General features: G+C 71.3%; 59 protein-coding genes and 1 pseudogene (1 of these 60 cut by a window edge). 49 read left to right on the top strand and 11 right to left on the bottom strand.

Translation table 11 applies throughout. The features are described 5' to 3' along the window. Positions 1-378 carry the 3' portion of a histidine phosphatase family protein gene (locus E4V99_RS00300; protein ID WP_135064904.1) on the top strand. Its footprint begins 225 nt before the window's first position, so only the last 378 of its 603 coding nucleotides appear in the window; its start codon lies beyond the left edge, outside the window; it ends in the stop codon at positions 376-378. Positions 379-487: 109 nt separating this feature from the next. Here the strand turns inward: E4V99_RS00300 and E4V99_RS00295 are convergent, their stop codons facing one another. Beyond that, complete coding sequence (locus E4V99_RS00295; RefSeq protein ID WP_135116026.1) at positions 488-955, bottom strand: GNAT family N-acetyltransferase; 468 nt, start codon at positions 953-955, stop codon at positions 488-490. A gap of 30 nt (positions 956-985) precedes the next feature. On the opposite strand from E4V99_RS00295, the gene dapB reads away from it, so the two are divergent. Further along, on the top strand, positions 986-1798 hold the full coding sequence (dapB, locus tag E4V99_RS00290; RefSeq protein ID WP_135064910.1) for a 4-hydroxy-tetrahydrodipicolinate reductase: 813 nt from the start codon (positions 986-988) through the stop codon (positions 1796-1798). Next, complete coding sequence (locus E4V99_RS00285) at positions 1795-2247, top strand: hypothetical protein (protein ID WP_135064913.1); 453 nt, start codon at positions 1795-1797, stop codon at positions 2245-2247. Before dapB ends, E4V99_RS00285 begins: the two co-directional genes overlap by 4 nt. A gap of 12 nt (positions 2248-2259) precedes the next feature. Here E4V99_RS00285 and E4V99_RS00280 read toward each other — a convergent pair whose 3' ends face one another. The 4 genes from E4V99_RS00280 to E4V99_RS00265 all read right to left on the bottom strand — a co-directional run bounded on the left by E4V99_RS00280 (position 2260) and on the right by E4V99_RS00265 (position 4731). Continuing rightward, a complete protein-coding gene (locus tag E4V99_RS00280) occupies positions 2260-3168 on the bottom strand; it encodes a TIGR01777 family oxidoreductase (RefSeq protein WP_135064916.1) in 909 nt (302 codons plus the stop codon). After that, a complete protein-coding gene (locus E4V99_RS00275) occupies positions 3161-3586 on the bottom strand; it encodes an OsmC family peroxiredoxin (RefSeq protein ID WP_135064919.1) in 426 nt (141 codons plus the stop codon). The genes E4V99_RS00280 and E4V99_RS00275 overlap by 8 nt, the downstream gene beginning before the upstream one ends. Positions 3587-3704: 118 nt before the next feature. Further along, positions 3705-4301 carry a DUF4395 domain-containing protein gene (locus E4V99_RS00270; protein WP_135116025.1) on the bottom strand — a complete coding sequence of 199 codons (597 nt, stop codon included), beginning with the start codon at positions 4299-4301 and terminating at the stop codon, positions 3705-3707. After that, positions 4294-4731: a thioredoxin family protein gene (locus E4V99_RS00265; RefSeq protein ID WP_135064925.1), complete on the bottom strand. Its 438-nt coding sequence runs from the start codon at positions 4729-4731 to the stop codon at positions 4294-4296. Before E4V99_RS00265 ends, E4V99_RS00270 begins: the two co-directional genes overlap by 8 nt. 106 nt (positions 4732-4837) lie before the next feature. On the opposite strand from E4V99_RS00265, the gene thyX reads away from it, so the two are divergent. The 18 genes and pseudogenes from thyX (at position 4838) to dapF (ending at position 22521) form a co-directional block, all read left to right on the top strand. After that, positions 4838-5581: an FAD-dependent thymidylate synthase gene (thyX, locus tag E4V99_RS00260; protein WP_240742834.1), complete on the top strand. Its 744-nt coding sequence runs from the start codon at positions 4838-4840 to the stop codon at positions 5579-5581. 42 nt (positions 5582-5623) lie between these two features. Beyond that, positions 5624-6388, top strand: coding sequence for an SDR family oxidoreductase (locus E4V99_RS00255; protein ID WP_135116024.1), 765 nt, complete (start codon positions 5624-5626; stop codon positions 6386-6388). 65 nt (positions 6389-6453) lie between these two features. Then, on the top strand, positions 6454-7431 hold the full coding sequence (dapA, locus tag E4V99_RS00250; RefSeq protein ID WP_135064931.1) for a 4-hydroxy-tetrahydrodipicolinate synthase: 978 nt from the start codon (positions 6454-6456) through the stop codon (positions 7429-7431). A gap of 60 nt (positions 7432-7491) precedes the next feature. Continuing rightward, positions 7492-9168 (top strand): ribonuclease J, encoded by a 1677-nt coding sequence (locus E4V99_RS00245; RefSeq protein WP_135064934.1) that lies wholly within the window; start codon positions 7492-7494, stop codon positions 9166-9168. Position 9169: 1 nt separating this feature from the next. After that, positions 9170-9661 (top strand): GNAT family N-acetyltransferase, encoded by a 492-nt coding sequence (locus tag E4V99_RS00240; protein ID WP_135116023.1) that lies wholly within the window; start codon positions 9170-9172, stop codon positions 9659-9661. 64 nt (positions 9662-9725) lie between these two features. Then, complete coding sequence (locus E4V99_RS00235) at positions 9726-12410, top strand: DNA translocase FtsK (RefSeq protein ID WP_135116022.1); 2685 nt, start codon at positions 9726-9728, stop codon at positions 12408-12410. Next, entirely contained in the window at positions 12410-12997 is a 588-nt protein-coding gene (gene pgsA / locus E4V99_RS00230; RefSeq protein ID WP_135064943.1) for a CDP-diacylglycerol--glycerol-3-phosphate 3-phosphatidyltransferase, read from the top strand. Before E4V99_RS00235 ends, pgsA begins: the two co-directional genes overlap by 1 nt. Continuing rightward, complete coding sequence (locus E4V99_RS00225; RefSeq protein WP_135071004.1) at positions 12997-13518, top strand: CinA family protein; 522 nt, start codon at positions 12997-12999, stop codon at positions 13516-13518. Before pgsA ends, E4V99_RS00225 begins: the two co-directional genes overlap by 1 nt. 156 nt (positions 13519-13674) lie before the next feature. After that, positions 13675-13983: a helix-turn-helix transcriptional regulator gene (locus E4V99_RS00220; protein WP_135064946.1), complete on the top strand. Its 309-nt coding sequence runs from the start codon at positions 13675-13677 to the stop codon at positions 13981-13983. A gap of 22 nt (positions 13984-14005) precedes the next feature. Further along, positions 14006-14230: a DUF3046 domain-containing protein gene (locus E4V99_RS00215; RefSeq protein WP_135064949.1), complete on the top strand. Its 225-nt coding sequence runs from the start codon at positions 14006-14008 to the stop codon at positions 14228-14230. Positions 14231-14492: 262 nt separating this feature from the next. Further along, on the top strand, positions 14493-15539 hold the full coding sequence (gene recA / locus E4V99_RS00210) for a recombinase RecA (RefSeq protein ID WP_135064952.1): 1047 nt from the start codon (positions 14493-14495) through the stop codon (positions 15537-15539). A gap of 1 nt (position 15540) precedes the next feature. Next, complete coding sequence (locus E4V99_RS00205; protein ID WP_135116021.1) at positions 15541-16179, top strand: regulatory protein RecX; 639 nt, start codon at positions 15541-15543, stop codon at positions 16177-16179. Positions 16180-16221: 42 nt separating this feature from the next. Next, complete coding sequence (locus E4V99_RS00200; RefSeq protein ID WP_167747745.1) at positions 16222-17379, top strand: alpha/beta hydrolase; 1158 nt, start codon at positions 16222-16224, stop codon at positions 17377-17379. A gap of 26 nt (positions 17380-17405) precedes the next feature. Beyond that, positions 17406-17921 (top strand): annotated as a pseudogene (locus E4V99_RS18570) (ABC transporter ATP-binding protein); the annotation flags it as partial. 412 nt (positions 17922-18333) lie between these two features. After that, positions 18334-19149, top strand: coding sequence for an ABC transporter permease (locus E4V99_RS00190; RefSeq protein ID WP_245233091.1), 816 nt, complete (start codon positions 18334-18336; stop codon positions 19147-19149). A gap of 40 nt (positions 19150-19189) precedes the next feature. After that, positions 19190-20740 carry a tRNA (N6-isopentenyl adenosine(37)-C2)-methylthiotransferase MiaB gene (gene miaB / locus E4V99_RS00185; protein ID WP_135116020.1) on the top strand — a complete coding sequence of 517 codons (1551 nt, stop codon included), beginning with the start codon at positions 19190-19192 and terminating at the stop codon, positions 20738-20740. Continuing rightward, entirely contained in the window at positions 20737-21660 is a 924-nt protein-coding gene (gene miaA / locus E4V99_RS00180) for a tRNA (adenosine(37)-N6)-dimethylallyltransferase MiaA (RefSeq protein WP_135064963.1), read from the top strand. The genes miaB and miaA overlap by 4 nt, the downstream gene beginning before the upstream one ends. Positions 21661-21669: 9 nt before the next feature. Further along, a complete protein-coding gene (gene dapF / locus E4V99_RS00175; protein WP_135064966.1) occupies positions 21670-22521 on the top strand; it encodes a diaminopimelate epimerase in 852 nt (283 codons plus the stop codon). Here dapF and E4V99_RS00170 read toward each other — a convergent pair whose 3' ends face one another. After that, on the bottom strand, positions 22522-23163 hold the full coding sequence (locus tag E4V99_RS00170; RefSeq protein ID WP_135064969.1) for a methyltransferase: 642 nt from the start codon (positions 23161-23163) through the stop codon (positions 22522-22524). 104 nt (positions 23164-23267) lie between these two features. On the opposite strand from E4V99_RS00170, the gene hflX reads away from it, so the two are divergent. After that, positions 23268-24809, top strand: coding sequence for a GTPase HflX (gene hflX / locus E4V99_RS00165; protein ID WP_135064972.1), 1542 nt, complete (start codon positions 23268-23270; stop codon positions 24807-24809). 87 nt (positions 24810-24896) lie between these two features. Here hflX and E4V99_RS00160 read toward each other — a convergent pair whose 3' ends face one another. The 3 genes from E4V99_RS00160 to lexA all read right to left on the bottom strand — a co-directional run bounded on the left by E4V99_RS00160 (position 24897) and on the right by lexA (position 28182). Then, positions 24897-25460 carry a hypothetical protein gene (locus E4V99_RS00160; protein WP_135064975.1) on the bottom strand — a complete coding sequence of 188 codons (564 nt, stop codon included), beginning with the start codon at positions 25458-25460 and terminating at the stop codon, positions 24897-24899. 59 nt (positions 25461-25519) lie between these two features. After that, positions 25520-27436 (bottom strand): prolyl oligopeptidase family serine peptidase, encoded by a 1917-nt coding sequence (locus tag E4V99_RS00155; RefSeq protein ID WP_135064978.1) that lies wholly within the window; start codon positions 27434-27436, stop codon positions 25520-25522. A 65-nt stretch (positions 27437-27501) separates the two neighbouring features. Continuing rightward, complete coding sequence (lexA, locus tag E4V99_RS00150; protein WP_135064981.1) at positions 27502-28182, bottom strand: transcriptional repressor LexA; 681 nt, start codon at positions 28180-28182, stop codon at positions 27502-27504. 253 nt (positions 28183-28435) lie between these two features. On the opposite strand from lexA, the gene E4V99_RS00145 reads away from it, so the two are divergent. The 6 genes from E4V99_RS00145 to E4V99_RS00120 are packed head-to-tail and all read left to right on the top strand — an operon-like array spanning position 28436 to position 32705. Next, positions 28436-28786 (top strand): LysM peptidoglycan-binding domain-containing protein, encoded by a 351-nt coding sequence (locus E4V99_RS00145; RefSeq protein ID WP_135064984.1) that lies wholly within the window; start codon positions 28436-28438, stop codon positions 28784-28786. 28 nt (positions 28787-28814) lie between these two features. Then, on the top strand, positions 28815-29900 hold the full coding sequence (locus E4V99_RS00140) for a histidinol-phosphate transaminase (RefSeq protein ID WP_135064987.1): 1086 nt from the start codon (positions 28815-28817) through the stop codon (positions 29898-29900). Next, positions 29897-30511 carry an imidazoleglycerol-phosphate dehydratase HisB gene (gene hisB, locus E4V99_RS00135; protein ID WP_135064990.1) on the top strand — a complete coding sequence of 205 codons (615 nt, stop codon included), beginning with the start codon at positions 29897-29899 and terminating at the stop codon, positions 30509-30511. The genes E4V99_RS00140 and hisB overlap by 4 nt, the downstream gene beginning before the upstream one ends. Then, positions 30508-31158 carry an imidazole glycerol phosphate synthase subunit HisH gene (gene hisH, locus E4V99_RS00130; protein ID WP_135116019.1) on the top strand — a complete coding sequence of 217 codons (651 nt, stop codon included), beginning with the start codon at positions 30508-30510 and terminating at the stop codon, positions 31156-31158. The genes hisB and hisH overlap by 4 nt, the downstream gene beginning before the upstream one ends. A 46-nt stretch (positions 31159-31204) precedes the next feature. Then, positions 31205-31951, top strand: a complete 747-nt coding sequence (priA, locus tag E4V99_RS00125; protein WP_135064996.1) for a bifunctional 1-(5-phosphoribosyl)-5-((5-phosphoribosylamino)methylideneamino)imidazole-4-carboxamide isomerase/phosphoribosylanthranilate isomerase PriA — start codon at positions 31205-31207, stop codon at positions 31949-31951. After that, the gene (locus E4V99_RS00120) at positions 31935-32705 is read left to right on the top strand and encodes an SseB family protein (protein WP_135064999.1); all 771 of its coding nucleotides are present in this window, start codon (positions 31935-31937) and stop codon (positions 32703-32705) included. Before priA ends, E4V99_RS00120 begins: the two co-directional genes overlap by 17 nt. A 27-nt stretch (positions 32706-32732) precedes the next feature. Here E4V99_RS00120 and E4V99_RS00115 read toward each other — a convergent pair whose 3' ends face one another. Beyond that, positions 32733-33086: a DUF1844 domain-containing protein gene (locus E4V99_RS00115; RefSeq protein ID WP_240742929.1), complete on the bottom strand. Its 354-nt coding sequence runs from the start codon at positions 33084-33086 to the stop codon at positions 32733-32735. A gap of 290 nt (positions 33087-33376) precedes the next feature. Between E4V99_RS00115 and infC the strand changes: the two genes are divergently transcribed. The 10 genes from infC to pheT all read left to right on the top strand — a co-directional run bounded on the left by infC (position 33377) and on the right by pheT (position 42604). Then, entirely contained in the window at positions 33377-34012 is a 636-nt protein-coding gene (gene infC, locus E4V99_RS00110) for a translation initiation factor IF-3 (RefSeq protein WP_135071010.1), read from the top strand. A 48-nt stretch (positions 34013-34060) separates the two neighbouring features. Next, a complete protein-coding gene (gene rpmI, locus E4V99_RS00105; protein ID WP_135065005.1) occupies positions 34061-34255 on the top strand; it encodes a 50S ribosomal protein L35 in 195 nt (64 codons plus the stop codon). A 29-nt stretch (positions 34256-34284) separates the two neighbouring features. Further along, positions 34285-34668: a 50S ribosomal protein L20 gene (gene rplT, locus E4V99_RS00100; RefSeq protein WP_135065008.1), complete on the top strand. Its 384-nt coding sequence runs from the start codon at positions 34285-34287 to the stop codon at positions 34666-34668. A gap of 96 nt (positions 34669-34764) precedes the next feature. Next, complete coding sequence (locus E4V99_RS00095) at positions 34765-35598, top strand: RNA methyltransferase (protein ID WP_135065011.1); 834 nt, start codon at positions 34765-34767, stop codon at positions 35596-35598. A gap of 52 nt (positions 35599-35650) precedes the next feature. Continuing rightward, on the top strand, positions 35651-36415 hold the full coding sequence (locus tag E4V99_RS00090; RefSeq protein ID WP_135065014.1) for an amino acid ABC transporter ATP-binding protein: 765 nt from the start codon (positions 35651-35653) through the stop codon (positions 36413-36415). Positions 36416-36454: 39 nt separating this feature from the next. After that, positions 36455-37360, top strand: coding sequence for a glutamate ABC transporter substrate-binding protein (locus E4V99_RS00085; protein ID WP_135116018.1), 906 nt, complete (start codon positions 36455-36457; stop codon positions 37358-37360). A gap of 64 nt (positions 37361-37424) precedes the next feature. After that, positions 37425-38081, top strand: a complete 657-nt coding sequence (locus E4V99_RS00080; protein WP_135065019.1) for an amino acid ABC transporter permease — start codon at positions 37425-37427, stop codon at positions 38079-38081. Then, entirely contained in the window at positions 38078-39001 is a 924-nt protein-coding gene (locus E4V99_RS00075; protein WP_135116017.1) for an amino acid ABC transporter permease, read from the top strand. Before E4V99_RS00080 ends, E4V99_RS00075 begins: the two co-directional genes overlap by 4 nt. Before the next feature lie 49 nt (positions 39002-39050). Next, positions 39051-40091, top strand: a complete 1041-nt coding sequence (pheS, locus tag E4V99_RS00070) for a phenylalanine--tRNA ligase subunit alpha (RefSeq protein ID WP_135065025.1) — start codon at positions 39051-39053, stop codon at positions 40089-40091. Continuing rightward, complete coding sequence (gene pheT, locus E4V99_RS00065) at positions 40091-42604, top strand: phenylalanine--tRNA ligase subunit beta (protein ID WP_135116016.1); 2514 nt, start codon at positions 40091-40093, stop codon at positions 42602-42604. The genes pheS and pheT overlap by 1 nt, the downstream gene beginning before the upstream one ends. Positions 42605-42608: 4 nt before the next feature. Here the strand turns inward: pheT and E4V99_RS00060 are convergent, their stop codons facing one another. After that, positions 42609-43742, bottom strand: a complete 1134-nt coding sequence (locus tag E4V99_RS00060) for an AAA family ATPase (protein WP_135065031.1) — start codon at positions 43740-43742, stop codon at positions 42609-42611. Between the two features lie 260 nt (positions 43743-44002). Between E4V99_RS00060 and argC the strand changes: the two genes are divergently transcribed. Genes argC through E4V99_RS00005 form a run of 11 tightly spaced genes read left to right on the top strand, consistent with a single transcriptional unit; the run spans position 44003 to position 55357 of the window. After that, complete coding sequence (gene argC / locus E4V99_RS00055) at positions 44003-45052, top strand: N-acetyl-gamma-glutamyl-phosphate reductase (RefSeq protein ID WP_135065035.1); 1050 nt, start codon at positions 44003-44005, stop codon at positions 45050-45052. Then, positions 45049-46206 (top strand): bifunctional glutamate N-acetyltransferase/amino-acid acetyltransferase ArgJ, encoded by a 1158-nt coding sequence (gene argJ / locus E4V99_RS00050; protein WP_135065039.1) that lies wholly within the window; start codon positions 45049-45051, stop codon positions 46204-46206. The genes argC and argJ overlap by 4 nt, the downstream gene beginning before the upstream one ends. Next, positions 46203-47105, top strand: coding sequence for an acetylglutamate kinase (gene argB, locus E4V99_RS00045; RefSeq protein ID WP_135065042.1), 903 nt, complete (start codon positions 46203-46205; stop codon positions 47103-47105). Before argJ ends, argB begins: the two co-directional genes overlap by 4 nt. Then, the gene (locus E4V99_RS00040) at positions 47102-48364 is read left to right on the top strand and encodes an acetylornithine transaminase (protein WP_135116015.1); all 1263 of its coding nucleotides are present in this window, start codon (positions 47102-47104) and stop codon (positions 48362-48364) included. Before argB ends, E4V99_RS00040 begins: the two co-directional genes overlap by 4 nt. Next, the gene (argF, locus tag E4V99_RS00035; protein WP_135065048.1) at positions 48361-49284 is read left to right on the top strand and encodes an ornithine carbamoyltransferase; all 924 of its coding nucleotides are present in this window, start codon (positions 48361-48363) and stop codon (positions 49282-49284) included. The genes E4V99_RS00040 and argF overlap by 4 nt, the downstream gene beginning before the upstream one ends. Further along, complete coding sequence (locus E4V99_RS00030; protein ID WP_245233090.1) at positions 49263-50402, top strand: heparan-alpha-glucosaminide N-acetyltransferase domain-containing protein; 1140 nt, start codon at positions 49263-49265, stop codon at positions 50400-50402. Before argF ends, E4V99_RS00030 begins: the two co-directional genes overlap by 22 nt. Further along, entirely contained in the window at positions 50399-51829 is a 1431-nt protein-coding gene (gene argH, locus E4V99_RS00025; protein ID WP_135065051.1) for an argininosuccinate lyase, read from the top strand. The genes E4V99_RS00030 and argH overlap by 4 nt, the downstream gene beginning before the upstream one ends. A 47-nt stretch (positions 51830-51876) precedes the next feature. Continuing rightward, positions 51877-52527: a SatD family protein gene (locus tag E4V99_RS00020; RefSeq protein ID WP_135116014.1), complete on the top strand. Its 651-nt coding sequence runs from the start codon at positions 51877-51879 to the stop codon at positions 52525-52527. Continuing rightward, positions 52524-53228 (top strand): hypothetical protein, encoded by a 705-nt coding sequence (locus tag E4V99_RS00015; protein WP_135065057.1) that lies wholly within the window; start codon positions 52524-52526, stop codon positions 53226-53228. The genes E4V99_RS00020 and E4V99_RS00015 overlap by 4 nt, the downstream gene beginning before the upstream one ends. Before the next feature lie 5 nt (positions 53229-53233). Continuing rightward, the gene (gene tyrS / locus E4V99_RS00010; RefSeq protein ID WP_135116013.1) at positions 53234-54547 is read left to right on the top strand and encodes a tyrosine--tRNA ligase; all 1314 of its coding nucleotides are present in this window, start codon (positions 53234-53236) and stop codon (positions 54545-54547) included. Positions 54548-54556: 9 nt separating this feature from the next. Continuing rightward, on the top strand, positions 54557-55357 hold the full coding sequence (locus tag E4V99_RS00005; RefSeq protein ID WP_135116012.1) for a DUF4184 family protein: 801 nt from the start codon (positions 54557-54559) through the stop codon (positions 55355-55357). Positions 55358-55795 lie beyond the last annotated feature (438 nt).

The following is a 55795-nucleotide window of genomic DNA, read 5'->3' as shown; positions in this document are numbered from 1 at the left end:
GCGCTGCTGTTCGACTGCATCCCCACGGGCATGACGGGGGAGACCCCGTCGGCGTACGAGCCGTTCTTCGGCTCGATCACCGAGGCCGAGATCGACGCGGGTCGGGCACAGATGGCGGATGCGACGACGGAGTTCCTCGCGCGCCGCCCCGGCGAGGTGCACGAACTGCTCATCACACACAACTTCGTGATCGCCTGGTTCGTGCGCGAGGTGCTGGGAGCGCCCGACTGGCGGTGGATGACCCTGAATCAGGCCCACTGCGGACTCACCGTCATCGCGCAGAAGCCGGGCCGTCCGTGGACGCTCCTGGCCCACAACGACCTGGCCCACCTGCCCTTCGAGCTGCGTACCGGCCTCCCCGAGCCCAGCCCGGTCTAGCCGCTGTCTCCCCTCGCCGAACGTGCATCATCTCGGCGAGAGTGCACCGGATTCCGTGCGCATTCGCCGGTTCGATGCACTCTCGGCGGGCGGATGCGGCCCACCCGGGTCACGCCAGCGGCTTGGCATACCAGCGGGTCGCGTTGGCGTTGTCGTTGTACGGCTCCGTGGGGACATAGCCCGACCGCTCGTAGAGCGAGCCGGCGGCATCCAGCGTGTGGTGCGTGTCGAGCACCATCTCCGCGCCCCCGGCCTCCACGGCACGTCGCTCGAGATCCTGCAGCAGCATGCGGCCCCACCCGCGGCCTCGCCCCGCGTCGCACACGTACAGGTGCTTGACCTCGAACCGCGGCCTCAGCGCCCCGTCCTCGAGGCGTCGGATACCGGCGCAGCCGGCGGGCTCTTCGCCGTCGTAGAGGACGAGGAACACCCCCTCGGGTTCGCGGAAGCTGTCGGGGGCGGGAAAGGTGATGCGGTAGCCGCCGCCGGGGAAGATCGAGGCGCGCAGCGCGAAGTACTCCTCCAGGAGCGCGTGCGCGTCGCGGGAGTCCACGGCGACGGGGCGGATGGTGACCATGCTCCGAGGGTAGCCACTTAGGCTGGAGTCATGACGACGCGCGTGGCCATCGTGGGCGGTACCGGCAAGCTGGGCGGCGTCATCCGCGCGGTGGTCGAGGACGAGCCGGGTTTCGAGGTGTCCGCCGTGCTGTCCTCGTCCTCGAGCCTGGACGAACTGGATGGCGCCGACTTGGTCGTGGACGCCTCCACACCTGCCGTCTCCATCGACGTCGTGCGCGCCGCGATCGAGCGCGGCGTCAACATCCTCGTGGGCACGTCGGGGTGGTCCAGCGAGCGGATCGCGCTGGTACGCCCGCTCGTGGATGCCGCCGGGACGGGAGCGGTGTTCGTCCCCAACTTCTCGCTCGGCTCCGTGGTCGCCAGCGCCCTCTCCGCCGCCGCCGCGCCCCTGTTCCCGTCCGTCGAGATCGTCGAGGCGCACCGCGAGACCAAGGTCGACTCGCCCAGCGGCACGGCCGTGCGGACGGCGGAGATGATCGCGGCGGCACGGGCGGAGGTCGGACCTGTCGAATCCCCGCACGTGGACCAGCGCGCCCGCGGCCAGCAGGTCGCCAGCGTGCCCGTGCACTCGCTGCGCCGGCCCGGCGTGATCGCCCGCCAGGAGGTCGTGCTGTCGGGGCCGGGCGAATCCGTCACGATCGTCCACGACACGATCGACCCCGCCCTCGCCTACGCACCGGGCATCCGCATCGCCCTGGCCGCCGCGCGCGACGCGGAGGGCGTGGCCGTGGGGCTGGACAGCTTCGTCGACATCGGCGTGCGCACGCGCGCCCACCGCCCGCCCGCCGTACCGCCCGTGGACGGCCTGTCCGGCCAAGCGGCACGCGCGACGCCGGTATGAGCGCGCGGATCGGCGTCGCCGTGATGGCGGCGCTGCTGCTGCTGTACATCGTGCTGGTGGGCCAGCGCGCGTGGCTGCTCCTGGCCAGCGGCGAACCCGTCGGCATCGCGCTGGGGATCGCCCTGATCGTCCTGCCGCTGCTGGCGGTGTGGGCACTGGGGCGCGAACTGTGGTTCGGCTGGTGCGCCGATCGACTCGGCCGCCGGCTGGAGCAGGACGGCGCCCTCCCCGACGACGAGGTCGCGGTGCGCCCGAGCGGCCGGGTCGTGCGCGAGGACGGCGACGCGGTGTTCCCGCAGTACCGCGCCGAGGTGGAGGACAAGCCGCAGGACTGGCGCGCGTGGTACCGCCTGGGTCTCGCCTACGATGCCGCCTCCGACCGCAGGCGCGCGCGCGAGGCGATCCGCCACGCCATCCGGCTCGAGCGCTCGGAGCGCGGGGGCGCCTGAGCGGCGGCGGTCTCAGGCCGCGCGCGGCACCACGGCGTCGATCACGGATTCGACGGTGGGGTGTGTGAAGGCGAAGCCGGTGCGTTCGAGCACCTCGGGCACGACATGGGCGTCGGAGGTGAGGATCGCGTCGGTCGCGTCCGGCCCGAGGACCACGCGCATAGCCCACGCAGGGGCGCGCAGCGCGTAGGGGCGGTTCATCCGCCGCGCCAGGGCGAACCCGAGGTCGTTGGCGGTGGCACGCGTAGGGCCGGCGAGGTTGACGGGCCCCTCGAGGGATCCGTCGATCACGTGCCGGATGGCGCGCACCTCGTCCTCGAGCGAGATCCACGGCCACACCTGCGTGCCGCGGCCGATCGGGCCGGCCAGCCCGAGGCGGGTCAGCAGCAGGAGGGGCTTGAGGACCCCCTGCGGGTGCACGAGGGGAGCGGTGCGCAGCAGCGCGACACGTGCGTGCGGCCCCGCCGCCTGCGCCGCGTTCTCCCATTCGCCGCACAGGTCGGCTAGGAAGCCGGTGCCCCGCGGCGCCGCCTCGGTCAGGCGACGGCCCGGCGCGGAGCCGTAGTAGCCCACCGCCGACGCGCTCACGAAGGCCGGAGCATCCGGCCCCAGCTTCCGCAGCGCCGTCGCGAGCGTGCGGGTCGGCGTCACCCGTGACCACAGCAGGGTGCTCTGATACCCCGACGTCCAGGGGAAGCGGCCGATGCTGGCCCCGTTGAGCCCGACGACGGCCGCAGCTCCCGCGAGCACGTCCGGGTGCAGCGGCTCGGGCCCGGTCAGCCACTCCACCTCGTCCGGCGCGGCCGCCGGCCGGCGCACGAGCGTCGTCACCTGCACGCCGTCGGCGCGCAGCGCGTCGACGAGGGCGCTTCCGATGAGTCCGGAAGCGCCCCCGACGACGATGCGGGGGCTCTCAGGCAAGCGTCGCCTCGAGGGTGATCTCGATCCCGGCGAGAGCCTGCGAGACGGGGCAGTTGGTCTTGGCGTCCGAGGCGATGCGCTCGAAGGTCTCGGCGTCGATGCCCGGGACGACGGCGTTGACGTTCAGGTGGCTGCCGGTGATGCCGGTGCCCGGCTTGAACGTGACGGATGCGGTGGCGTCGACGGACTGCGGGGGAGTGCCGTTCTCGCTCAGTGCGTGCGAGAGCGCCATGCTGAAGCACGCGGAGTGGGCCGCGGCCAGCAGTTCCTCCGGCGTCGTGACGGAACCGGAGCCCTCCGCGCGGGCCTTCCAGTTGACGTCGAACGTGCCGACGTGGGACGTGGCGAGCGAGACCTGGCCGGAGCCATCCTGCAGGCTGCCCTTCCAGGCGGTGGTGGCTTCGCTCGTGACGGTCATGGGTTACCTCCCGGGTGGACGATCGCGCCGCGGAGGCGGCGTTTGTGCGAGCCTAACCGTCCGCCGAGGGGGAGGGGAGAACTCGACAGCGGAGCGGGTGCGTGGTAGCCCGCGTGCCTCACACCGAAGCGGGCCGGGCACGGCCGATGAGGCCCGCCCGCTGCAGCAGCAGGTAGAGCCGGCAGCCCACGCACAGCCCGAAGGCGGCGTTGAGGAAGGACGCGACGAAGACCAGCGCGGCCGCGAGGGGAAGGGCCCAGGGCACCCCGACTGCGTGCAGCAGCAGCCCGACGGCGCTGACGGACAGTCCCACGCCCTGCGCGAATCGCGGAGGGCGAGGATCCTCGAGGTGGCGGGAAGCGGCCAGGCGCGGCTGCACCACGCGGCGGTACAGCACGCCCCACGGCGCGGTGCGCGGGGAGAGCGCGCCCCACAGGAAGAGCAGGGCGACTCCGGCGAGGAGCAGGAACCCCGGGTCGGCCATGCGCTCCAGCGGCGACGCCGCGCGGATGGCCCATACGCTGCCCGGATAGAACGTGGCGTCCGCGAGCGGCTGGTAGGCGAACCACCCGAACGACGCGGTGTCGGCGGCGATGCGGGCCGTCGCGATCCCCGCCAGGGCCAGCACGACATCGACGGCGAGAAGGAGTGAGGTGACCGCGGCGGTGAACCGCGGCCCGCGCGGATCGATGCCGCGCGGACCCTCCTCAGGCATCCGCCGTCTCGGCCGTCAGCCGGGTCAGTTCCAGCTCCAGCACATCGCGACCGGGCACTCCGCCGATACGCGACTGCACGGCGCCGTCACGGTCCAGGATGAGCGTCGTCGGTGTCTGCAGGACGCGGAAGTGCTGGGCGATGTCGGGGCGATAGGTGAGGTCCACATCGAGGTGGCGCACGCCCTCATGGTCGGCGGCGACGGCCGACAGCATGCGGTGCACCCCCGGGCAGCGGTTGCACATCTCGGTGCTGAACTGCAGCAGCGTCGCGTTCTCACCCAGCCCGTCGGCACCCAGCCGCTCGGGCTGGATCACCTCATGCGGGATGTGGCGGCGCGCACGCGTGGAGTTGCGGCGGAAGACGAGGCCGCCGACGAAGGCCGCGGCGAGAAGAACCGCGAGCGCGAGGCAGGCTTCGAGAATCGTCATCAGCAGTCCAGGCTAGCGGTCGGGGCCCGTGCGCGGGGAACGCACGGCAAGATGACACGAACCTCACACGCAGGGGCGGGGTTCGCGGCGGCAGTAGGGTTGCATCGTGAGCGACGCCGACATCCGCCCCGAGATCGAATTCCGAAGTGACGTCACCGTCGAGCTGGTGCGAGCCAGCGCGTCGGATGCCGATGTCCTCTTCGCCGCCCGCGTGTCCACGCAGGGGGAGCAGACCCTCGAGGAGGCGCAGTCGGGCAATGAGGCATCCGCGCGCGATCGCGGCCTCATCAACTACCTCATGCGCGACCGGCACGGCTCGCCGTTCGAGCACAACTCGATGACGTTCTACGTGCAGGCGCCGATCTTCGTGTTCCGCGAGTTCATGCGCCACCGCATCGCCTCGTACAACGAGGAATCAGGTCGCTACCGCGAGCTGCGCCCCGTCTTCTACGTCCCCGCGCCCGAGCGCAACCTCCTGCAGGTGGGCAAGCCCGGCGCGTACGAGTTCCTCCCCGGCACCGCCGAGCAGCACGCGATCGTCGACACCGCCACGCGCGATGCGGCCGAGTTCGCCTTCTCCGCGTACCAGCGGATGCTGGCAGCCGGCGTCGCACGCGAGGTGGCCCGCATCGTGCTGCCGCTGAACATCTACTCGTCGATGTACGTGACGATGAACGCCCGGTCGCTGATGAACTTCCTGTCGCTGCGCACGAAGGTGGAGGGCACGCACTTCCCCTCCTTCCCGCAGCGGGAGATCGAGATGTGCGCGGAGAAGATGGAAGCGCTGTGGACCGAGCTCATGCCGCTCACCCACGCCGCCTTCAACGCCAACGGCCGCGTCTCCCCGTAGCCGTCGTGGCATCGCGCCGCGCGCACACCTAGGCTGGCGGCCATGGCACGCACGGCACTGATCACCGGCGCGAGCTCGGGCCTGGGCGCCGAGTACGCCCGTCACCTGGCCCGGCGCGGCATGGACCTCGTGCTCGTCGCGCGCGACCGCGAGGCGCTCGCCATGCTCGCGGCGTCCCTGCGGGACCGGCACGAGGTGCGCGTGGAAGTGCTCGCCGCCGATCTGCTGCACCCGCGCCAGCGCGACCGCGTGGTGGCGCGGCTGTCGGATGCGGAGCATCCGATCGACATGCTCGTCAACAACGCCGGCTACGGCCTGCGGCTGGGCTTCGAGTCCAACGACGTCGAGGACGAGGTGCGCCACCTCGACATGCACGTGACGGTGCCGATGCGGCTGATCCGTGCGGTGCTGCCGGGGATGCTGCGACGCGAGAGCGGACGGATCGTCAACGTCGCCTCCGTCGCCGCGCTCGTGCCGCGCGGCACCTACGGGGCGGCCAAGGCGTGGCTGGTGAGCTTCAGCAGGTGGGCGAACGTGCACTACCGCGACCGCGGGATCAGCGTCACGGCGGTGTGCCCCGGTTTCGTCCACACGAACTTCCACGAGCGCCTGGGCCTGCCTCCCGGCGACGAGGGCGTCCCGGAGTGGATGTGGCTGAACGCCCCCGAGGTCGTCGCCCAGTCGCTGCGCGACGTCGCCCGCGGAAGGTCGGTCTCGATCCCGTCGGCGAGGTACAAGGCGCTCGTCGCGCTCTCCCGCGTCCTGCCCGATGCCGTCGTGGTCAAAGCCGCCGAGCGCGGCCGCTGACGCGCCGCCGCGACCGCTCAGGCCGGGCGCAGCGGCGGAGGCGCGACGACCGATACCCTGAGAACATGACGCAATCGGGCAATCCCTTCGGGCAGGTGCTCGTCGCGCTCGTCACTCCGATGACGGCCGACGGCGAGGTCGACTGGCCCGCCGTGGAGAAGCACATCGACGACGTGATCGTCGCGGGGGCCGACGGCATCGTCGTGACCGGCACCACGGGCGAGACCAGCACGCTGACCGACCCGGAGAAGCTCCGCCTGGTCGAGGTGGGCAAGGACGTCGCCGCGGGGCGCGCGAAGATCATCACCGGCGGCGGCTCGAACGAGACCGCGCACGCCATCGAGCTGTACAAAGCCAGTGAGAAGGCCGGCGCCGACGGCATCATGATCGTCACGCCGTACTACAACAAGCCCACGCAGGCCGGCATCCTCACGCACTTCCGCCTCGTCGCCGACGCCACCGACCTGCCGGTGATCCTCTACGACATCCCCGGCCGCACGGGTGTGCCGATCAAGTACGAGACGATCCTGCGCATCGCGAAGCACCCGAACGTGCTCGCGATCAAGGACGCCAAGGGCGACTTCAGCGAGGTCAGCCGGGTGCTCAACCAGACCGACCTGATGTATTTCTCCGGCGACGACGCGAACGTCCTGCCGCACCTGTCGATCGGGGCCTCGGGGCTGATCGGCGTCACCGCGAACATCGCCGCCGCGCCGTACCGGACGATGGTGGATGCGGTCAACCGCGGCGACCTCGCGGCGGCCACCGCGGCGCATCAGGCGCTGGAACCGCTCGTCCGCGCCGTCATGACGCACGTGCCCGGCACGGTCGCCGCCAAGTACATCCTGCACGGGCTGGGCCGCATCACCAGCCCGCGCGTCCGCCTGCCGCTGGTGGGGCCGGAGGAGTGGGAGGCCGCGATCATCGAGGACGAGCTCGCACTCGTCCGCGACGTCGCCGGCGCCGACTTCTCCAACTTCCGCCCCGACCGCAACGCGGCCGCCGGCGGTGCCCTGCCCAAGGTGCACGGCACCACACGATGACACCGGGCCCGCTGCGTGCGGGCCGCAATGAGGATGCCGCGGCATCCGAGGAGGCTTGAAATGCCCACGAACGTCTACGATCCGCCTGCGCTGGCCCCGGGGACCCTGCGGGTCACCCCCCTGGGCGGGCTCGGCGAGGTCGGCCGCAACATGACCGTCTTCGAGTACGAGGGCAAGCTCCTCGTCGTCGACTGCGGAGTGCTGTTCCCCGAGGAGCACCAGCCCGGCGTCGACCTGATCCTGCCCGACTTCGAGCCCATCAAGCACCGCCTCGACGACATCGTCGGGGTCGTCCTCACGCACGGCCACGAAGACCACATCGGCGCCGTGCCGTACCTGCTCAAGCTCAAGCGCGACATCCCGATCCTCGGCTCCGGCCTGACCCTCGCCCTCACCGAGGCCAAGCTCAAAGAGCACAGGGTCAAGCCCTACACCCTCACCGTGGCCGAGGGGCAGCGCGAGAAGGTCGGGCCCTTCGACCTCGAGTTCGTCGCCGTGAACCACTCCATCCCCGACGCGCTGGCCGTCGCCATCCGCACGCCCGCGGGCATGGTCCTCGCCACGGGCGACTTCAAGATGGACCAGCTGCCGCTGGACGGGCGCATCACCGACCTGCGCGCCTTCGCGCGCCTGGGCGAAGAGGGGGTCGACCTGTTCCTGGTCGACTCCACCAACGCCGACGTGCCCGGCTTCACCCCCACCGAGCGCAGCATCGGCCCTGTCCTGGAGCAGGTCATCGGGCAGGCGCCCCGGCGCGTCATCGTCGCGAGCTTCGCCAGCCACGTGCACCGCGTGCAGCAGGTGCTGGATGCGGCGGCCGCGCATGGGCGGCGCGTGGCGCTGCTCGGCCGCAGCATGGTGCGCAACATGACCATCGCGGAGGAGCTCGGCTACCTCAACGTGCCCGACGGCGTCCTGATCGACTACAAGAAGGCCCGCGACCTCCCCGAGAACCAGATCGTCTACATGTCGACCGGATCGCAGGGCGAGCCCATGGCCGTGCTCTCGCGCATGGCGAACCTCGACCACGAGATCGAGCCCGGTCCCGGCGACACCGTGATCCTCGCCTCCAGTCTCATCCCGGGCAACGAGAACGCCGTCTACCGCGTCATCGACGGGCTCACCAAGCTCGGGGCGACCGTCGTGCACAAGGGCAACGCGAAGGTGCACGTCTCCGGTCACGCCGCGGCGGGCGAACTGCTGTACTGCTACAACATCCTCAAGCCCGCCAACGTGCTCCCCGTCCACGGCGAGTACCGGCACCTCATGGCCAACGCGCGCCTCGCGCAGGAGACCGGCATCCCCGCAGAGCGCACGATCCTCGGCGAGAACGGCACCGTCGTGGACCTGCGCGACGGGCGGGCCGAAGTGGTCGGCCAGCTGGATCTGGGCTTCGTCTACGTCGACGGCTCGTCGGTGGGAGAGATCACCGAGGCCGACCTGAAGGACCGCCGCATCCTGGGCGAGGAGGGGTTCATCTCCGTCATCGTCGTCATCGACGCCGCCACCGGCGCGATCATCACGGGGCCGGAGATCCATGCCCGCGGCTTCGCGGAGGATGCGGGGGTCTTCGAGAGCGTCAAGCCCAAGATCGCCGCCGCCCTCGCCGAGGCCGCCCGCTCGGGCACGCGCGACAGTCACGCGATGTCGCAGGTCGTGCGCCGCACGATCGGACGCTGGGTCAACCAGACGCTGCGTCGCCGCCCCATGATCGTGCCGCTGGTGATCGAGGCGTAACATGCCCGCCACGGCTGTCCGCGAGGCCCGTCAAGCAGACGGGGCATTCCTCGCGGACATGGTCGTGGAGGCGGCGAACTGGCGCCCGGGCGCGCACCGGCCACGCCACGAGCTGCTCGCTGGCGAGGACTACCTCCGCTACCTCGCCGGCTGGATGCGGCCGGTCGACGCCGGCGTCATCGCCGAGGCGCCCGGGGGTGAGCCGGTGGGCGCGGCGTGGTACCGCATGTTCCCGCGTACCGAACCCGGTTTCGGGTACGTCGGAACGGGGGTGCCCGAGCTCATGATCGGCGTGCGCCCCCTATGGCGGTCGCACGGGGTGGGCCGCATCCTGATCCACGCGCTGTGCGAGCAAGCCCGCGCGCAGGGATACGGCCGCATCAGCCTCAGCGTGGAGCGCGGCAACTTCGCCGCCACGCTGTACCGCTCGGAGGGGTTCGCCGTCACGCAGGCCGGGATCGGGCGCGACACGATGGTCAAGCGCCTCCCGTGAGCCGCCTCGCCTGAGTCCCGCGTCAATCCGGGCAAACGTCGGCTCCCGCGCCTACCGTGGGAGTATGCCCCGCAGTACTCCGACGACCGGCGCCCGCGCGTCCGCAAAAAGTGGCGCGCGCAAGCCGGCCCCCGCCCCCAAACGCTACGTCGGAGAGCCCGAGAAACCCCCGGTCATCGCTCGCGCCTGGCTGGGGCTGGCGCACGCCGTCGGCGGCATGTTCCGCGCTTTCGGTCCCGAGACCCTCGAGAAGGATCAGCGTCGCGACGGGTTCCCGCTCCTGCTCGTCCTCCTCGCCGCCGCCGGAGCGGTGGTGGAGTGGTTCCTCATCGGCACCGACATCGCGCCGGTGATCAGCGCCTACAGCGTCGGGGGACTGATCGGTCGCGAAGCGTTCGTCTTCCCCGTGCTACTGCTCCTGCTGGCCGGATGGCTGTTCCGTCATCCGTCCTCCGTGCACGACAACGGCCGGATCGGCATCGGCTTCGCCCTGTTCGTCGTGACCGTCGCCGGGTTCTGCCACGTCATCGGCGACCGCCCGCAGCCGAGCGCCGGCCTGCCGGCGCTGAGCACGGCGGGCGGTCTGTTCGGCTGGATGGTGGGGGAGCCGCTGGCTCTGCTTCTCACCCCGGTGGGTGCGTACATCGTGCTCGCACTCGTGGCGGTGCTCAGCATCCTGATCCTCACCAAGACCCCGCCCAACCGCATCGGTCAGCGCCTGGGCGACCTGTACGACTGGCTCTTCGGCGCCGACCCGGCCGAGCGTGCGGCCCGCGCCGAACAGCGCAGGGCGGAGGCCGCGGCCCCCGCAGCCGCTGCCGACGGCGACGACGACGAGCCGGCGCTGCCGTGGTGGCGGCGGAACAAGTCCGGGCGCGAGCAGGACGCCGACGGGTCGCTGGGCTCGCAGGACCTCACCCAGCTGCTGTCGCCGGGCACCGTGGAGGGCGGCTTCGAGCAGGTCTTCCCCGCGCCACCGCCCACCCCGCCGGCACCCCCCGTGCCCGCGCCCGACGCACTCACCGAAGTGTTCGATCCGGCCGCCCTCGCCGGCGCCGCAGCGGGTAAGACGGCGCTGCGCGATGACGCGCCCGATCCCGCCACGGAGGAGCTGCCGGGGATCTCCGGCCTCGGCGGCGACAGCCAGGGTCTTCCCCCCGCGGCCAACTACCGCCTGCCCTCCGTGGCGGCCCTCGCGGCCGGTACGCCGCACAAGGAGCGCTCGGCCGCCAACGACGCCGTCGTCGCGGCGATCGAGAGCGTGCTGTCGCAGTTCAACGTCGACGCGCGCGTGACGGGTTTCTCCCGCGGGCCGACAGTGACGCAGTACGAGATCTCGCTCGGACCGGGTGTCAAGGTCGAGCGCATCACCGCGCTGACGAACAACATCGCCTACGCCGTCGCCTCCAACGAGGTGCGCATCCTCGCCCCCATCCCCGGCAAGAGCGCGATCGGCGTCGAGATCCCCAACACCGACCGCGAGATCGTCACCCTCGGCGACGTGCTGCGGTCGCAGAACGCGGCCGCCTCGACGCATCCCATGACCATCGGCGTGGGCAAGGACGTCGGCGGCGGCTACGTCGTGGCCAACCTCGCCAAGATGCCCCACCTCCTGGTGGCCGGCTCGACCGGCTCGGGGAAGTCGAGCTTCGTCAACTCCATGATCACGAGCCTGCTGATGCGCGCGAAGCCGTCGGAGGTGCGCATGGTGCTCGTGGACCCCAAACGCGTCGAGCTGACCGCGTACGCCGGCGTGCCGCACCTGATCACGCCCATCATCACGAACCCGAAGAAGGCGGCCGAGGCGCTGCAGTGGGTCGTGAAGGAGATGGACATGCGGTACGACGACCTCGCGTCGTTCGGATTCCGCCACATCGACGACTTCAACAAGGCCGTCGTCGCCGGCGAGCTGCAGCTGCCGGCGGGCAGCGAGCGTGTGCTCAAGCCCTACCCGTACCTGCTCGTGGTCGTCGACGAGCTCGCCGACCTCATGATGGTCGCCCCGCGAGACGTCGAGGACTCGATCGTCCGCATCACGCAGCTGGCACGCGCCAGCGGCATCCACCTCGTCCTGGCCACCCAGAGGCCGTCGGTCGACGTCGTCACGGGCCTCATCAAGGCGAACGTCCCCTCGCGTCTGGCGTTCGCGGTGACGAGCGTGACCGACTCCCGCGTCATCCTCGACCAGCCGGGCGCCGAGCGCCTCATCGGTCAGGGTGACGGGCTGTTCCTGCCGATGGGCGCCTCGAAGTCGCTGCGCGTCCAGGGCGCGTGGGTCAGCGAGTCCGAGATCGAGAAGGTCGTCGCCCACGTCACTCAGCAGGCGCGCCCGGAGTACCGCTCCGACGTCGCCGCCACACAGGAGAAGAAGGAGATCGACGCCGACATCGGCGACGACCTCGAGCTCCTGCTGGCGGCGGCCGAACTGGTCGTCTCGACGCAGTTCGGCTCGACCTCCATGCTCCAGCGCAAGCTCCGAGTGGGGTTCGCCAAGGCCGGTCGCCTCATGGACCTCCTGGAGTCGCGCGAGATCGTCGGTCCGTCGGAGGGCTCGAAAGCCCGCGATGTCCTCGTCACGGCCGAGCAGCTCCCCTCGGTGCTGGCGAAGCTGCGCGGCGACGACGTCCCTGAGCCGGCCGGGTCCGACCCGTACGGGGGCGACCCGGTCGAGGCGCAGTTCGCGGGCAGGCCGGTGGTCGACGAGGACGACGACGGCGAAGACGCGTGGCAGCTGACGGGGCGCGACTGATGGCCGTCCCGCGGCAGCTGCCCAACGCGATCACGATCGTCCGCATCCTGTGCGCGCCGGTCTTCCTGTGGATGCTGCTGGCCGACGGCGGCGCCGACGGGCCGCTGCGGTGGTGGGCCGCGGTGCTGTTCATCGTCGCGATCGGCACCGACGGCATCGACGGCTACCTCGCCCGTCGCCACGACATCGTCACCGACCTCGGCAAGCTCCTCGACCCGATCGCCGACAAGGCGCTCACCGGCGTCGCCTTCGTGGGGCTGTCGATCCTCGGCGAGCTGCCGTGGTGGGTGACGATCGTCGTCCTGGTGCGGGAAGTGGGCATCACGGTGTATCGCTTCATCGTCGTCAGCGACCACGTGCTGGCGGCGGCGTGGATGGGCAAGCTCAAGACCGTCGCGCAGGCCGTCGCCCTCTCCCTCGCGCTCACGCCGCTGGCGACCCTGATCGACAACCCGGTGTGGGCGGGGGCGGTGTGGTGGGTGAACGTCGTGACGATGAGCATCGCCGTGCTCCTGACGATCGCCAGCGGCATCGACTACATCGTCACAGAGGTGCGCGCGGCCCGCTCCCGCAGGACCGCGTCGTGATGGAGCTCCCCGAAGAGCTCGAGGAGACCCTGGCGAGCAATCCTCGCGAGAGCGCGGCCACCCTCGTGGAACGCCTCGCGGAACTCGGCTGGTCGGTCGCGGTGGCCGAGTCGCTCACCGGCGGCCTCGTGGTCTCTTCGCTCGTGGCGGTGCCCGGGGCCTCGCGCGTCGTGCGCGGCGGTGTCGTCGCGTACGCGACCGACATCAAGCGCACGGTGCTGGGGGTGGATGCCGCCCTTCTCGAGGCGCACGGGGCGGTGCATCCGCGCGTCGCACGACAGATGGCCAAAGGCGTGCGGGAGGTCCTCGGCCAGGACGGCGCTGCGGCCGAAGTCGGCATCGCGACGACCGGAATCGCCGGCCCGGAATCTCCGGACGGGCAGCCCGTGGGAACGGTGCACATCGCGGTGTCGACCCCTCTGGGTACGCGCGTGGACTCGATCGTCCTCAGCGGTGATCGCGACGCGATCCGTGCCGAAGCCGCCCGGATCGCCGTGCGCCGCGCCCTGGTGGCGCTGTGAGCGGCGACGGCAGCAGGGGAATAAGACCTGTTTCGGGGCGGTTACATCCGGCGATTCCCAACCTTTCCCCAGCGCACGGGTTTAGATTGGCAGCACTGGATGTTGTACCGTTGTCCACCCGGCAACGGCGGAGTCAAGCGTGAGGAGGGGCAAGAAATGATCCTGGTACGTCAAGAGATCGGCGAAGTCCTGCGCGACCTCCGTCAGCAGAAGGGTCGCACCCTCCGGCAGGTGGCCAGCCGCGCGAGCGTGGCCTTGGGTTACTTGAGCGAGGTTGAGCGAGGCCAGAAAGAAGCCTCGAGCGAGATCCTGGCCGCCGTGGCGGAAGCGCTCGATGTGCCCATCTCGACCATCATGCGCGAGGTCGGCGACCGGCTGTCCGTGCTCGAGGGCCTGCAGGCCTTCCCCGACGTCGTCCCCGACGATCTGGTGGCCTCGGTCGAGCCCGAGCTGTCGCTGCACTGATCCTCCATCGAGAATCCCTTCCGTGCGCAGATCCGAGTTCGACCGCGCCGTCTCCGATGAGTTCGGCGCCCGGGGGTCGTCACTGGTGAGCGATCTCGTCCTCTCCGCGCTCGGCGGGCGGACGCCGCACGACGCGCTCGCGGACGGCGTGCCGCCGCGTGATGTGTGGCTCGCGCTGTGCGAGGAGACCGACGTGCCGCCGTCGCGGCGTTACGGCGCGGGTCGGCTCGAACCCAAGCGCCGCTGAGCCGGCGCCCGTGGCGCGTCTCGCCGCACGGGGAATCATCGGCGTGTCATCGAAGATGTGTTCGATTCGCGCGTAGGCTCCTGCACAGCAGGTGTCGCGAAAGCGTCCATCCCCGCCGGGAGAGGAATCCGCCGCAATGTCGGAGGCCCCTCCTAGCGTGGACGACGTCGAATGACACCCACGCCTTGTCGCAGCATCCCGTCCGCCGGAGGGGAGCGCGTCAGCCTACAGGCGACGGACCACGCACCAGAAGGAGCACCCCATGCCCTCACCCGCAGACCGCGAGAAGGCCCTCGAATCGGCCCTCGCCCAGATCGACCGGCAGTTCGGGAAGGGCTCGGTCATGCGACTGGGCAGCGACGAGCGTGCGCCCGTCGCGGTCATCCCGACCGGTTCCATCGCCCTCGACGTCGCCCTCGGCGTGGGCGGGCTCCCGCGTGGCCGCATCATCGAGATCTACGGCCCGGAGTCCTCCGGTAAGACGACGCTGACGCTGCACGCGATCGCCAACGTCCAGCGCGCCGGCGGCATCGCGGCGTTCATCGACGCCGAACACGCGCTCGATCCCGATTACGCCAAGAAGCTGGGCGTCGACATCGACTCCCTCCTGGTGTCCCAGCCCGACACGGGTGAGCAGGCCCTCGAGATCGCCGACATGCTGGTGCGCTCGGGAGCCATCGACCTGGTCGTCATCGACTCCGTCGCCGCTCTCGTGCCGCGGGCCGAGATCGAGGGTGAGATGGGCGACTCCCACGTCGGCCTGCAGGCACGCCTCATGTCGCAGGCGCTGCGCAAGCTCACCGGTGGGCTGAACACCACGAACACGACGATGATCTTCATCAACCAGCTGCGCGAGAAGATCGGTGTGTTCTTCGGCTCGCCCGAGACCACCGCCGGCGGTAAGGCGCTGAAGTTCTACGCGTCCGTGCGCCTGGACATCCGCCGCATCGAGACGCTCAAGGACGGCACCGACGCGGTCGGAAACCGTACGCGCGTCAAGGTCGTGAAGAACAAGATGGCCCCGCCGTTCAAGCAGGCCGAGTTCGACATCCTCTACGGCACGGGCATCTCGCGCGAGGGCAGCCTCATCGACTTCGGGGTCGAGCACGCGATCGTGAAGAAGTCCGGCGCGTGGTACACGTACGACGGCGAGCAGCTCGGGCAGGGCAAGGAGAACGCCCGCAACTTCCTGCTGAAGAACCCCGACATGGCCGCCGACATCGAGTCCAAGATCAAGGACAAGCTGGGGATCGGCGCGCCGCGCGGAGGCGCGGTCGAAGACGAGCTGGCCGCGCGCCGCCCGGCCTGACATGCCGGCGTTCGCCGGGGGCGAGGACGACCGCCTCGCCCCCGTGACCCCCCTGTTCGGTGCGCAGCCCGACGCGGCGGCGTGGCATCCGGCGTGGCGGAGCGACGCGCACGTGGAGTCCGCGACACCGGAGGATGCGGAGCCCGGCGCGGATCGCTTCGCCGATGCCGAGCGGGCACTCCTGCGCCGCCTCCGCACCCGGCAGCTGTCGGTCTCCGAGGCACGGACCTTCCTGCTCACCGGTGCCGCCCTGGAGCGCCCGGAGGCAGACGCTCTCCTCGAGGACTTCCTTCGCCGCGGCTATCTGGACGACACGGCGCTCGCGGAGCAGCTGATCCACGCCGCGACGCAGCGCAAGGGGCAGGGCCGGCGGGCGATCGCGCAGGCGCTGTCGGCGCGCGGGATCTCCCGCGAGGTCTCCGACGCCGCGTTCGAGGAGCTGCCGGATGACGACGCCGAGCGCGCGCTCGAGTTCGCCCGCACGAAGGCCCGCCAGCTCGGCCGCTACGACGACGACACCGCCCTGCGCCGGCTCATGGGCCAGCTCGCCCGCCGCGGCTACCCCGGGTCTGTCGCCGCCACGGCGGCGCGGGCTGCCCTGGCGGAGAATCGCTCCGGCGGCGGAGTGCGATTCCGCTGACGCGTTCGGCGGCGCCGCACCGTGGCCTCTATGCTCGGCGGTGTGGCCCGCTCGCACCGCTCGCACCGTCGGCGGTGGCCCATCGTCGTCGGCGTCGTGGGGGCGATCGTCGCTGCGGCGGTGGTGGTGGGCATTCCGTTGTGGAGTGCCCAGATCCTGCTCACTCCCCACCACAGCCTCACCACGGCGGCCGGCACGGTCGTGGCCGTCGGTGCGGACGAGATCACCCTCACCCACACGGATGCCGGAACGCGGGAGGGAACATACGGCCTCACGTGGTCGGACGAGCAGGGCCGAATCGCGGGGGAGGCGGTGGTCGGGCCCATGCTGTGGACCGACGGCGCCACCATCACCCGGAGCTTCGTGCCCACCGATGCCGTGCCCGCCGTCGGCACCAAGGTCGATCTGAACCCCAACATGTGGACCGGTGACCCGCGCACCGCGCTCGGGCTGGAGTACCGGGACGTGGACATCGAGGGCGAGCTCGGCGCGATGCCGGCATGGCTCGTGGAGGGCGACGGCGACACGTGGGTGCTGTTCGTGCACGGGATCGACGGTCTCCGCCAGAGCGGCCTGCGCCCGTTGGCCACACTCGCCGAAGCGCGGCTGCCCACCCTGTTGATCTCCTACCGCAACGACGCGGGCGCCCCGGCGAGCCCCAATGGCCTGATCAGCCTGGGCGAGCGCGAATGGCGCGACCTCGAGGCGGCCGCCGACTACGCCCTCGCGCACGGCGCGGAGAATCTCATCCTGTACGGGGACTCCATGGGCGGGAGCATCGTCACGCGGTTCCTGCACGAGTCCGCGCACGCCGACCAGGTGGTCGGCATGGTGCTCGATGCTCCCGTGCTGGACTGGTCCGCGGTGATCGACGGACAGGCGGAGCGCCTGCATCTCAGCGCCCTCGCACCGCTCGTGCGGCTGGTGGTGCAGTGGCGCGGCGACCTGTCGCTGACGCCGCTGGACGAGCTGGACCAGACGGCGGCGTTCGAGCGCCTGCCCGTGCTCCTGTTCCAAGGGCTCGCCGACCCCCTGGTGCCGCACGCCGACAGCGCCGCCTTCGCCGCGTCGCTGCCGAAGGCACGGTACGTGCCGGTGCCCGGCGCCGGCCACATCCAGAGCTGGAACGTCGATCCGGAGGGCTACTCGGCACATCTGTCCGAGTTCATCCGGCCGTTCGCCCCGGACCTCTCGCCGTAGGGCGGAGCCTGCGCGAGGATGAGGGCATGTCGATCCACGTCGCGGGGCTGACGAAGCGCTACCGGGACCGCCTCGCCGTGGACGGGATCTCCTTCGACGTCCCCGACGGTGCGGTGTTCGCGTTCGTCGGCACGAACGGGGCCGGCAAGTCCACGACCATCGGGTGCCTGACCACCGTCCTGCCCTTCAACGCCGGCGAGGTCCGCGTCCTCGGGTACGACGTCGCACGCGAGGGGAACCGGGTACGCGAGCGCATCGGCGTCGTCTTCCAGGACTCCGTGCTCGACCCGATGCTCACGGCGCGGGAGAATCTGCGCTTCCGCGCCCGTCTGTCGCACCTGGACCGCGCCCGCATCGCCGCGCGCATCGATGACGTCACGGCCCTCATCGGGCTCGAGGACGTGCTGGACCGTCCGTACGGGGCGCTCTCGGGCGGGCAGCGCCGCCGCGTGGATGTCGCCCGCGCGCTCCTGCACGAGCCGAGCGTCCTGTTCCTGGACGAGCCGACCGCGGGGCTGGATCCGGGCAGCCGTGCGCTCGTGTGGCGCACTCTGCATGCACTGCGCGCACGCGGAGACCTCACGATCTTCCTCACGACGCACTACCTCGAGGAGACCGAGGAGGCCGACCGCGTGTGCATCGTCGACGCCGGCCGCATCATCGCCGACGACACCCCCGCACGCCTGCGCGCACAGCACAGCCGCAGTATGCTCACGGTGCGCACCGACGACCCCGACGCGCTCGAGCGGGACGCGCGCGCGGGCGGCTCCGTGCCGGTGCGCGACGGCGAGCAGATCCTCATCCCGGTCGCCGACGCCGCCGTCGCCCGCCGTCTGCTCGCCGCGCACGGCGACCACGTCCGCGACTTCGAGTTCCGGCACGGCCGCATGGACGACGTGTTCCTGGCGCTCACCGGCCGCAGCGCGGAGGCCGTTCTTCCGCGACCGGCTGAACGTGTTCTTCTCGCTGCTGGGCGCGCTCATCCTGTTCCTCCTCTACACGCTGTTCCTCGGCAACCTGCAGACGCAGGATCTGGCGGACTCACTGCCGGGGGCCTCCGACGCCGACGTGCAGGCGTTCGTGGACAGCTGGATGTTCGCCGGCATCGTTCTGATCACCACCGTGACCACGGGGCTGGGCGGCACGGCCATCCTCACCGACGACGGCGCCTCCGGGCGGTTCCGGGACTTCCTGGTGTCTCCCGTGCGCCGCAGCCAGCTCGTGCTCGGCTACCTCCTTTCGGCCACCGCCGTGGCGCTGCTGCTGTCGCTGTTCGTGCTGGTCGTGTCGGTCGTGTACCTCGGCGTCGTGCGCGGGCTCTGGCTGCCGGTCTCCGCCGTCGCCGCGAGCGCCGGCATCGTGGTGCTCTCGTGCCTCGCCTTCACGGCCCTGTCCGCGCTCATCGTCAGCTTCGTCCGCACCAACGGGGCGTTCTCGGCGCTGGCGACGATCGTCGGCACCGTGCTCGGCTTCGTCGCTGCCGCCTACATCCCCATCGGCGTGTTCCCGGACGTGGTCGCCTCCGTCGTCGCCGCCCTCCCGTTCGCACAGGCGGGGATGCTGCTGCGCCGGGAATTCTCGGAAGGGTCGCTCGCGATCATCACGGGCGTATCCCCGGAGGCCGAGGAGGTGCTCCGCGCCCTGTACGGCCTGGACCTGAAGGTGGGGGACTGGGCGGTGCCGGTGTGGTTCGTCGCGGCGGTGCTCGTCGCGCTCACGCTGGCGTGCACGACGCTGTCCGCGGCACGCATCCGCCGCCGCATCCGCTAGGGCGGGGCCGGCGGCGGTCGAACGTAGAATGGCACGCATCATGACACCGCCCTCCAGCGCCCCCACGCTCATCGCGCCGTCCGCCGCGGCCAGCGACCTCGACGGCCGCCCCCGCACGTACGAGGTGCGCACCTTCGGCTGTCAGATGAACGTGCACGACTCCGAGCGGCTGTCCGGCTCCCTCGAGAGCGCGGGCTACGTGCGTGCCGCCGCCGGCGAGGAGGCCGACGTCGTCGTCATCAACACGTGCGCCGTGCGCGACAACGCCGCCGGCAAGCTGTACGGCACCCTCGGGCACCTGAAGTCGCGCAAGGACGTGCATCAGGGCATGCAGATCGCCGTGGGCGGGTGCATGGCGCAGATGGACAAGCAGGCGGTCCTGGACAAGGCGCCGTGGGTCGACGTGGTGTTCGGCACCCACAACATGGGCTCGCTCCCGAGCCTGCTCGAACGCGCCCGCCACAACGGCGAGGCGGAACTGGAGATCCTCGAGTCCCTCGAGGTGTTCCCCTCGACGCTGCCCACCAAGCGCGACTCCGCAGCCAGCGGGTGGGTCTCGATCTCCGTCGGCTGCAACAACACGTGCACCTTCTGCATCGTCCCGAGCCTGCGCGGCAAGGAGAAGGACCGCCGTCCCGGCGACATCCTCAGCGAGATCCGGATGCTGGTGGACGACGGGGCGATCGAGGTCACGCTGCTCGGGCAGAACGTGAACTCCTACGGCGTGGAGTTCGGCGACCGGCTCGCCTTCGGCAAGCTCCTGCGCGCGGCCGGGGAGATCGACGGGCTCGAGCGGATCCGGTTCACCAGCCCCCATCCGGCGGCCTTCACCGATGACGTCATCGCGGCGATGGCCGAGACGCCCGCCGTCATGCCGTCGCTGCACATGCCGCTGCAGTCCGGCAGCGACCGCGTCCTCGAGGCGATGCGCCGGTCCTACCGCAGTGAGCGGTTCCTGGGGATCCTCGATCGCGTCCGCGAACGCATGCCCCACGCCGCCATCACCACCGACATCATCGTCGGCTTCCCCGGCGAGACCGATGAGGACTTCGAAGACACCCTGCGGGTGGTGGCCGCCTCCCGGTTCTCCAGCGCCTTCACCTTCCAGTACTCCATCCGCGCCGGCACGCCGGCCGCGACGATGCCCGATCAGGTGCCCAAGCACGTCGTGCAGGAGCGCTACGAGCGGCTTCTCGCGCTGCAGGAGCGGATCTCGCTGGAGGAGAACCAGCGCCAGCTCGGCCGCGAAGTTCAGGTCCTCGTCTCCACGGGGGAGGGCAAGAAGGATGCCGCGACGCATCGCCTCACCGGCCGGGCGGAGGACAACCGGCTGGTCCACGTCGAGGTGCCCGCCGGCTCCGCCGTTCCGCGTCCCGGGGATGTCGTGACCGCCGTCGTCACCCACGCCGCGCCGTTCCACCTGCTCGCCGACAGCCCCGACGGAGCACCCCTGCGCGTGCGCCGCACGCGCGCCGGCGACGCGTGGGACCGCGCGCAGGCGGACTCCTGCGGCGTGCCGGCGGCACCGGCCGCAGCATCCGGTCCGCGCCCGGTCTCGCTCGGGCTCCCGGTCCTCCGCGTCGGAGAGTGAGCACGCCGCGCCTGTGGGCCGTCGTCGGCGCCACCGGCACCGGCAAGTCCGCCCTCTCGCTCGCCCTCGCCGAGGCCCTAATCGCGTCGGGGCGTGCCGCGGAGATCGTCAACGCCGATGCCATGCAGCTGTATCGCGGCATGGACATCGGCACGGCGAAGCTCCCCGTCACTGAGCGCCGGGGCATCCCGCACCACCTCCTGGACGTCCTCGACGTCACCGAGGAGGCCGCGGTGGCGTGGTACCAGGATGCGGCGCGCGCGGCGATCCGCGGGATCCACGAGCGGGGCGCCGATGCGATCCTCGTGGGGGGCTCGGGGCTGTACGTCTCTGCCGTGATCCACGACTTCCGCTTCCCCCCGCGCGACCCGCAGGTGCGCGCGCGACTGGAGGCGGAGCTGGCCGAGCACGGTGCCGGCGCCCTGTTCGCACGCCTGCGCGAGGCCGACCCCGCCACCGCAGCGCGCGTCGATCCGGCCAACGGCCGCCGGATCGTGCGGGCCCTGGAGGTGCTCGCGCAGGGGGAGGCCACCCACGGCGCCGCGCTTCCGGACAAGCCCACCCCATGGCATCCCGGCACGCACGTGATCGGCGCGCACATCGAACGCGCCGAGCTCGTGCCGATGCTGGATGCCCGCGTGGAGGGGATGTGGCGGGCGGGGCTCGTCGATGAGGCGGAAGCGCTGCGCGCGCGGGGGCTCGAGGAGGGCGTGACAGCTCGACGTGCGATCGGCTACGCGCAGGCGCTCGCCCAGCTGCGCGGCGAGGTCACCGCCGACGAGGCGATCGCACAGACGCAGGCACTGACCCGCCGCTACGCGCGACGTCAGGTGTCGTGGTTCCGCCGCTACGCCGACGTGACGTGGGTCGACGCGCGCACGGCCGACTCGGCCGCGCTGGCCCGCCGGCCCGCCCCATAGACTGGACGGATGCCGCTCACGCTCCCGTTCACCAAGGGCCACGGCACCGGGAACGACTTCGTCGTGATCGCCGATCCCGACGGCGACCTCGACCTGTCGGACGCGCAGATCGCGACGCTGTGCGACCGCCACTTCGGCATCGGGGCCGACGGGGTGCTGCGGGTGGTGCGCTCCACCGCGATCGAGGAGGGCGCGGACGCCGTGGGCGCGGAGTGGTTCATGGACTACCGCAACGCCGACGGCTCGAAGGCGGAGATGTGCGGCAACGGCACGCGGGTGTTCGCGAAGTATCTGGTCGACGCGGGTCTCGCCGACATCGACGGCGGGCTGCGGATCGGCACGCGCGCGGGCGTGAAGACCCTCACCCGTAGCGACGACGGCTTCGAGGTCGACCTCGGTGCGTTCGCCATCGAACCGGGGGAGACCCTCGTGCGGGCCCGAGGACTGGACGTCGCGCGCCCCGGCGTGGGCGTGGACGTGGGCAACCCGCACGTCGTGGTGGCGCTGTCCTCGCTCGCCGAACTCGAGGGCCTCGACCTCGCCTATCAGCCGCTGCTGGAACCCGCGCCCCGCCACGGCGCCAACGTGGAGTTCGTGGTGCCGGCCGACCCGCTCGTGCGCGACGGAGTGGGGAGCCTGCGGATGCGCGTCTTCGAGCGCGGAGTGGGGGAGACCCTCAGCTGCGGCACCGGGGTGGCCGCCGCGGCACTGGCCGCGCGGCATTGGGCGGGACCGGCGGCGCCGGACCGGTGGATCGTCGACGTGCCGGGCGGGCGCCTGGGCGTCCGTGTGCGCGAGGGCGACGTGCTGCTGTCGGGCCCGGCATCCCTCGTCTTCTCGGGCGAGGTCACGCTCGCCTGATCAGGGGAGCGCGATCGTGCCGGTCTCGGGGGTGCCGTGCTTGCGGACCTTGAGCACACGGTATCCGCGCCCCGTCGCCGCCCTGTGCACGCCGTAGCCGCGCGGGAACGTCGCGGCCAGCCACCGCTGGAGCGAATCCGAGCCGAGGTTCCGCTGCACCACGAGCCACGCGTCCGATCGTTCGTCCAGGCGCGGTATCCAGCGCTCGAGCATGCTGTGCAGCTCGTTCTTGCCCACGCGGATCGGCGGGTTGGAGCGGATGGTGCGGAACTTCACGTCGTCGGGAACATCCTCGGGACGCGCCGCGTTGATGTTGGGGAGTCCCAGTTCCTCGGCATTGCGCCGCACGAGGTCCAGGGCCCGTTCGTTGACGTCGACCGCCCACACCGTGGCGCGCGGCGATTCCAAGGCAAGTGTCAACGCGATCGGGCCCCAGCCGCAGCCGAGATCGAGGAAGTGGCCGCCGGAGGGCGGCGGGGGCGTGTGGGACAGCAGCACCGCGGTGCCGGCGTCGAGCCGGTCGGGGCTGAAGATTCCAGACGCCGTCGTCACTTCCCGATCCTGTCCCGCCAGCGGGACGCGGATGCGGCGCAACTGCGTGGGACTCGAAGGCGACGCGCTGAAGTAGTGGTCGCTCCCCATGCCGAGAGCGTAGCGGAAGAGTCTTGGCGCAGGGGGAGAGTTAGAGTGCAGGGATGCGCCGGGTGACACCGCCCGGGCGGCATGATTCCGCGGAAAAGGATGAGATGACGGACACCACCACACCCCGGAACGGGCAGGACTCGCTCGTCGACGGCACGCACGGGGCGGACACGGATCCCGTCGAGCGGGTTCTCGCACGCGCCGACGCGCGTTCGGGGGTCCGCGTGTTCGGAGCCGCTCAGGCTCTGCAGGACGAGACCACGGTCGCCTACGACGACACCGACGGCGATCAGTGGGACCGTGAGGAGCGCGCTGCGCTGCGTCGCGTGGTCGGGCTCTCCACGGAACTCGAAGACGTCACCGAGGTCGAGTACCGCCAGCTCCGGCTGGAGAACGTCGTGCTCGTCGGCGTGCACCCCCAGGGGTCGCAGGAGGATGCCGAGAACTCGCTGCGCGAGCTCGCCGCCCTCGCCGAGACGGCCGGCGCGGTCGTGATGGACGGCGTGCTGCAGCGGCGGCCGCATCCGGACCCCGCCACCTACGTCGGGCGCGGGAAGGCGCAGGAGCTGCGCGACATCGTCGCGGCGGTCGGCGCCGACACCGTCATCGCCGACACCGAGCTCGCCCCCAGCCAGCGGCGTGCCCTCGAAGACGTGGTGAAGGTCAAGGTCATCGACCGCACGACGGTGATCCTCGACATCTTCAGCCAGCACGCCAAGAGCCGTGAGGGCAAGGCGCAGGTCGAGCTGGCGCAGCTGGAGTACCTCCTGCCGCGTCTGCGCGGGTGGGGTGACTCGATGAGCCGCCAGGCCGGTGGCCAGGTCGGCGCCGGCGGTGCGGGCATGGGCTCGCGCGGACCCGGTGAGACGAAGATCGAGCTGGACCGCCGCCGCATCCGTACGCGCATGGCGCAGTTGCGCCGGCAGATCCGCGACTTCGCACCCGCGCGCGACGCCAAGCGCGCCGAGCGCAAGCGCAACGTCATCCCCGCCGTCGCGATCGCCGGCTACACCAACGCCGGCAAGTCGAGTCTGCTCAACCGCCTCACCCGCGCGGGAGTGCTGGTGGAGAACGCGCTGTTCGCGACGCTGGATGCCACGGTGCGCCGGTCGCAGACCTCAGACGGGCGCGTGTACACGCTGACCGACACGGTCGGGTTCGTCCGCAACCTGCCCCACCAGCTGGTCGAGGCGTTCCGCTCGACGCTGGAGGAGGTCGGCGACGCCGACGTCATCGTGCACGTCGTGGACGGGTCGCACCCCGATCCCGCGGCCCAGCTGGCGACGGTACGGGATGTCATGGGCGACGTGGGCGCGCGATCCACGCGTGAGATCGTCGTGTTCAACAAGGCCGACCTGCTCGAGCCGGACACGCGGATGGTGCTGCGCGGGCTGCAGCCGGACGCGCTGTTCGTCTCCTCGCGCACGGGCGAGGGCATCGAGGAGCTCCGCGCCGAGATCGAGGACGCCCTGCCGCTGCCGGCGGTGGAGGTGCGCGCCGTCGTCCCGTACGACCGCGGGGAGCTCATCTCCGCCGCGCACGAGTCCGGCCTGATCCTGGCGCAGGAGCACCGCGCCGAGGGCACGTTCCTGCACGCGCACGTCGGGGAGCGCCTCGCCGCCGAGCTCGCCCCCTTCGCGTCCTGACCCTGTCCCACGCGACGAGAGTGCATCGCCTCGGCGAGAGTGCACCGAATATGGTGCCGGTTCGCCGGGACGATGCACTCTCGGAGGTCAGAAGGGCAGTGGTGCGTGGTCGGTGGGGACGAGGAGGATCCCGACCACCAGGCCCTGGTCATCCACCGCGACGCGTCCGCTGATCTCGCCCGCCTCGCACACGAGCGTCGTCGCGCCCACGACGGTGCCCACGACGGCATCATCGTCGGTGAGCACTTCTCCGCCGCCGGGCACCTCCACGCGTGTGTTCTGGAACCCCTGGAGGGCCCCGACCTCGCCGAGCACGGTCCGCCACGTCTCCGCGATGGTCTCGGCGGGGAGCTCCCGCGCCGTGACCGGATGCATCGCCTGGGACAGGCCCGCGTGATCGCCCGTGGCGATGAGGGTGAACACGTGCTCGGTGAGGGTGCGGACATCCGCCACTCCTCGCCGCACCAGCGGCTCCCCGCCCACCGGATCCACCGGCTTGCCGAATCTCTTGAATGCTGCCTGCCTGGTCATTCCCAATTCCTTCCCGATGTCCGCCCATGTCCGGCCCGCCGCCCGCGCCGCATCCACGGCGGCTTCCAGGCGCTCGCGGGCGACACGGACCGCGTCCTGTGCTTCCCGGATCTCGTCCATGCGCGTCAGTCAACCAGAAGTTGACAGCAGCGTCAACCAAACGTTGACGCGAGCGGGTGTCAGGACAGGAGGAGCGGCGGGACGCCGGGGGTGTCGAACCCGAAGACCTGGCCGAGGAAGGCCAGCTCGCTCTCGAGCGCGTGCACGATCGTCTCGGCACGGCGGAAGCCGTGCCCCTCGCCCTCGTACAGCACGTACGCGTGCGGGATGCCCCGAGCCACGAGCGCGTCGCGGATGGCCTCCGCCTGAGCCGGTGGGACCACCGCATCCTCCGCGCCCTGCAGGATCAGCAGCGGCACGGTGAACCCCTCCGGATGGCTGAGCGGCGACCGCTCGCGGTACACATCCTCGGCCTCGGGGAGCGGCCCGATGAGCCCGTCGAGGTACCGTGCTTCGAAGTCGTGCGAATCCTCGGCGAGGGCGCGGGCGTCGCCGACGGCGTAGCGGGCGACGCCGGCCGAGAAGACATCCGTTCCGACGAGCGCGGCCAGGACCGTCCAGCCGCCGGCCGAGCCGCCGTCGATCGCGAGGCGCGCGCCGTCGGCGTCACCGCGCGCGACGAGCGCGCCGGCGGCAGCGGCGACGTCCTCGACGTCGACGATGCCCCATTGGCCGCGCAGGCGCTCGCGGTAGGCCCGGCCGTAGCCGGTGGAGCCGCCGTAGTTCACGTCGAGGACCCCGATGCCCCGGCTGGTGAAGTACGCCGTCTTCGCCGACGCGGCCGGACCCACGTGAGCGGTCGGGCCGCCGTGCACGAGCACGAGGTAGGGCGGGCGTTCGCCCGGCGTCCCCGTGTGCTCGGGGTTCGTCGGCGGGTAGGCGAAGGCGTGCACGGGGCCGCGCGGGCCGTCGGCCGTCACGGCCTGCGGCCGCGGCATCCACTCCTCCGGCAGGACAGCGGCCCCGCCGGTGATGAGCGCGGCGGGCGCATCCGTGTCGAGGTCGACCAGCCACAGCCCGCCCTGGGACGTCGTTCCGGAGCCGGACACGAGCACGCGCCGGCCGCGGGCGTCCTCGATGAGGGCGCCGGAGGTCACCGGAACCGGGAGGATCCGTGTGCGATCTCCGACAACGGCGACGATCTCGTCGGCACCGTTCGTGCGCACCGCGACGAACCCGCCGTCCACCGGCGCGAACCACCGCGACCCCAGCACCCACAGGCCGCCGCCGGTGTCGGCATCGGCGGGGGCGAGCGGATGCGGCGTACCGCCCAGGTGCGTGCGCCACACGTTCCAGCGTCCCGTGCGGTCGTCGAGGAAGGTGAGTTCGTCGTCCCCCGTCCACTCCGGCTGGAGGGGAGCGGAGCCCTCGCCGCCGGCGACGACGGTCCACGTGCGCACGGCGTCGTCCTCGAGCGTCCCCGTCCGAAGCTCGGCGCGGTCCCACGGCATGTCCGGATGGTTCCACGCGATCCACGCCAGCTGCGTCCCGTCGGGCGACAGGGTCGGCTGCGCGACGAAGTCGCTGCCCGCGACGAGACTGCGCACCGCTGCGTCATCGGCGGCGGCGGAGCCGTCGAGGGGGATCGTCACGATGTCGCGCAGCGGCGTGCGCGCGTCGCCGTCGCTCTCGCGCACCGCCAGCAGGATGCCGGCCTGGATGCGCAGCCCGCCGTAGCGCACGCCGTCGCGCGGTGGCGTGAGCGGCCGGGGCGCTGCGCCGGGGCGCAGCGACCACACGCGGCCGTCGCTCTTCTCGACGTACGTCAGTTCACCGGCGTCAGTGACCGCCCACGCGCCGCCGCCGTACTCGTGCACGCGCGAGCGCGCGTTGCCGGGGGCGGGCAGGACGTCCGAGACGGTGCCGTCGGTCCGGCGTCGTCGGACGGTCGTCCGGCCGCCCTCCTCCGGCACGGTCTGCCCCCACCAGATCTCGTCGCCCACGAGACGCGCCCCGTCGATGCGGGGCGATGCCGTCGCGACGGCGTCGGCGGACAGCGGGGACGGCCAGGATCCGAAGGGCAGGGGAGTCGGCATCCCGTCAGCCTAGGCGCCGCCCACGGTCCTCGGGATGCGTGTGCGGGCGCGCTCGCGCACGGCGATCAGACGGCGCGCAGCACCGCCACGACGCGACCGAGGACGACGGCGTCGTCGCCGAGGATCGGCTCGAAGGCGGAGTTGCGGGGGAGCAACCACGTGTGACCGTCGCGACGGCGGAAGGTCTTCACGGTCGCCTCGCCGTCGAGCATGGCCGCGACGATCTCGCCGTTCTCCGCCGTGGCCTGCGAACGCACGACGACCCAGTCGCCGTCGCAGATCGCCGCATCGATCATGGAATCGCCGGAGACCTTCAGCATGAACAGGTCGCCCTTGCCGACGAGCTGGCGGGGGAGGGGGAAGATCTCCTCCACGTGCTGATCGGCGGTGATGGGGACTCCCGCCGCGATGCGTCCGACGAGCGGCACGAGAGCCGCGTCGCCGAGGGCCGGCGCGGTGTCGGCGGGATTCTCGGCGGCGGTGCCGGGGAGGTCGATCAGCACTTCCATCGCGCGCGTCTTGCCCGGGTCGCGGCGGAGGTAGCCGCTGAGTTCGAGCTGGTTGAGCTGGTGGGTGACGCTGGAGAGCGACTTCAAGCCGACGGCGTCGCCGATCTCCCGCATGCTCGGCGGGTAGCCGTGCCGTGCGATCGAACGCTGGATCACCTCGAGGATCGCCAGCTGCTTGTCACTGAGGCTCTTCCGCCGGCGTGTCTGCGGCTTGTCGCGAGCGGTCGCGTCGGTCATTCTCGTGCTCCCTCCCGTGCCCGCCTTGGCACCGGTCTTCGAATGTCGGAGGTCCGTGATGGTCTTCCGTTGTCGAAACCGTATCCGGTATCGGGCTGCGGATCACGCTGCACCACGCGTGTCGCGTTCGATCCGTGTCCGACATCGGAACGATTGACATCCCCACAGTATCGAAGATAGATTCGGAATACAGGTTCGCATCCGGCCCTCCCGGCCGAGGGTCGGGTGCGAACCTTCCGCCAGAGGAGGAGCCATGGCCACCATCGCGAGCGTCGCCCCCACCACCCGTCTGCGTCTGACGGCCCGCGGCCGTCGGCTGCTGGCCGGCCTGGCCGCGCTGCCCGCCGCCATCGCCATCGCCCTCGCCGTGCTCGGCGGTGGCGCAGCTCTCGCCTCGGCCGAGGGCGGCGCGCCGGCCGGCACCTTCACCGAGATCACGGTCATGTCGGGGGAGTCGCTGTGGTCGATCGCACAGGATCTCGCCCCCCACGCCGACCCGCGGGACGTCGTCGAGGACATCGCGCGTCTGAACGTGCTGGAATCCTCGACGGTCTCGGCCGGTCAGCGCCTGGCCATCCCGGTGGAGTACGCGCCGCAGTCATAGCCGGCCGCCTCGCCGTAGCATGGGAGGAATGACGACCCGGTTGGACGATCTCCCGCTCCGCGACGATCTGCGCGGCCTCGTGCCGTACGGCGCACCGCAGGCGCCGCTGCCCATCGCCCTGAACGTCAACGAGAACACCCACCCGGTGCCCCAGGAGGTCGCCGACGACATCCTGGACTCGGTGGCCCGGGCGCTGCGGGACATCAACCGGTACCCCGACCGCGAGTTCACCGCGCTGCGGGAGGCTTTCGCCGGCTACCTCGGGCACGGTCTCACGGCCGAGCAGATCTGGGCGGGCAACGGCTCCAACGAAGTGCTGCAGCACCTTCTGCAGGCCTTCGCCGGTCCCGGGCGGACGGCCTTCAGCTTCGCGCCGACCTACTCCATGTACCCGCTCCTCACCCGCGGCACCGGAGCGCAGTGGATCGCCGGCGAGCGCGCCCACGACTTCACCGTCTCGCCCGAGTCGGCGGCGACGCAGGTGGCGCAGGTGCGGCCGGATGTGGTCTTCCTGTGCGCGCCGAACAACCCGACCGGAACGCCCATGGGGCTCGATGTCATCGAGGCCGTCTACGACGCCACCGACGGGATCGTCATCGTCGATGAGGCGTACCAGGAGTTCGCTCCGCGCGACGAGCGCTCGGCACTGACCCTCCTCCCGGGGCGTGAGCGCCTCGTGGTGTCGCGCACCATGAGCAAGGCGTTCGCGTTCGCCGGCGCGCGCGTGGGTTACCTCGCTGCCGACCCCGCCCTCGTCGACGCGCTGCGTCTGGTCCGCCTGCCCTACCACCTCAGCGGACTGACCCAGGCGGCCGCGCTCGCGGCGCTGGCCCACGCGCCGGTCATGCTCGGAATGGTGGACGAGATCGTCGCGCAGCGCGACCGCATGTCGGCGACCCTCGCCGCCCTGGGGTACACCCCCTACGACTCCGGGACGAACTTCGTCCTGTTCGGCGGCGTGGACGACCCGGCCCGGACCTGGCGGGAACTGTACGACCGCGGCATCCTCGTCCGCGACGTCGGCATCCCACACCACCTGCGTGTCACCGCCGGCACCGAGGAGGAGACCACCGCGTTCCTGGACGCCCTGGCCTCGGTAGGATCGAAGGTATGACCGCATCAGGCGCGCCGCGCACAGCGACTCTGCGACGCGCGACGAGTGAGTCCACCGTCGAGCTGGAAGTGAACCTCGACGGCACCGGCGTGAGCGAGATCTCCACGAGCGTGCCGTTCTACGACCACCTGCTCACGGCGTTCGCGAAGCACTCCCTGACCGACCTCACCGTGCGGGCCACCGGCGACACGCACATCGACGCGCACCACACCGTGGAGGACGTCGCGATCGTGCTGGGCGACGCCATCCGTCAGGCCCTGGGCGACAAGGCCGGCATCACGCGGTTCGGCGACGCGCTCGTGCCGCTGGACGAGGCGCTCGTGCAGGCCGTCGTGGACATCAGCGGCCGTCCCTACCTCGTGCACACCGGCGAGCCGGCCGGGTTCGAGTACCACCTCATCGGCGGCCACTTCACCGGCTCCCTCGTGCGGCACACGTTCGAGGCGCTCGCCTTCCACGCCGGCCTCACGGTGCACGTGCGCGTGCTCGAGGGCCGCGACGCCCACCACATCGCCGAAGCGGAGTACAAGGCGTTCGCGCGCGCGTTCCGTCAGGCCAAGTCGCTGGACCCGCTCGTGGAAGGCATCCCCAGCACGAAGGGTGCGCTGTGACCGACCGGCCGGTCGTCGCTGTCCTGGATTACGGCTCGGGCAACGTCCACTCCGCGGTGAAGGCGCTGGCCGCCGCGGGCGCCGACGCGCGACTGACCAGCGACCGTGGCCTCATCCGCGATGCCGACGGCCTCGTCGTGCCCGGTGTCGGTGCGTTCCGCGCCGTCATGGAGGCGTTGCGGGAGAGCCGCGGCGACGAGGTCATCGATCGCCGCCTCGCCGGTGGCCGGCCCGTCCTGGGCATCTGCGTCGGCATGCAGGTGCTGTTCGGGCGCGGAGTGGAGCGCGGTATCGACACGGAGGGGCTCGGGGAGTGGCCCGGTGCCGTGACCGAGCTCGACGCGCCGGTGCTGCCGCACATGGGCTGGAACACCGTCGAGGCCGGCGAGGGATCACGCCTATTCGCCGGCATCGAGTCCGAGCGGTTCTACTTCGTGCACTCGTTCGCCGCGCAGCAGTGGCAGCTGGAGGTCATGCCGCCCTTCCCCGCGCCCACTCTGACGTGGTGCTCCTACGGCACGCCCTTCCTTGCCGCGGTGGAGAACGGTCCGCTCTCGGCGACCCAGTTCCACCCGGAGAAGTCCGGCGAGGCCGGCATCAAGCTGTTGTCCAATTGGATCGGCGGCCTGCGCAGGGATAGCCTCTGAGCTTGTGCCCCGCGCGGGTGCCCGCCTTCCGTTCGCCCGAGGAGCCATGAACGATTTCGCCTCCAGCCCCGAGCTGATCCTGCTGCCCGCCGTCGACATCGCCTCCGGGAAGGCCGTGCGCCTGACCCAGGGGGAGGCCGGCACCGAGACGAGCTACGGCGACCCCGTCGATGCCGCCGTGGAGTGGGCGCGACAGGGCGCGAAGTGGATCCACCTCGTGGATCTGGACGCCGCCTTCGGGCGCGGAAGCAACGCCGCCGTCCTGCGCAAGGTCATCAAGGCGGTCCGGGGCGTCCAGGTCGAGCTCTCCGGCGGCATCCGCGACGACCGGTCCCTGGAGGCGGCGCTGGACAGCGGCGCCGCCCGGATCAATCTCGGCACGGCTGCGCTGGAGAACCCGGAATGGGCCGCCGACGTGATCAGCCGCTACGGCGATGCGATCGCCGTCGGTCTGGACGTGCGCGGCACGACCCTCGCCGCCCGGGGCTGGACCCGTGACGGCGGGGACCTGTGGACGGTGCTGGACCGGCTGGAAGAGGCGGGGTGCTCGCGGTACGTCGTGACCGACGTCACCAAGGACGGCACGCTGCGCGGCCCCAACCTGGAGCTCCTGCGCGAGATGACCTCGCGCACGCCGAAGCCCATCGTCGCCTCCGGTGGCGTGTCGAGCCTCGACGACATTCTCGCGCTGCGCGATCTGGTGCACCTGGGCGTCGAGGGCGCGATCGTGGGGAAGGCGCTGTACGCGGGCGCCTTCACGCTGGCTGAGGCACTGGATGTCGCCGGAGGCTGATCCGGGCGCCGATTCGGCGGGGGTTCCGTGGGAGGGCCGCCGGTTCGAGTCGAACCCGCACGCGGGGGATGACGGATCGGCCGATCCGGCGCTCCTGGCGGCGCTCACCGCCTTCCGTGCGGGGGAGGGCGACGCCGTCGCGGTCGTCGAGGCGTACCGGAGCGCGCGGCTGCTCATCCCGCTGATCGCGGAGAAGGGCGACTCCGGCGTGGGCGCGCACGGGCTCGAGGTCGACAAGACGCAGGAACTGTCCATCGTGACGGTGGCCGCCCCGGACGGGCGCAAGGTGCTCCCCGTCTTCACCTCGGTGGCCGCGATGGGCCGGTGGGATGCCGCGGCCCGCCCGGTGCCCGCCGAGGGCGTGCGCACGGCGCTGGCCGCCGCATCCGATGACACCGACCTCATCGTGATCGATCCCGGCTCGGAGACCGAGTTCGTCCTGCGGCGCCCGGCGGTGTGGGCCATCGGGCAGGGCATCGCGTGGGAGCCCAGCCATGTGTCGGCGGAGGTGTTCACGGGCCTGCAGGCGTCCATCTCCGGCGAGCTGGCCGTGCTCGACCTCGCCGTCGAGCCGGGTGACCCGACGGCACGGCTGCGGGGTCCCGAGCTCGTCGTGCACCTTCAGCTCATGCACGGGCTCGCGCAGGAGGAGCTGGATGCCGTGCTCGCCCGCGTCGCCCGCCGGTGGGCGGCCGATGACCGCATCGCGGTGCTCGTCGACTCCCTGACCGTCAAGCTGCACCGCTCCCCGTAATCCTCTCGGGAGTCTCGGGGGAAGGGCTTACGTGACGGGCCCCGTCCACTTCTCGCCCGGCCCCTTGCCGATGGGGTCGGGGAGCGGGGAGGCCTCGCGGAAGGCCAGCTGCACGGAGCGCAGGCCGTCGCGCAGCGAGCGGGCGTGCATGTCGCTGATCTCGGGGGCGCCGGCGGTGATGAGGCCCGCGAGGGCGTTGATGATCTTGCGGGCCTCGTCCAGGTCGGTCTGGTTCTCGGGGTCGTCGGCCAGCCCGACCTTCACCGCGGCGGCGCTGAGCAGGTGCACGGCGGTGGTCGTGATGACCTCCACGGCGGGGACGTCGGCGATGTCGCGGGTGGCGGATGCGGCGGCGCGCTCCTGCTCCTCCCAGCGGGCCAGGCGCTCGGTCTCGGGGTCGGGGGTGGGCTCACTACCGGGGATCGTGTGCACAGCGTTCTCTCTGTTAGACTATGGCGGGCTCCGGAGCGTTCTGCTTCGGACGAAAGAGGATTCCATCCCACCCGTTCGCCGCTCCAGGCTACCGGGTCCACGCACTCCGCCCCGTCCCCGGGGCTGTTCGGGTGCGAGAAGCCGGCGCTGATCGCGTCGTGCCGGGTGGCGTGCGTTTCCTCTTCGCTCACGTCGCACCCGCGGCGTGGGAGCCGACAGTCGCAGAAGAGGAGTTCCGCATCAGCGATCCCCGCACCAACGACCGCATCCGCGTCCCCGAGGTCCGCCTCGTCGGACCCGCGGGTGAGCAGGTCGGCGTCGTCCGCATCGAGGTGGCGCTGCGCCTGGCCCAGGAGGCCGACCTCGATCTCGTAGAGGTGGCCCCCAACTCGAAGCCGCCCGTGGTCAAGATCATGGACTACGGCAAGTTCAAGTACGAGGCTGCGCAGAAGGCCAAGGAAGCGCGTCGCAACCAGGCGAACACCGTCCTCAAGGAGGTCCGGTTCCGTCTGAAGATCGAAGCGCACGACTACATCACCAAGCTCAAGCGCGCCGAAGGCTTCCTGCAGGCCGGCGACAAGGTCAAGGCGATGATCCTGTTCCGCGGTCGCGAGCAGTCGCGCCCCGAGCAGGGTGTGCGTCTCCTGCGCAAGTTCGCCGAGGACGTCGCCGAGTTCGGCACGGTCGAGTCGAACCCGACCATCGACGGTCGCAACATGGTGATGGTGGTCGCACCGCACAAGAACAAGTCCGAGGCGAAGGCCGAGCAGAACGCCCAGCGCGCTGCCAACAAGGAAGCCGCCCGTTCGGCCGCTCGCGGCGACGCGCCGGCCGAGGGCGACACCGACGCGCCCGCCGAAGCACCGGCCGAGTAAGGCCCCCCGAACTCCCGCCCGAGCGGGAACCACAACGAAGGAAGAGAAATGCCGAAGCAGAAGACCCACTCGGGTGCCAAGAAGCGTTTCAAGGTCACCGGCAGCGGGAAGATCATGAAGCAGCAGGCGAACCTCCGCCACAACTTCGAAGGCAAGCCGACCAAGCGCACCCGTCGCCTGTCGCAGGACCAGGTCCTCGCCAAGGGCGACGCGAAGGTCGCCAAGAAGCTCCTCGGCATCTGAGCGCCGACGCACGTTAGGAAGTAGAAGAAATGGCTAGAGTCAAGCGGGCCGTCAACGCCCACAAGAAGCGTCGCGTCATCCTCGAGCGCGCGTCCGGCTACCGCGGACAGCGTTCGCGCCTGTACCGCAAGGCGAAGGAGCAGGTCACCCACTCGCTCGTCTACGCGTACCGCGACCGCCGCAAGCGCAAGGGCGACTTCCGCCGCCTGTGGATCCAGCGCATCAACGCCGCCGCGCGTCAGAACGGCATGACGTACAACCGGTTCATCCAGGGCCTGGGCCTGGCCGGCGTGCAGGTGGACCGCCGCATGCTCGCCGAGCTGGCCGTGCACGAGCCGGCCGTGTTCGCGTCGCTCGTGGAGACCGCGAAGAACGCGCTGCCCGGCGACGTCAACGCCGCCAAGACCGCGTAGCACCGCGCACGAGACAGGGGCGTCCTCCACGGAGGGCGCCCCTTCCGCGTGCCGGGACGTGTCGGGGAGAGCCGGGGCGGCCCATACACTGAAGGGGTGCTGGAGAATCCGCGGTCACCGCGCGTGCGAGCCGTCGCGAAACTGAGCAAGCGCAGCGCGCGCCAGGAGACGGGACTGTTCCTGCTGGAAGGTCCCCAGGCCGCGCGGGAGGCCCTCGCGTGGGTCCCCGGGAGCGTTGTGGAGCTGTTCGCGACGCCCACCGCCGTCGAACGGCATGCCGATGTCCGGGATGCCGCGCACGCCGCCGGCATCGAGATCCAGTTCACCAGCGAGGACGTCCTGGACGCGATGGCGGACACCGTGACGCCTCAGGGGATCGTCGCCGTCGCCCAGCAGGCTCCCACCGCGATGAAGGACATCTTCGCCGCCGGCCCGCGCCTCATCGCGATCTGCGAAGAGGTGCGCGACCCCGGGAACCTCGGCACGATCATCCGCGCCGCCGATGCCGCCGGCGCCGACGCCGTGGTGCTGACCGGTCGCACGGTCGACCCCTACAACCCCAAGGTCGTGCGCGCGAGCACCGGATCGCTGTTCCACCTCCCGGTGGCGGTGGGGGCCGAGCTCTCCAGCGCCGTCGAGCGCGCCCACGCGGCCGGCATGCGCGTCATCGCCGCCGACGTCGGCGGCGCCGACTTCCTCGAATCCCGCGCGGTGCTCGCCGAGCCGACCGCGTGGCTGTTCGGCAACGAGGCCCGCGGGCTCGAGGAGGATGCGCTGGCCCAGGCCGACCTGGCGCTGCGCCTGCCCATCTACGGTCGCGCGGAATCGCTGAACCTGGCCACCGCGGCGAGCGTGTGCCTGTACGAGACGGCCTTCGCGCAGCGTGCGGGGGAGGCCTCCGAAGACCGCGGTGCTGTTACAAGTCGGTAAAGCCCCGCGGCGTCGGCTGGTTGCCGGTGCCGCGCACTCCTAGGGTGTAACCATGGAGACCTCCGACTCCCGCGCCAGCGGCGACCCCCTTGTCGTGCTCACGGACGTCCAGAAGCACTACGGCGACTTCCAGGCACTCAAGGACATCAACCTGACCGTGCACCGCGGCGAGGTCGTCGTCGTGATCGGTCCGTCCGGATCCGGGAAATCGACCCTGTGCCGCACGATCAACCGGCTGGAGACCATCTCGTCCGGCTCGATCACGGTCGACGGGCGGGAGCTGCCCAAGGAGGGCAAGCCCCTGGCCGAACTCCGGGCCGACGTCGGGATGGTCTTCCAGTCGTTCAACCTGTTCGCCCACCTCACGATCCTGGAGAACGTGACGCTCGGCCCGATCAAGGTGCGCGGGAAGAAGAAGGCCGACGCCGAGCGGGAGGCGCACGAGCTCCTGGAGCGCGTGGGCGTGGATGCGCAGGCCAACAAGCTGCCCGCACAGCTGTCCGGCGGGCAGCAGCAGCGCGTCGCGATCGCGCGGGCGCTCGCGATGCGTCCGAAGCTCATGCTCTTTGACGAGCCCACCAGCGCGCTGGACCCCGAGATGATCAACGAGGTCCTCGACGTCATGGTCGGACTCGCCCGCGACGGCATGACCATGATCGTCGTGACCCACGAGATGGGCTTCGCCCGCAAGGCCGCCGACCGCGTGGTCTTCATGGCCGACGGCCTGATCGTCGAGGAGCAGCAGCCGGAGGGCTTCTTCACCTCCCCGCGCTCGGCGCGGGCCAAGGACTTCCTCTCCAAGCTCATCACGCACTGACCCCGTCCATCCACAGCAGATCCCACAAGGAGTTCTCACATGCGAAAGTCCCGGATCCTCACCGGCCTCGGCCTGGCCGCCGTCGCCATGATCACCCTCGCCGGTTGCAACAGCGGCTCGCCCAGCGCCGGATCCGGCGGAGGCGGCGAACAGACCGGCGGGGACGAAGCCCTGTGGGAAGTCGCCACCGAGGTCGACCTCGAGGGCAGCCCCACGTACGACCGCATGGTCGAGCGCGACGGCGTCATCGTCGGCGTCAAGAACGACCAGCCCGGGCTCGGCTACGAAGACGCCGCCAGCGGTGAGCGCACCGGCTTCGACGTCGACATCGCGCGCTGGATCGCCGCCTCGCTCGGCTTCGACGAGGACCAGATCGAGTACGTCACGATCCCCTCCGCCAACCGCGAGCAGGCGATCGTGAACGGCGACATCGACTACTACGTCGGCACGTATTCGATCACCGACGCGCGCAAGCAGCAGATCGACTTCGCCGGCCCGTACTTCATCACGGGTCAGGGCCTCCTGGTCGCCGCCGACGACGACTCGATCAACGGCCCCGACGACCTCGAGGGCAAGATCGTGTGCTCCGTGACGGGGTCGACCCCGCTGCAGCGCATCCGTGACGAGTACAACCCGGGCGACGCCGTGGAGTACGACACGTACTCGCAGTGCGTCGAGCAGCTGAAGGCCGGTTCGGTGGACGCGATCACGACGGATGAGGCGATCCTCGCCGGCTACGTCGCGCTCGAGCCCGACGTCCTGAAGATCGCCGGCGAGCCCTTCAGCGAGGAGCGCTACGGCGTGGGCCTGGAAAAAGGCGACACGGCGATGAAGGACTACATCAACGCCCTGTTCACCGACGGCGGCGACGTGTGGACCGCGCTGTTCGAGCAGCACCTCGCCCCCGCGGGCATCGAAGCAGAACAGCCCGACGTAGAGCAGTGAGTTCCCGGGGGCGGCGCACCTGCGCCGCCCCCGCCTCAGCCGTTGTGGAAGGAAAGGATCGCGCGTGGGTGTCATCACCGACAATCTCGACCTGTGGTGGACGTTCCTGCTGGGCACCCTCTTCCTGTTCGTGGCAGGAGGCGCCCTCGCCCTGGTCCTGGGCACCATCGTGGGCGCGATGCGCGTGTCTCCGATCCCGGTCGCCCGCGCCGTGGGCACCGTCTACGTCAACACCATCCGGAACACGCCCCTGACTCTGGTGTTCTTCGCCTTCTCCTTCGCGCTGCCGCCGCTGCTCGGCCTGCGCCTGACGCAGTCGGTCTCCGTCACGCTGGCGGTGTGCGCCCTGGGCGTCTACACCGCGACGTATGTGGCCGAGACCATCCGCTCCGGGATCAACACCGTGCCGGTCGGCCAGGCCGAGGCGGCACGTGCGCTGGGGCTGACGTTCGGTCAGGTGATGGGCAGCGTCGTCATGCCGCAGGCGTTCCGCTCCGTCATCCCGCCCATGATGAGCGTGTTCATCGCCCTGCTGAAGAACACCACCGTGGCCGCCGGCTTCTCCGTCATCAACCTGGGATCCATCCGCAACTACCTCAGTGAGCGCGGCGAGAACCAGTTCGTCGTGATCCTGTGGGTCATGGTCATCTTCGTCGTGCTGGTGCTCGTGCTGTCCTGGCTGCAGCGCACCCTGGAGAACCGCTGGAGGATCGCGCGATGAGCAGTGTCCTGTACGACGTCCCCGGACCCCGCGCGATGGCGCGCAACCGCGTCCTGGGGGTTCTGACGGTCCTGGTGGTCCTCGCCGTCCTCGGCTTCTTCGTGTGGCGGCTTGCGGCGACCGGGCAGTTCACGGCGCAGAAGTGGTCCGCGTTCACCTACACCAACGTGTGGATCAACATCGGACAGGCCACGCTGCGCACGCTGGCGGCCTTCGCCACGGCGGCGGTCGGCGCCCTCGTCCTGGGCTTCGTGCTCGCGATCGGACGTCTGTCCGACCACGCCTGGGTGCGCGTGCCGTTCACGGTCGTGATCGAGCTGCTGCGTGCCGTGCCGGTGCTCATCTTCATGTTCCTGCTGTACTACGGCTTCCCCGTGATCGGCGTCCGGATGGAGCCCTACTGGGCCGTCGTGATCGCGTTGATCGCCTACAACGGATCCGTGCTCGCGGAGGTCTTCCGCGCCGGTGTGGAGTCGCTGCCGCGCGGACAGAAGGAGGCCGGCTACGCGATCGGCCTCCGCAAGTCCGGCGTCATGCGGCTCATCCTGCTTCCGCAGGCGATCCGCGCGATGCTGCCGGTGATCATCGCGCAGCTGGTCGTGACGCTCAAGGACACCGCGCTCGGGTTCATCATCACCTACCCGGAGCTGCTGTTCTACGCCAAGTTCCTCGGCTCGCAGGCCAGCATCGGCTCCCCGATCATCCCCGCGACCATGGTGGTCGGTGCCATCTACATCGCGCTGTGTCTCGCGTTGTCGGGCGTGGCGACCCTCGCCGAGAAGCGCCTGCGCCGTTCGCCGCGCGCGGTGAACGTTGCGGGGGCGAACCAGCCCACGCAGGAAGTGACCGACACCGAGCTCATCGTCGCTCAGCGCGGACTCGGCAAATACGACGGAACGAACACCGGCACCGGGATCTAAGCAGCCGCACGGCGGGAGCCGCATCCGCCCGTCGGTAGACTCGACTCTCGTGTCCGATGCACCCGAGATCACCCCCGAGGCCGTCGCGGCCGCCGTCGACGCGGCGCTGGCCGCGATCGACGCCGCCGCCGATACCGCCGAGCTGAAAGCCGTCCGCGCCGCCCACTCCGGCGAGGGCTCGGCTCTCGCGCGGCTGAACGCCCGCCTGCGGGATGTGGCGCCCGAGAACAAGGCCGCCTTCGGGAAGCTCGTGGGGCAGGCGCGCGGACGCGTGAACCAGGCCATCGCCGCGCGCGAGGCCGCGCTGGCGGAAGCGGAGACCGCCGCGAAGCTGGAATCCGAGCGCATCGACATCACGGCGCTGCCCCAGCGCGCGCGTGTGGGGGCGCGGCATCCGCTCACGCTGCTTCAGGACCACGTCGGCGACATCTTCGTCGGCATGGGATGGGAGATCGCGGAGGGTCCCGAGCTCGAGCACGAGTGGTACAACTTCGACGCGCTCAACCTGGACGCCGACCACCCCGCGCGTCAGATGCAGGACACCTTCTACGTCGACCCCGTCGCTCGTCACCTGCTGCTGCGCACCCAGACGAGCCCCGTGCAGATGCGCACGATGCTCACGCGCGACCTCCCGATCTACATCGTCTCGCCGGGGCGGGTCTTCCGCACCGACGAGTTCGACGCCACCCACCTGCCGGTCTTCAGCCAGTTCGAGGGCCTCGTCGTGGACAAGGGCATCACGATGGCCCACCTGCGCGGGACGCTCGATCACGTCGCGCAGCAGCTGTTCGGCGAGGAGGCGCGCACCCGCATGCGCGCGAACTACTTCCCCTTCACCGAGCCGTCGGCGGAGTTCGACCTGTGGCACCCCACGTTCAAGGGCGGCGCGCGATGGATCGAATGGGGCGGCTGCGGCATGGTCAACCCCAACGTCCTGCGCGCGGCCGGGATCGACCCGGAGGTGTACTCCGGGTTCGCCTTCGGCATGGGCTTCGAGCGGACGCTGATGTTCCGCTCGGATGTGCAGGACATGCGCGACATGGCCGAGGGCGATGTCCGCTTCAGCGAGCAGTTCGGAATGGTGGTCTGATGCGCGTCCCGATCTCTTGGCTGCGCGAGTACGTCGATGTGCCGGCGGATGCCACGGCCGACGACATCCTCGCCTCCCTCGTCTCCGTCGGCTTCGAGGAGGAGGACGTCCACGGCTTCGAGCTGACCGGTCCCATCGTGGTGGGACAGGTCGTGGACTTCGTCGAGGAGCCGCAGTCCAACGGCAAGACGATCCGCTGGTGCCAGGTCGACGTCGGCGAGGGCAACGGGGGTGTGCGCGGCATCGTGTGCGGCGCGCACAACTTCCTCGCCGGTGACAAGGTCGTCGTGACCCTCCCCGGCGCCGTGCTCCCCGGGCCCTTCCCGATCGCGGCGCGCAAGACGTACGGGCACGTCTCCGACGGCATGATCGCGTCCGCCAGGGAGCTCGGGCTCGGCGACGAGCACTCCGGCATCCTCCGTCTGGCCGAGCTCGGCCTCGACCCGGAGGTGGGCACCGACGCGATCGCCCTGCTGGGGCTGGACGACATCGCCGTCGAGATCAACGTCACGCCCGACCGCGGTTACGCGCTGAGTCTGCGCGGCGTCGCACGGGAGTACTCCCACGCCACCGGCGCGGCGTTCCGCGACCCGGGCGACCGGGCCTTCGAAGAGCTGGAGCAGCCCACCGGCGGCTTCCCCGTCGCCGTCGTGGACGAAAGGCCCATCCGCGGGCGCGTGGGGGCGAGTGAATTCGTCGCACGCATTGTGCGCGACGTCGACCCCGCCCGGCCCACGCCGCCGTGGATGGTCGCGCGCCTGACCCTCGCCGGCATCCGGCCGCTGGGCATCCTGATCGACATCACGAACTACGTCATGCTCGAGCTCGGCAACCCCATCCACGGGTACGACCTCGACACGCTCACCGGCGGCATCACGGTGCGCCGCGCGCACGAGGGCGAGAAGCTCACGACGCTCGACGGCAAGGAGCGCGCGCTCAGCGTCGAAGACCTCCTCATCACCGACGAGTCCGGACCCATCGGCCTCGCCGGGGTCATGGGCGGCGGCACGACGGAGATGACGGACGCCACCCGCAACGTGCTGATCGAGGCGGCGATCTTCGACCCCGTCACGATCGCCCGGACCGCGCGGCGCCACAAGCTGCCCTCCGAGGCGTCGCGGCGCTTCGAGCGCGGTGTCGACCCGCTGATCCCCTTCGTCGCCGCCCGACGCGTGGCCGATCTCATGGTCGAGCACGCCGGCGGGACGCTGGACACCGAGATCGGCGGCGCGCTGTTCACGGAGATCTTCGTCGAGGCCGTCGAGCTGCCCAAGGCGTTCGTCCCCGGCCTCATCGGCGTGGACTACACCGAGGCGGAGATCACCGGCGCCCTGGAGAAGATCGGCTGCGAGGTGACCGAGGACGCCGGTGAGGCGTGGACGGTCATCCCGCCGTCGTGGCGCCCCGACCTCACCGACAAGTGGACGCTCGCCGAGGAGGTCGCCCGCATCAGCGGGTACGACCGCATCCCCTCGACCCTGCCGATCCCGCCCTCCGGGCGCGGGTTCACGCCCGCCCAGCAGGGGCGGCGCCGCGTCGCCAACGCGCTCGCGGCCGCGGGGTACGTCGAGACGCTCTCGTTCGGCTTCACCACCGAGCAGCAGAACGACCTGCACGGATCCGCGACCGGCGCGCACGTGCCGAGCATCAAGCTCGCCAACCCGCTCGACGGCCAGGCGCCGTTCCTGCGCCGCTCGCTGATCCCCGGGCTCCTCCAGGTCGCCCACCGCAACGTCTCGCGCGGCTTCACCGACCTCTCGCTGTTCGAAGCAGGCATCGTCGTCGTCCCCGAGGCGGGCGTGACGTACGGCACCGAGACGGTGCCGGCTCCCGCCGTCCGTCCGGATGCGGCGACGCTCGGAGCGCTGGATGCGGCCATCCCGCCGCAGCCGCGCCACATCGCGGTGCTCGTCACCGGCAACCGCGTCGCCAAGCAGCCGGGGCAGGACGCCGAGCCGTTCGACGTCGCCGACGTCCTGGACGCCGTGCGCACGATCGCCGCGGCCGCTGGGGTGGAGATCTCCGTGACCCAGGGCGAGCGCGCGGCGCTGCATCCCGGCCGCACGGGGATCCTCACCGTCGGCGACGTCGAGGTCGGCTACGCGGGGGAGGTGCTGCCGGCCGTGGCCGCGGCCGCCGATCTGCCCGGTCGCGTCGCGGTGGCCGAGCTGAACCTGGACGCCCTGCTGGAGCGGGCCGCTGACCGCGTCGTGGCCGCGTCCTTGTCGGGGTACCCCGCCGCAACGCAGGACGTGTCACTGGTCGTGGGCGCCGACGTGCCTGCAGCCGACGTCCGCGCCGCGCTCGTGGACGGGGCCGGCGACTTGCTGGAGTCATTGCGTCTGGTCGATGACTACCGCGGGGCGGGTGTGCCGGAGGGGCGGAAGAGCCTCACCTTCGCGCTGCGGTTCCGCGCGCCCGACCGCACGCTCACCGCCGCCGAGGCCACGGAGGCGAAGCTGGCCGGCGTGGCCGCGGCGGCCGAGCGATTCGGGGCAGCCATCCGCGACTGACGCGTCAGCGCGAGGGCCAGTGCCACGGCGGGCGGTCCAGTGCACCCTGGCCGGAGATCCGGGTGCCGCCGCGGCCCGGCTCCAGGCGGTGCAGCAGTGCGCCGGCGGCTTCCAGGGCGTCCGCGAGCGGCTCGGCGTGCGTGACCACGAGCACCTGGGTGGTCTCGGATGCGGCGGCGATCAGGTCGGCCAGCGGATGCAGCAGGTCGGGGTGCAGGCTCGCCTCCGGCTCGTTGAGCACGATCAGTGGCGGCGGCTCGGGGGCCAGGAGCGCGACGGCGAGCAGCAGGTAGCGCAGGGTGCCGTCCGAGAGCTCTTCGCCCGAGAGCGGACGCAGAAGGCCGGGCTGGCGCCACATCAGGCGGAAGCGCCCGTCCTCGGCGCCGATCTCCACGCGGCTTCCGGGGAAGGCGCGGTCCACCTCGTCGTCCAGGCGCGCGCCCGTGCCGGATTCACGCACGGTCTGCCACGCCGCGGCGATATCGGCCCCGTCATCGGCCAGCCGGCGCGTGCGCGTCCCGACCTGAGGGCGACGCGCCGGTGCCTCCGCGTCGACGCGGAAATGGTCGTAGAAGCGCCATTGGGACAGCTGACGGCGCAGGGCGAGCAGCTCGGGCGCCGCTTCGCCGTCGGCGAGATCCGTCACGACGCTCTCGTAGGACGCGAGGTGCTGGTCCAGCGTGCGCCAGGCGTCTTCGCGCACGCGCGTGACGGCGCGCAGCCGGTCCACGAGGAGGGTGGCGGGTTTGGCGACGGCGCCGGAGAACACCTGCTCGCGTTTGATCTCCGGGTCGCGCACGAACATGCTGGACCGCTCGGCCTGCGGCAGTCCCAGATCCACGAGGTACCCGAAGTCCTCGGACGCGAATCCCAGCAGCACCGCCACCGGGCCCCGGCGTCGTGTGCCCTCGTCCCCCTCGCCGCCCTCGGGCCCCGCCCACATGAGCGAGGACAGCCCGCCTTCCCGCGCCACGGCCGCCACGAGGTCGCCGGCGGCGACGGTGGACAGCAGCCGCAGGGCCCGGTACAGGTTCGACTTGCCCGACCCGTTGGGCCCGGTCACGACCGTGAGGCGCTGGAGGGGGATCACCACTTCGCGCAGCGAGCGGTATCCGGCGACGGCGAGGGAGGTCAGCACAGCTCCATCCTGGCCGAACCCTCCGACCCCGCCGGGCCGCCGCATTCGGCGCCGGCCGGCCCGGCGGGCGAATTTGCAGACCGGGCGGGGGCGGGACTAAGGTCGCCCCATGCTTTCCGCCGGCTTCGCCCCGCTCCCGCTCAGCGGGGGCGCTGTGCGCGTGCGCCGCGACGGCCGCCGACTCTAGGCGACCCCGGAACGCGTCTGCGGCCGGGTGTCGCCGTCACCGGCCCCCTCGTCCCAGACTTAAGGTTGAAGTCATGCCCTATTCGGTCGCCGTCTCCGGCGCATCCGGCTACGCCGGCGGTGAGGTGCTGCGACTGCTCGCCGAGCACCCCGACGTCCAGATCCGCACGGTCACCGCGCACACCAGCGCCGGCCGCCCGCTGATCGAGCACCAGCCGCACCTGCGCTCGCTCGCCGGTCTCACCCTGCGCGAGACCACTCCCGAGGTCCTCGCCGGCCACGACATCGTCGTGCTGGCACTGCCGCACGGCCAATCGGCGCAGTACACCGAGGCGCTCGCCGAGGTGCCCCTCGTTATCGACGCCGGCGCGGATCACCGCCTGACCGACAGCGCGGACTGGGACCGCTTCTACGGCGGAGCCCACTCGGAGGCGTGGACCTACGGCGTGCCCGAACTCCCCGTCGCCGGCGGCAAGCAGCGCGAGGCGCTCGTCGGCGCGAAGCGGATCGCCGCTCCCGGGTGCAACGCCTCCACGGTGTCGCTGAGCGTCGCTCCCGGTGTCGCCGCCGGCGTCATCGACGCCGCCGACATCGTCAGCGTCCTCGCGGTAGGCCCCAGCGGCGCCGGCAAGAGCCTGAAGACGAACCTCCTGGCCGCCGAGATCCTCGGATCGGCCAACCCGTACGCGGTGGGCGGGACGCACCGGCACATACCCGAGATCCGCCAGGCGCTCGTGGCGGCAGGGGCGGATGCCGCGGGAGTGCGCGTCTCGTTCACGCCCGTGCTCGTGCCCATGGCCCGCGGGATCCTCGCCACGACGTCGGCGCCGATCGCGCCGGGGGTCACGGACGCGCAGATCCGCGACGCGTGGGAGGCCGCCTATGACGGCGAGCCGTTCGTGCACGTCCTCCCGGCCGGGGACTTCCCGCGCACGGCCGATGTGATCGGCGCGAACACGGCGCTCATGGGGCTCGCGGTGGACCGCGACGCCAACCGGGTCGTCGTGGTGACCGCCGTGGACAACCTCGTCAAGGGCACGGCGGGAGCCGCCGTGCAGTCGATGAACATCGCGCTCGGACTCCCCGAGACGCGCGGACTGAGCGTGAACGGAGTGGCACCGTGAGCGTCACCGCACCGGCCGGATTCGAAGCTGCCGGCGTGACCGTCGGACTGAAATCCAGCGGCAAGCCCGACGTCGCCGTGGTCGTGAACCGCGGCCCGCTCAAGGTGGGGGCCGCGGTGTTCACCTCCAACCGGGCCAAGGCGAACCCCATCCTGTGGTCCGAGCAGGCCGTCGCGGACGGCGTCGTCGAGGCGATCGTGCTCAATTCCGGTGGGGCGAACTGCTTCACCGGCTCGTTCGGGTTCCAGACCACGCATCAGACCGCAGAGAAGGCCGCCGCGCTCCTCGGCGTGGGCGCGGGCGACGTCCTGGTCTGCTCCACCGGGCTCATCGGCACGGGGGACGAGGTCTTCCGCAGCAAGGTGCTCCAGGGCGTCGAGGAGGGCGTCGCAGCGCTGTCGGAGACCGGGGGAGAGGCTGCGTCGCTGGCGATCATGACCACCGACTCCCGCCCCAAACGCGTCGTGCACAGCGGGAGCGGGTGGACCATCGGCGGCATGGCCAAGGGTGCGGGGATGCTGGCGCCGGGCCTGGCCACGATGCTCGTGGTGCTCACCACCGACGCCGTGCTGGATTCCGCCGAGGCCGACGCGGCGCTGCGGCACGCGACCCGTGTGAGCTTCGACCGCCTCGACTCGGACGGCTGTATGTCCACGAACGACCAGGTGAGCCTGCTCGTCAGCGGAGCCAGCGGCATCCGCCCCGAGACGGAAGCATTCCGGGACGCGCTCGCCGCGGTGTGCCTGGATCTGGCCGAGCAGCTGCAGTCCGACGCCGAGGGCGCCAGCCACGACATCCGCATCGAGGTGAGGGGCGCCGCCTCCGAGGACGAGGCAGTCGTCGTCGGCCGCTCCGTCGCCCGCAACAACCTCTTCAAAGCCGCGATCTTCGGCAACGACCCCAACTGGGGCCGGGTGCTCGCCGCGATCGGCACGACGACGGCCCGGTTCGACCCGTACGACGTGGACGTGTGGATGAACGGCGTCCGCGTGTGCACCGCGGGGGGCCCCGACCGCCCCCGTGAGGACGTCGATCTGACGCCGCGGGCCACCCACGTCGTGATCGACCTGAAAGCCGGCGAGGCGACCGCCGTCATCTTGACCAACGACCTCACGCACGAGTACGTCCACGAGAACAGCGCCTATTCGTCATGACCGGAATCGACCTGCAGGACACCGACCCGACCACCGCGAGCGCGCGGGCAGCGACCCTCGTCGAGTCGCTGCCGTGGCTGCGGCGCTTCCGCGACCAGATCATCGTGATCAAGTACGGCGGCAACGCCATGGTCAGCGACGAGCTGCAGGACGCCTTCGCCGCCGACATCGCCTACCTGCGCTACGTCGGCGTTCTGCCGGTGGTCGTGCACGGCGGCGGACCCCAGATCTCCTCGATGCTGGATCGCCTCGCCATCCCGAGCGAGTTCAAGGGCGGATACCGCGTCACCTCCACGGAGGCCATCAGCGTCGTGCGCATGGTGCTGACCGGTCAGATCAACCCGCAGCTGGTGGCGAAGGTCAACGCGCACGGCCCGCTGGCCATGGGGCTCAGCGGTGAGGACGCGGGGCTCTTCGGCGGCCGGCGCCGCGGGGTCGTCGTCGACGGCGTCGAGCACGACCTCGGCCGCGTGGGCGACGTCGTGTCGGTGGATCCCCAGCCCGTGCTCGATCATCTGGCCGCCGGTCGGATCCCGATCGTCTCCAGCATCGCGCCGGATCTGGATCACCCCGGCCATTCCCTCAACGTCAACGCGGATGCCGCCGCCGCGGCCCTGGCCGTCGCTCTGGGCGCCCAGAAGCTCGTCGTCCTTACCGATGTCGCCGGGCTCTATGCCGACTGGCCCAACCGCGAATCGCTCGTGTCCCACCTCACCTCGACGGAGCTGCGCGCGATGATGCCGCGGCTGGAGTCGGGGATGATCCCCAAGATGCAGGCGTGCCTGGATGCAGTGGACGGCGGCGTCCCCACCGCGGCCATCATCGACGGGAGGGTGCCGCATTCGGTGCTCGTGGAACTGTTCACCAGCAAGGGGATCGGAACGGAGGTCGTCGCATGAGCGATGCACCAGTGCTGCCCGGTGATGACAGCGCGGCATGGCAGGAGGACGCCGGACGCGACCTCATCCGCAGCTTCGGCGAGCGGATGGCGCTGTTCGTGCGCGGCGAGGGCGCCTACGTGTGGGACGGTGAGGGGCGACGCCATCTCGACTTCCTCGCCGGGATCGCCGTCGACGCCCTCGGCCACGCCCACCCCGCCTTCGTCGAGGCGGTCTCGCGGCAGGCGGCGACCCTCGCGCACGTGTCCAACTACTTCGCCACGCCCCCGCAGCTCGCGCTGGCCGCGCGGCTCAAGCGCCTCGCCGGCACCGGCCCGAGCGGCCGGGTCTACTTCGGCAACTCCGGTGCGGAGGCCAACGAGGCGGCCTTCAAGCTCGCCCGCCTGCACGGCGGCGCCGACCGCACGCGCATCCTGACCCTGCACGGCGGATTCCACGGCCGCACGATGGGCACTCTCGCCATGACGGCCAAGCCGGCGCTGCAGGCCGACTTCCTGCCGATGGTGCCCGGCGTCGAGCACATCGACGCGACCGTGGCGGCACTGGAGGAGGCCATGGACGACCGGGTCGCCGCGCTCGTGGTCGAGCCGATCCAGGGCGAGGCCGGCGTCGTCGAGCTGCCCGAGGGATACCTCCAGGCCGCACGGGAACTCACCGCCCGCTACGGCGCGCTGCTCATCGTCGACGAGATCCAGACCGGCGCGGGACGCACGGGGGAGTGGTTCGCCTTCCAGCACACGGGGATCACGCCCGATGCGATCACCGTCGCCAAGGGCATCGGCGGCGGGTTCCCCATCGGGGCGCTCATCACCTTCGGCGCCGCGAGCGAGCTGTTCTACCCCGGCACCCACGGCTCGACCTTCGGCGGCAACGCGCTGGGCACTGCCGTCGCGGGGGCCGTGCTGGCTGAGATCGAGGACGCGGGCCTGCTCGAGAACGCCCGCCGTCGCGGCGAGCAGCTGCGCGCGGAGATCTCCGCGATCGGCTCGCCGCTGGTGGCCGGCGTCCGCGGCCAGGGCCTCCTCCTCGGCGTCGCGCTGGCGCATCCCGTCGCCAAGGCTGTCGTCGCGGCCGCTCAGGAGCACGGCCTGATCATCAACGCACCCAACGACCTCACGATCCGGCTGGTGCCGCCGCTGACCATCGGCGATGCCGAGATCGAGGAGTTCGTCGAGTTGTTCACCGCGTCTTTGGCCACGGTCGCCTCGTCGCTGCTGCTGGAGGATGCCGCCACCGCGGCGAAGGGAGTGCCCGCGTGACCCGTCACCTGCTGCGCGACGACGATCTGAGCCCCGCCGAACAGGCGGAGATCCTCGATCTCGCGATCGAGCTGAAGAAGGACCGCTGGAGTCACAAGCCGCTCGCGGGGCCCCAGACCGTCGCGGTCATCTTCGACAAGTCCTCCACGCGCACGCGCGTGTCGTTCGCGGTCGGGATCGCCGATCTCGGCGGGTCGCCGCTGATCATCTCCACCGCCAACAGCCAGCTCGGCGGCAAGGAGACCCCCTCCGACACCGCCCGGGTGCTGGAGCGGCAGGTCGCCGCGATCGTGTGGCGCACCTACGCCCAGGCGGGGCTGGAGGAGATGGCGGCGGGCACGACCGTGCCGGTCGTCAACGCGCTGAGCGATGACTTCCACCCGTGTCAGCTGCTCGCCGACCTCCTGACCATCCGGGAGCACAAGGGCGACCTCGCCGGACTGACGCTGTCGTTCTTCGGCGACGGGCGCAGCAACATGGCGCATTCGTACGTGCTGGCCGGGGCGACCGCGGGCATGCACGTGCGGGTGGCGTCGCCCGACGCGTACGCGCCGCGGGAGGACGTGCTCTCCGATGCCGACGAGATCGCCGCACGGACGGGCGGCTCGGTGACGCTGTACACCGACGCGAACGAGGCGGCCGCGGGTGCGGACGTCGTCGTCACCGACACGTGGGTGTCGATGGGCAAGGAGGAGGAGAAGCTCGCGCGACTGCGGGACCTCGGCGCCTACAAGGTGACCACCGAGACGATGGCCATCGCGCGCCCCGACGCGATCTTCATCCACTGCCTCCCGGCCGACCGTGGCTTCGAGGTCGACGCCGAGGTGATCGACGGGCCCCAGAGCGTCGTGTGGGACGAGGCCGAGAACAGGCTCCACGCCCAGAAGGCGCTCCTGGTGTGGCTGCTGCGGCAGGACTGACCGGCTGGGTCCGTTCGCGGTGGCGTCGGTTCGACGCCCCGCCCCGTCTGGCGGGCATCGACCTTGCCCGCGGGCTCGCGGTGATCGGGATGATCGCCGCCCACCTCCTCGTGATCGACGCGTTCGATCCTGGCGATCCGGCGACCTGGATCGACATCGCCAACGGCCGCTCCTCCATCCTGTTCGCCACCCTGGCCGGCGTCTCCATCGCCCTCGTCACGGGCGGGCAGCACCCCCTGCGCGGCCCCCGCCGCGCCCGGGCCTCGGCGCGCATCGCGCTGCGCGCCCTGCTGCTGTGGGCCCTGGGGCTGATGCTGGTGGCCACGGGCGTCCCGGTCTATGTCATCCTGCCCGCGTACGCGATCCTGTTCCTGCTGTCGCTGCCGTTCCTGGGCCTCCCGCCTCGCGCGCTGTTCCTGCTGGCCGCGGTGGTGGGTGTCGTGATGCCCTTCTTGCAGGCGCTGTGGGACGCCTCGCCGTTCTGGTCCACCCCTGACGGTCTGACCGTGGCGGCGCTGGTCGGCTGGCACTACCCGTTCCCGGTGTGGATCGCCTTCCTGCTGGCGGGAATGGGGATCGGCCGCACCGACCTGCGCTCGCCGCGGACCGCCGCCCTGCTGCTGGCGGCGGGATCGGCTGTGGCCGCCGTCGGCTACGGGCTGGACGCCGCGAGCGGCTCGGGCGTCGTGGCGGAGGGCTCGTCGATCCTCGGGGCGGTGTGGACCGCGCGCGCCCACTCCAGCGGAGTGCTCGAAGTCGTCGGCTCGGGCGGGTTCGCCATCGCGGTGATCGGACTGTGCCTGCTGGTGTGCGCCACGCCCGTGCGCTGGGTCGTGGTCCCGCTGCGGGCGGTGGGGTCGATGCCGCTGACGGCGTACGTCGCCCAGCTGGTGGCGTGGGCCGTGGTGGCCACATCCGTTCTGGGCACTCCGAGCGATCTGTCCGGGTTCCGCGCGCTGCAGCCCTTCTGGCCTCTGACGCTGGCGCTGGTCGTCGCGTGCACCGCGTGGGCGCTGCTGATCGGCCGCGGACCCCTCGAAGCGGGCATCGCGCGCCTGAGCACGTGGGCCGTGCGCGAGCCGGCCCGGCCGGCCGGCGTCGGTAGGCTGGAGGGATGAGCGATCAGACGGGTTCGGGTACGAACGAGGGCGCACTGTGGGGCGCACGGTTCGCGGGCGGACCGTCGCCGGAGCTGGCGGCGCTGAGCCGCTCCACCCACTTCGACTGGGACCTCGCGCTCTACGACATCGCCGGATCCCACGCGCACGCGCGCGCTCTCGAGGCGGCCGGGTACCTGACGTCCGATGAGGCCAGGGCGATGCACGCGGGCCTGGACGCCCTTGCCGCCCGTGTCAGCGAGGGGACCCTGCGTGCCGCGCCTGAGGACGAGGACGTCCACGGTGCGCTGGAGAACGCGCTCATCGCCGAGGTCGGTCCCGCCCTCGGCGGGAAGCTCCGCGCCGGCCGCAGCCGCAACGACCAGATCGCCACGCTCGTCCGGCTCTACCTGCTCGATCACGGTCGCACGATCGCGCGCGAGGTCCTGCGCCTCATCGACGCGATCGTGGCACAGGCCGACGCGCACGCGGATGCGGTGATGCCCGGCCGCACCCACCTCCAGCACGCCCAGCCGGTGCTGCTGGCCCATCATCTGCAGGCGTACGGGTGGACCCTCCTGCGGGGGCTCGAGCGCCTCCGCGACTGGTCGGTGCGAGCGTCGGTGTCGCCCTACGGCGGCGGCGCGCTCGCCGGATCCTCGCTGGGGCTGGATCCCGAGCTCGTCGCGCGCGAGCTGGGGCTGGCGCGTCCGGCGGAGAACTCCCTGGACGGCACCGCATCCCGTGACGTCGTGGCGGAGTTCGCGTTCGTCACCGCCATGATCGCGGTCGATCTCTCGCGCTTCGCCGAGGACGTGATCATCTGGAACACCCGGGAATTCGGCTTCGTCACCCTCGACGACGCGTATTCGACCGGCTCGAGCATCATGCCGCAGAAGAAGAACCCCGACATCGCCGAGCTCGCCCGCGGCAAGGCGGGCCGGCTGATCGGCAACCTCACCGGACTGCTGGCGACCCTCAAGGGTCTGCCCCTGGCATACAACCGCGACCTCCAGGAGGACAAGGAGCCGGTCTTCGACAGCGTCCGCACCCTGGAGCTGGTGCTTCCCGCCTTCGCCGGGATGATCGCCACGCTGCGCTTCGACACCGCCCGCATGGCCGAGCTCGCCCCGGAGGGGTTCTCCCTCGCGACGGACGTGGCTGACTGGCTCGTGCGTCGGGGCGTGCCCTTCCGTGACGCGCACGAGATCTCCGGCTCCCTCGTGCGCGCGTGTGAGGCGCGCGGCATCGGCCTGGAGGAGGCGCCCGACGAGCTGCTCGCCGAGGTGTCGCCCGCGCTCACGCCCGAGGTGCGCGACGTGCTCACGGTCGCCGGTTCCGTCGCCAGCCGTTCGGGGGCCGGCGGCACGGCACCGGAGCGCGTGAGCGAGCAGCGGCGCGAACTGGTGGTGCGCGCCCAGGCCGTGGCGCACGCCCTGGGCCTCTGATAAGTCGAGGACTGATATTTTCGAATAATCAGCGGTATGCTTATGCAATGTCCACCGTGGTCATCGCCGACATCGTCGGCTCCCGTCGCCTGAGCGACCGGGCCGCCGCGCAGATCGCGCTCGAGGAGACGATCGCGCGCGTGGAGGGCGAGCAGCCGTTCGCCGAGCGGGCCCTGACGCCGACAGTAGGCGATGAACTCCAGGGCGTATACCCCGACCTGACGGCCGCGCTGAAGGCGCTCCTGCTGCTGCAGCTCGCGCTCCCCGACGGTCTCGAGTGCCGCTTCGGGATCGGTCTCGGCGACATCGAGCCCCTCCCCTCCACCGCCGACGAACTCACCGACGGGCCCGGATGGTGGGCCGCACGCGCCGCGATCGAGCGGGTCCACGCCCTGCAGCAGCGCGCCGCGCCGAGCGCGCGCACATGGGTCGATGTCGCCGAGGGGGCGGACAATGACGATGCGCGCTCCCGTGTCGCCTTCGCCAACGCCTACCTGCTCGCCCGGGACCAGCTCGTGGGCGCCATGAGCGAGCGCACGCGACGACTCGTGTACGGGCGCTGCATCGGGCGCACCCAGCGCGCGCTCGCCGAAGCGGAGGGGATCACGCAGTCCGCCGTGTCCCAGGCGCTCGCCGGAGCCGGGGCCGGGGCGATCCTCGAGGGCTTCGCGATCCTCACCGACGGGAGCAGGCCATGATCGTCGCCGGGCTCGTCCTGCTCGCCATCGGGGGCGTCGACCTGCTCCGGCAGTTCCTCCCCGGCCGGCGGCGGGTGATCGCGTACGTCATCGCCGCCGTCGTGCTGCTCGTGGGTGCCTCGGCGGTGGACGCCGTCCCCGCCGCGATCGGAGCAGCCCTCGCCGCGGCGTTGTGGGTCGCACTCGTCGCGCCGGACGGCGCCCGCCGGTCCGGCATGTGGGCGGCGGCCGTCCTCGCCGTCGTGTGCGCCGGCGCGGTGCTCGCGCTCGGCCCGCGCGGGCAGGCCGGGCCGCTCGGGGAGGCGTGGCAACCGGTGGCGCCCTTCGGCCCGGTCTCGGTGGACACGATCGTCGCGGTGGCCGGTGCGACGCTGTTCCTTCTGGAGTCGGGCAACATCATCGTGCGCTCGGCGCTCCGGCAGGAGGCGGTGGTCGTGCCCACCGGCTCGGGCCTGAAGGGCGGTCGGCTCATCGGGCCGCTCGAACGCGTGCTCGTCTTCGCCCTGACCCTTGCCGGCGCGTACACGCTGTTGGCCGCCGTCCTCGCCGCGAAGGGGATCGTGCGCTTCCCCGAGATCTCCCGCGACGGCGAGTCCGGCGACCGGGCGGAGTACTTCCTGGTCGGGAGCCTCGCGAGCTGGGCGTGCGCGCTCGCCGCGGCGGCGCTCGTGTGGTGGGGCGCCGCCCCGCTGATAACCTGAAGCGCGTGCCCAGCTCCTCCACCGACAGCGCCGTGAGCGCGCTCGCTCCCGCCAACGACCCGACGTTCCACAACGTGTGGGACGAACTGGTGTGGCGCGGTCTCGTGCACGTGTCCACGGATGCCGAGTCGCTGCGCGATCTGCTGGGTGGACCCCCGATCGTCTTCTACTGCGGCTTCGATCCGACCGCCCCGAGCCTGCACCTGGGCAACCTCGTCCAGCTGCTCACGATGCGGCGCCTGCAGCTCGCCGGGCACCGCCCGCTCGGCCTCGTCGGGGGCTCGACCGGTCTGATCGGCGACCCGCGCCCCTCCGCGGAGCGCACGCTGAACACGAAGGAGACCGTCTCGGAGTGGGTCGGGTCGCTGCGGACCCAGGTCGAGCGGTTCCTCAGCTTCGAGGGGGACAGTGCCGCGCGCATCGTCAACAACCTCGACTGGACCGCGCCGATGAGCGCGATCGACTTCCTGCGCGAGATCGGCAAGCACTACCGCGTCGGCACGATGCTGAAGAAGGACGCCGTCGCGGCGCGGCTGAACTCCGAGGCCGGCATCAGCTACACCGAGTTCAGCTACCAGATCCTGCAAGGCCTGGACTACCTCCAGCTCTTCCGCGCCTACGGCTGCGTGCTGCAGACCGGCGGCAGCGATCAGTGGGGAAACCTCACCAGCGGGGTCGACCTGATCCACCGGGTCGAGGGCGCCTCCGTTCATGCCCTCGGCACGCCGCTCATGACCAACGCGGACGGATCGAAGTTCGGCAAGAGTGAGGGCAACGCGATCTGGCTGGATCCGCAGATGTGCAGCCCGTACGCGTTCTACCAGTTCTGGCTCAACACCCTCGACGCCGACGTCATCACGCGACTGAAGGTCTTCACGTTCCTCACGCAAGAGGAGATCGCCGAGTACGAGCGGCTCGTCCAGGACGAACCCTTCCGCCGGGCCGCGCAGCGGCGCCTCGCGAGGGAGGTCACCGTCTTCGTCCACGGCGAGCACGCGGCAGCGGCCGTTGCCGCGGCATCCGACGCCCTCTTCGGGCAGGGCGATCTCGCGACTCTGGATGCCGCCACGCTCCGCAGCGCGCTGGAGGAGCTGCCGCACGCACGCGTGGCGCGGGGGACAACCGTCGTGGAAGCGCTGCAGGCCACGGGCCTGGTCGCCAGCGCCAGTGAGGCGCGACGCGCGATCGGACAGGGCGGCGTGTCGCTGGACGGTGCGCGGGTCACGGCCGAGGACGCGGTCGTGGCGGGGACCCTCCCCGGGGGCGTGTCGGTGCTGCGACGGGGCAAGAAGACCCTCGCCGGCGTGTTCCTGGACTGACCCCGCCCGATGCCACTCACGCCCAGCCACGCCGTCGTGGCGCTGGCGTTCGTGCGCACCCCGCTGGTTCCCGCTGCGGTCGCCGTCGGGGCGATGACTCCCGACCTGCCCCTGTTCGTCCGGGTCGGAGTCCCCGGCTACGGAGTGACCCACGATCTCACGTGGCTGCCGGGAACCGTCGCGCTCGCCCTCGTCCTGCTGCTGATCTGGCGTATGCTGCTGCGCCCTGCGGTGCGGGAGCTAACCCCGCGCCCGATCGCCGCACGGCTGCCGCGGAGCTGGGACGGCTCGGCGGCGTCCGGTCTGCGGGAGACCCTGGGCCTCGGCGCGCGCGGCGTGTCGTGGCCGGCGCTCGGGCTCGTCGTGCTCTCGCTCGCGCTCGGCGTCCTCACCCACGTCGGGTGGGACCTGTTCACGCATGCCGGCCGCGGGGGAGTGGACCTCCTGCCCATCCTGGCCGAACGGTGGGGGCCGCTTCCCGGGTACACCTGGCTGCAGCACGGTTCCAGCATCCTGGGCCTGGGGATCCTCGCGGTGTGGTCGCTCGTGTGGATGTCGCGCCGGCGGCCGGAGCCGGTCGAGCGCATCCTGCCCGCGGTGGTGCGCATGGGGTGGTGGGTGTCGCTGCCGGCCGTGCTGATCGGCACGTGGCTCGTCGCGCTGGCGGCGCTGGGGCCCCTGGATGCCGACTTCACGGCCGCGCACCTGGCGTACCGCGTGCTTCCGCCCGCGTGTGCGGTGTGGGGCCTGGCCACCGCCGCCCTCTGCGCCGTTGTCATCGGCCTGCGCCGCGCCGCGCACCCGCGCTGACCCGTGGCGCACGCGGCGGCGAGGTCCCGCGGAAACACGCGCGACACGCCAGGGATGCACGCGATTTGCCGAGTCCGTGGATCCCGCGTAATGTCTTACTTGTTCGCCCCACAGGGGAGAGCGGAGAGGCCGGAAGGCCCCGCTTCCTCTCAAGCGGAGAACCACCCCCAAAACCTCGCACTCACTTGAGTGTGACGACCTTCGGGTCTAGGATTGGGGTTCCCCCCACCGCGAGGCTCGCCATCGAGGTTTCGGTTCCGTTCGGAACGCACGAAGCGTCGGCGACGGCCTGTTGGTGTGGGGGTAAGATTGAGAAGTTGCCCTGCGGGCGAGGCTGGAAGGCTGAGTAGCAGGAGCATCCGATCCTTGAGAACTCAACAGCGTGCACTTGTCAAATGCCAAAAAACCTCGCGGTCAGCTTTGCTGGCCGGTGAGATT

The sequence above is a fragment of the Microbacterium sp. dk485 genome, from assembly GCF_004570445.1.
Taxonomy (GTDB): Bacteria; Actinomycetota; Actinomycetes; order Actinomycetales; family Microbacteriaceae; genus Microbacterium; species Microbacterium wangchenii.
Note: the sequence above shows the minus strand (reverse complement) of the source record. Positions and strands in the feature narration are given on the sequence as shown.

Bases quoted from the DNA above. Each gene is read 5' to 3' on its own strand.
- E4V99_RS00295 (WP_135116026.1), bottom strand. From the start codon at position 955: ATGGTCACCATCCGCCCCGTCGCCGTGGACTCCCGCGACGCGCACGCG.
- dapB (WP_135064910.1), top strand. From the start codon at position 986: ATGACGACGCGCGTGGCCATCGTGGGCGGTACCGGCAAGCTGGGCGGC.
- E4V99_RS00285 (WP_135064913.1), top strand. From the start codon at position 1,795: ATGAGCGCGCGGATCGGCGTCGCCGTGATGGCGGCGCTGCTGCTGCTG.
- E4V99_RS00275 (WP_135064919.1), bottom strand. From the start codon at position 3,586: ATGACCGTCACGAGCGAAGCCACCACCGCCTGGAAGGGCAGCCTGCAG.
- E4V99_RS00270 (WP_135116025.1), bottom strand. From the start codon at position 4,301: ATGCCTGAGGAGGGTCCGCGCGGCATCGATCCGCGCGGGCCGCGGTTC.
- E4V99_RS00265 (WP_135064925.1), bottom strand. From the start codon at position 4,731: ATGACGATTCTCGAAGCCTGCCTCGCGCTCGCGGTTCTTCTCGCCGCG.
- E4V99_RS00255 (WP_135116024.1), top strand. From the start codon at position 5,624: ATGGCACGCACGGCACTGATCACCGGCGCGAGCTCGGGCCTGGGCGCC.
- dapA (WP_135064931.1), top strand. From the start codon at position 6,454: ATGACGCAATCGGGCAATCCCTTCGGGCAGGTGCTCGTCGCGCTCGTC.
- E4V99_RS00245 (WP_135064934.1), top strand. From the start codon at position 7,492: ATGCCCACGAACGTCTACGATCCGCCTGCGCTGGCCCCGGGGACCCTG.
- E4V99_RS00240 (WP_135116023.1), top strand. From the start codon at position 9,170: ATGCCCGCCACGGCTGTCCGCGAGGCCCGTCAAGCAGACGGGGCATTC.
- E4V99_RS00235 (WP_135116022.1), top strand. From the start codon at position 9,726: ATGCCCCGCAGTACTCCGACGACCGGCGCCCGCGCGTCCGCAAAAAGT.
- pgsA (WP_135064943.1), top strand. From the start codon at position 12,410: ATGGCCGTCCCGCGGCAGCTGCCCAACGCGATCACGATCGTCCGCATC.
- E4V99_RS00225 (WP_135071004.1), top strand. From the start codon at position 12,997: ATGGAGCTCCCCGAAGAGCTCGAGGAGACCCTGGCGAGCAATCCTCGC.
- E4V99_RS00220 (WP_135064946.1), top strand. From the start codon at position 13,675: ATGATCCTGGTACGTCAAGAGATCGGCGAAGTCCTGCGCGACCTCCGT.
- recA (WP_135064952.1), top strand. From the start codon at position 14,493: ATGCCCTCACCCGCAGACCGCGAGAAGGCCCTCGAATCGGCCCTCGCC.
- E4V99_RS00205 (WP_135116021.1), top strand. From the start codon at position 15,541: ATGCCGGCGTTCGCCGGGGGCGAGGACGACCGCCTCGCCCCCGTGACC.
- miaB (WP_135116020.1), top strand. From the start codon at position 19,190: ATGACACCGCCCTCCAGCGCCCCCACGCTCATCGCGCCGTCCGCCGCG.
- dapF (WP_135064966.1), top strand. From the start codon at position 21,670: ATGCCGCTCACGCTCCCGTTCACCAAGGGCCACGGCACCGGGAACGAC.
- E4V99_RS00170 (WP_135064969.1), bottom strand. From the start codon at position 23,163: ATGGGGAGCGACCACTACTTCAGCGCGTCGCCTTCGAGTCCCACGCAG.
- hflX (WP_135064972.1), top strand. From the start codon at position 23,268: ATGACGGACACCACCACACCCCGGAACGGGCAGGACTCGCTCGTCGAC.
- E4V99_RS00160 (WP_135064975.1), bottom strand. From the start codon at position 25,460: ATGGACGAGATCCGGGAAGCACAGGACGCGGTCCGTGTCGCCCGCGAG.
- E4V99_RS00155 (WP_135064978.1), bottom strand. From the start codon at position 27,436: ATGCCGACTCCCCTGCCCTTCGGATCCTGGCCGTCCCCGCTGTCCGCC.
- lexA (WP_135064981.1), bottom strand. From the start codon at position 28,182: ATGACCGACGCGACCGCTCGCGACAAGCCGCAGACACGCCGGCGGAAG.
- E4V99_RS00145 (WP_135064984.1), top strand. From the start codon at position 28,436: ATGGCCACCATCGCGAGCGTCGCCCCCACCACCCGTCTGCGTCTGACG.
- E4V99_RS00140 (WP_135064987.1), top strand. From the start codon at position 28,815: ATGACGACCCGGTTGGACGATCTCCCGCTCCGCGACGATCTGCGCGGC.
- hisB (WP_135064990.1), top strand. From the start codon at position 29,897: ATGACCGCATCAGGCGCGCCGCGCACAGCGACTCTGCGACGCGCGACG.
- priA (WP_135064996.1), top strand. From the start codon at position 31,205: ATGAACGATTTCGCCTCCAGCCCCGAGCTGATCCTGCTGCCCGCCGTC.
- E4V99_RS00120 (WP_135064999.1), top strand. From the start codon at position 31,935: ATGTCGCCGGAGGCTGATCCGGGCGCCGATTCGGCGGGGGTTCCGTGG.
- rpmI (WP_135065005.1), top strand. From the start codon at position 34,061: ATGCCGAAGCAGAAGACCCACTCGGGTGCCAAGAAGCGTTTCAAGGTC.
- rplT (WP_135065008.1), top strand. From the start codon at position 34,285: ATGGCTAGAGTCAAGCGGGCCGTCAACGCCCACAAGAAGCGTCGCGTC.
- E4V99_RS00090 (WP_135065014.1), top strand. From the start codon at position 35,651: ATGGAGACCTCCGACTCCCGCGCCAGCGGCGACCCCCTTGTCGTGCTC.
- E4V99_RS00085 (WP_135116018.1), top strand. From the start codon at position 36,455: ATGCGAAAGTCCCGGATCCTCACCGGCCTCGGCCTGGCCGCCGTCGCC.
- E4V99_RS00075 (WP_135116017.1), top strand. From the start codon at position 38,078: ATGAGCAGTGTCCTGTACGACGTCCCCGGACCCCGCGCGATGGCGCGC.
- pheT (WP_135116016.1), top strand. From the start codon at position 40,091: ATGCGCGTCCCGATCTCTTGGCTGCGCGAGTACGTCGATGTGCCGGCG.
- argC (WP_135065035.1), top strand. From the start codon at position 44,003: ATGCCCTATTCGGTCGCCGTCTCCGGCGCATCCGGCTACGCCGGCGGT.
- argB (WP_135065042.1), top strand. From the start codon at position 46,203: ATGACCGGAATCGACCTGCAGGACACCGACCCGACCACCGCGAGCGCG.
- E4V99_RS00040 (WP_135116015.1), top strand. From the start codon at position 47,102: ATGAGCGATGCACCAGTGCTGCCCGGTGATGACAGCGCGGCATGGCAG.
- argH (WP_135065051.1), top strand. From the start codon at position 50,399: ATGAGCGATCAGACGGGTTCGGGTACGAACGAGGGCGCACTGTGGGGC.
- E4V99_RS00020 (WP_135116014.1), top strand. From the start codon at position 51,877: ATGTCCACCGTGGTCATCGCCGACATCGTCGGCTCCCGTCGCCTGAGC.
- E4V99_RS00015 (WP_135065057.1), top strand. From the start codon at position 52,524: ATGATCGTCGCCGGGCTCGTCCTGCTCGCCATCGGGGGCGTCGACCTG.
- E4V99_RS00005 (WP_135116012.1), top strand. From the start codon at position 54,557: ATGCCACTCACGCCCAGCCACGCCGTCGTGGCGCTGGCGTTCGTGCGC.